Source organism: Saccharothrix tamanrassetensis, assembly GCF_014203665.1.
Classification (GTDB): domain Bacteria; phylum Actinomycetota; class Actinomycetes; order Mycobacteriales; family Pseudonocardiaceae; genus Actinosynnema; species Actinosynnema tamanrassetense.
In genome coordinates this window covers 115,344-172,444 of the sequence record NZ_JACHJN010000012.1, presented here as the reverse complement: position 1 = coordinate 172,444, position 57,101 = coordinate 115,344, and the positions used below count along the sequence as shown (strand labels likewise).

The 57,101-nt window shown below is 71.8% G+C and carries 54 protein-coding genes (2 of these 54 cut by a window edge); 24 read left to right on the top strand and 30 right to left on the bottom strand.

The window, feature by feature from the left end; genetic code table 11:
- From arfA to FHS29_RS31275, 6 genes are all read left to right on the top strand, one after another.
- Positions 1-1,229, top strand: partial view of an arabinosylfuranosidase ArfA gene (arfA, locus tag FHS29_RS31300; protein ID WP_184696943.1) — the 3' portion only. It extends 286 nt beyond the left edge of the window; the window shows 1,229 of its 1,515 coding nt (coding positions 287-1,515); the start codon falls outside the window, past its left edge; its stop codon occupies positions 1,227-1,229.
- A gap of 27 nt (positions 1,230-1,256) precedes the next feature.
- Entirely contained in the window at positions 1,257-2,513 is a 1,257-nt protein-coding gene (locus tag FHS29_RS31295; RefSeq protein ID WP_184696941.1) for an ABC transporter substrate-binding protein, read from the top strand.
- A 5-nt stretch (positions 2,514-2,518) separates the two neighbouring features.
- Positions 2,519-3,409 (top strand): carbohydrate ABC transporter permease, encoded by an 891-nt coding sequence (locus tag FHS29_RS31290; protein WP_184696939.1) that lies wholly within the window; start codon positions 2,519-2,521, stop codon positions 3,407-3,409.
- 1 nt (position 3,410) lies between these two features.
- Positions 3,411-4,229 (top strand): carbohydrate ABC transporter permease, encoded by an 819-nt coding sequence (locus FHS29_RS31285; RefSeq protein WP_184696937.1) that lies wholly within the window; start codon positions 3,411-3,413, stop codon positions 4,227-4,229.
- Between the two features lie 104 nt (positions 4,230-4,333).
- Positions 4,334-5,344, top strand: a complete 1,011-nt coding sequence (locus FHS29_RS31280) for a LacI family DNA-binding transcriptional regulator (protein WP_184696935.1) — start codon at positions 4,334-4,336, stop codon at positions 5,342-5,344.
- A gap of 205 nt (positions 5,345-5,549) precedes the next feature.
- Positions 5,550-7,337 carry an AfsR/SARP family transcriptional regulator gene (locus tag FHS29_RS31275; protein ID WP_184696932.1) on the top strand — a complete coding sequence of 596 codons (1,788 nt, stop codon included), beginning with the start codon at positions 5,550-5,552 and terminating at the stop codon, positions 7,335-7,337.
- Positions 7,338-7,435: 98 nt separating this feature from the next.
- On the opposite strand, the gene FHS29_RS31270 is transcribed toward FHS29_RS31275, so the two are convergent.
- The 18 genes from FHS29_RS31270 to FHS29_RS31185 form a co-directional block, all read right to left on the bottom strand.
- Entirely contained in the window at positions 7,436-9,199 is a 1,764-nt protein-coding gene (locus FHS29_RS31270) for a Xaa-Pro dipeptidyl-peptidase (RefSeq protein WP_184696930.1), read from the bottom strand.
- Between the two features lie 160 nt (positions 9,200-9,359).
- Positions 9,360-10,088 carry a J domain-containing protein gene (locus FHS29_RS31265; protein WP_184696928.1) on the bottom strand — a complete coding sequence of 243 codons (729 nt, stop codon included), beginning with the start codon at positions 10,086-10,088 and terminating at the stop codon, positions 9,360-9,362.
- Positions 10,085-10,831 (bottom strand): hypothetical protein, encoded by a 747-nt coding sequence (locus tag FHS29_RS31260; RefSeq protein WP_184696926.1) that lies wholly within the window; start codon positions 10,829-10,831, stop codon positions 10,085-10,087. Before FHS29_RS31260 ends, FHS29_RS31265 begins: the two co-directional genes overlap by 4 nt.
- Before the next feature lie 308 nt (positions 10,832-11,139).
- Positions 11,140-12,756: a thiamine pyrophosphate-binding protein gene (locus FHS29_RS31255; RefSeq protein ID WP_184696924.1), complete on the bottom strand. Its 1,617-nt coding sequence runs from the start codon at positions 12,754-12,756 to the stop codon at positions 11,140-11,142.
- Positions 12,753-13,514, bottom strand: a complete 762-nt coding sequence (locus FHS29_RS31250) for a cyclase family protein (protein WP_184696922.1) — start codon at positions 13,512-13,514, stop codon at positions 12,753-12,755. Before FHS29_RS31250 ends, FHS29_RS31255 begins: the two co-directional genes overlap by 4 nt.
- A gap of 115 nt (positions 13,515-13,629) precedes the next feature.
- On the bottom strand, positions 13,630-14,331 hold the full coding sequence (locus FHS29_RS37890) for a cupin domain-containing protein (protein ID WP_184696920.1): 702 nt from the start codon (positions 14,329-14,331) through the stop codon (positions 13,630-13,632).
- Positions 14,328-14,759 (bottom strand): OsmC family peroxiredoxin, encoded by a 432-nt coding sequence (locus tag FHS29_RS31240; protein ID WP_184696918.1) that lies wholly within the window; start codon positions 14,757-14,759, stop codon positions 14,328-14,330. Before FHS29_RS31240 ends, FHS29_RS37890 begins: the two co-directional genes overlap by 4 nt.
- A complete protein-coding gene (locus tag FHS29_RS31235; RefSeq protein ID WP_184696916.1) occupies positions 14,743-15,912 on the bottom strand; it encodes an aminotransferase class V-fold PLP-dependent enzyme in 1,170 nt (389 codons plus the stop codon). The genes FHS29_RS31240 and FHS29_RS31235 overlap by 17 nt, the downstream gene beginning before the upstream one ends.
- Positions 15,913-16,120: 208 nt before the next feature.
- Entirely contained in the window at positions 16,121-16,654 is a 534-nt protein-coding gene (locus tag FHS29_RS31230) for an XRE family transcriptional regulator (protein WP_221456919.1), read from the bottom strand.
- Positions 16,655-16,699: 45 nt separating this feature from the next.
- On the bottom strand, positions 16,700-17,698 hold the full coding sequence (locus tag FHS29_RS31225; RefSeq protein WP_184696912.1) for an LLM class flavin-dependent oxidoreductase: 999 nt from the start codon (positions 17,696-17,698) through the stop codon (positions 16,700-16,702).
- Positions 17,674-18,573, bottom strand: coding sequence for an ABC transporter permease (locus FHS29_RS31220; protein ID WP_184696910.1), 900 nt, complete (start codon positions 18,571-18,573; stop codon positions 17,674-17,676). The genes FHS29_RS31225 and FHS29_RS31220 overlap by 25 nt, the downstream gene beginning before the upstream one ends.
- Positions 18,570-19,574, bottom strand: a complete 1,005-nt coding sequence (locus tag FHS29_RS31215; RefSeq protein ID WP_184696908.1) for an ABC transporter permease — start codon at positions 19,572-19,574, stop codon at positions 18,570-18,572. The genes FHS29_RS31220 and FHS29_RS31215 overlap by 4 nt, the downstream gene beginning before the upstream one ends.
- 3 nt (positions 19,575-19,577) lie before the next feature.
- On the bottom strand, positions 19,578-19,964 hold the full coding sequence (locus FHS29_RS31210; protein WP_184696906.1) for a hypothetical protein: 387 nt from the start codon (positions 19,962-19,964) through the stop codon (positions 19,578-19,580).
- A gap of 1 nt (position 19,965) precedes the next feature.
- A complete protein-coding gene (locus FHS29_RS31205) occupies positions 19,966-21,573 on the bottom strand; it encodes an ABC transporter substrate-binding protein (RefSeq protein ID WP_184696904.1) in 1,608 nt (535 codons plus the stop codon).
- On the bottom strand, positions 21,570-22,559 hold the full coding sequence (locus FHS29_RS31200; RefSeq protein ID WP_184696902.1) for an ABC transporter ATP-binding protein: 990 nt from the start codon (positions 22,557-22,559) through the stop codon (positions 21,570-21,572). Before FHS29_RS31200 ends, FHS29_RS31205 begins: the two co-directional genes overlap by 4 nt.
- Positions 22,552-23,541, bottom strand: coding sequence for an ABC transporter ATP-binding protein (locus FHS29_RS31195; protein WP_184696900.1), 990 nt, complete (start codon positions 23,539-23,541; stop codon positions 22,552-22,554). Before FHS29_RS31195 ends, FHS29_RS31200 begins: the two co-directional genes overlap by 8 nt.
- A gap of 159 nt (positions 23,542-23,700) precedes the next feature.
- Positions 23,701-24,732 carry an alpha/beta fold hydrolase gene (locus FHS29_RS31190; protein WP_312865180.1) on the bottom strand — a complete coding sequence of 344 codons (1,032 nt, stop codon included), beginning with the start codon at positions 24,730-24,732 and terminating at the stop codon, positions 23,701-23,703.
- Between the two features lie 744 nt (positions 24,733-25,476).
- Positions 25,477-26,502: a hypothetical protein gene (locus FHS29_RS31185; RefSeq protein ID WP_184696898.1), complete on the bottom strand. Its 1,026-nt coding sequence runs from the start codon at positions 26,500-26,502 to the stop codon at positions 25,477-25,479.
- Positions 26,503-26,773: 271 nt separating this feature from the next.
- Here FHS29_RS31185 and FHS29_RS31180 point away from each other — a divergent pair, with 271 nt between their 5' ends.
- Positions 26,774-27,667, top strand: a complete 894-nt coding sequence (locus tag FHS29_RS31180; RefSeq protein ID WP_184696896.1) for a phenylalanine 4-monooxygenase — start codon at positions 26,774-26,776, stop codon at positions 27,665-27,667.
- 119 nt (positions 27,668-27,786) lie between these two features.
- Here the strand turns inward: FHS29_RS31180 and FHS29_RS31175 are convergent, their stop codons facing one another.
- Positions 27,787-27,996 (bottom strand): hypothetical protein, encoded by a 210-nt coding sequence (locus FHS29_RS31175; protein ID WP_184696894.1) that lies wholly within the window; start codon positions 27,994-27,996, stop codon positions 27,787-27,789.
- A 188-nt stretch (positions 27,997-28,184) separates the two neighbouring features.
- Here FHS29_RS31175 and FHS29_RS31170 point away from each other — a divergent pair, with 188 nt between their 5' ends.
- The 3 genes from FHS29_RS31170 (at position 28,185) to FHS29_RS31160 (ending at position 33,558) form a co-directional block, all read left to right on the top strand.
- Complete coding sequence (locus tag FHS29_RS31170) at positions 28,185-28,685, top strand: adenylyltransferase/cytidyltransferase family protein (protein ID WP_246441034.1); 501 nt, start codon at positions 28,185-28,187, stop codon at positions 28,683-28,685.
- A 34-nt stretch (positions 28,686-28,719) separates the two neighbouring features.
- Complete coding sequence (locus tag FHS29_RS31165; RefSeq protein ID WP_184696892.1) at positions 28,720-31,110, top strand: UvrD-helicase domain-containing protein; 2,391 nt, start codon at positions 28,720-28,722, stop codon at positions 31,108-31,110.
- A 630-nt stretch (positions 31,111-31,740) separates the two neighbouring features.
- Positions 31,741-33,558: an AfsR/SARP family transcriptional regulator gene (locus FHS29_RS31160; RefSeq protein ID WP_184696890.1), complete on the top strand. Its 1,818-nt coding sequence runs from the start codon at positions 31,741-31,743 to the stop codon at positions 33,556-33,558.
- A gap of 23 nt (positions 33,559-33,581) precedes the next feature.
- Here FHS29_RS31160 and FHS29_RS31155 read toward each other — a convergent pair whose 3' ends face one another.
- Genes FHS29_RS31155 through FHS29_RS31140 form a run of 4 tightly spaced genes read right to left on the bottom strand, consistent with a single transcriptional unit; the run spans position 33,582 to position 38,500 of the window.
- A complete protein-coding gene (locus tag FHS29_RS31155; RefSeq protein WP_184696887.1) occupies positions 33,582-35,090 on the bottom strand; it encodes an MDR family MFS transporter in 1,509 nt (502 codons plus the stop codon).
- Positions 35,091-35,126: 36 nt separating this feature from the next.
- On the bottom strand, positions 35,127-35,921 hold the full coding sequence (locus tag FHS29_RS31150) for a thioesterase II family protein (protein ID WP_184696885.1): 795 nt from the start codon (positions 35,919-35,921) through the stop codon (positions 35,127-35,129).
- Positions 35,918-37,348, bottom strand: coding sequence for a class I adenylate-forming enzyme family protein (locus FHS29_RS31145; protein ID WP_184696883.1), 1,431 nt, complete (start codon positions 37,346-37,348; stop codon positions 35,918-35,920). Before FHS29_RS31145 ends, FHS29_RS31150 begins: the two co-directional genes overlap by 4 nt.
- 33 nt (positions 37,349-37,381) lie before the next feature.
- Complete coding sequence (locus FHS29_RS31140) at positions 37,382-38,500, bottom strand: 3-dehydroquinate synthase II family protein (protein WP_184696881.1); 1,119 nt, start codon at positions 38,498-38,500, stop codon at positions 37,382-37,384.
- Between the two features lie 293 nt (positions 38,501-38,793).
- On the opposite strand from FHS29_RS31140, the gene FHS29_RS31135 reads away from it, so the two are divergent.
- From FHS29_RS31135 to FHS29_RS31110, 6 genes are read left to right on the top strand one after another with little or no spacing between them, the layout of a single operon-like run.
- Complete coding sequence (locus FHS29_RS31135) at positions 38,794-39,612, top strand: 2-amino-3,7-dideoxy-D-threo-hept-6-ulosonate synthase (RefSeq protein WP_184696879.1); 819 nt, start codon at positions 38,794-38,796, stop codon at positions 39,610-39,612.
- A gap of 39 nt (positions 39,613-39,651) precedes the next feature.
- Entirely contained in the window at positions 39,652-39,930 is a 279-nt protein-coding gene (locus FHS29_RS31130; RefSeq protein WP_184696877.1) for an acyl carrier protein, read from the top strand.
- Positions 39,927-40,184: an acyl carrier protein gene (locus FHS29_RS31125; RefSeq protein WP_184696875.1), complete on the top strand. Its 258-nt coding sequence runs from the start codon at positions 39,927-39,929 to the stop codon at positions 40,182-40,184. Before FHS29_RS31130 ends, FHS29_RS31125 begins: the two co-directional genes overlap by 4 nt.
- Complete coding sequence (locus FHS29_RS31120) at positions 40,174-41,367, top strand: beta-ketoacyl-[acyl-carrier-protein] synthase family protein (RefSeq protein ID WP_184696873.1); 1,194 nt, start codon at positions 40,174-40,176, stop codon at positions 41,365-41,367. Before FHS29_RS31125 ends, FHS29_RS31120 begins: the two co-directional genes overlap by 11 nt.
- Positions 41,368-41,399: 32 nt before the next feature.
- Positions 41,400-42,113, top strand: a complete 714-nt coding sequence (locus FHS29_RS31115; RefSeq protein ID WP_184696871.1) for a beta-ketoacyl-[acyl-carrier-protein] synthase family protein — start codon at positions 41,400-41,402, stop codon at positions 42,111-42,113.
- 10 nt (positions 42,114-42,123) lie between these two features.
- Complete coding sequence (locus tag FHS29_RS31110) at positions 42,124-43,233, top strand: LLM class flavin-dependent oxidoreductase (RefSeq protein ID WP_184696869.1); 1,110 nt, start codon at positions 42,124-42,126, stop codon at positions 43,231-43,233.
- Positions 43,234-43,373: 140 nt separating this feature from the next.
- On the opposite strand, the gene FHS29_RS31105 is transcribed toward FHS29_RS31110, so the two are convergent.
- The 3 genes from FHS29_RS31105 to FHS29_RS31095 form a co-directional block, all read right to left on the bottom strand.
- Positions 43,374-44,900 (bottom strand): long-chain-fatty-acid--CoA ligase, encoded by a 1,527-nt coding sequence (locus FHS29_RS31105; RefSeq protein ID WP_184696867.1) that lies wholly within the window; start codon positions 44,898-44,900, stop codon positions 43,374-43,376.
- A 129-nt stretch (positions 44,901-45,029) separates the two neighbouring features.
- A complete protein-coding gene (gene hemA / locus FHS29_RS31100; protein WP_312865179.1) occupies positions 45,030-46,256 on the bottom strand; it encodes a 5-aminolevulinate synthase in 1,227 nt (408 codons plus the stop codon).
- A 43-nt stretch (positions 46,257-46,299) separates the two neighbouring features.
- Positions 46,300-47,880, bottom strand: coding sequence for a class I adenylate-forming enzyme family protein (locus tag FHS29_RS31095; protein ID WP_184696865.1), 1,581 nt, complete (start codon positions 47,878-47,880; stop codon positions 46,300-46,302).
- 296 nt (positions 47,881-48,176) lie between these two features.
- Between FHS29_RS31095 and FHS29_RS31090 the strand changes: the two genes are divergently transcribed.
- A complete protein-coding gene (locus tag FHS29_RS31090; protein ID WP_221456918.1) occupies positions 48,177-48,692 on the top strand; it encodes an FAS1-like dehydratase domain-containing protein in 516 nt (171 codons plus the stop codon).
- Positions 48,689-49,111, top strand: coding sequence for a MaoC/PaaZ C-terminal domain-containing protein (locus FHS29_RS31085; protein WP_184696863.1), 423 nt, complete (start codon positions 48,689-48,691; stop codon positions 49,109-49,111). Before FHS29_RS31090 ends, FHS29_RS31085 begins: the two co-directional genes overlap by 4 nt.
- 123 nt (positions 49,112-49,234) lie before the next feature.
- Here the strand turns inward: FHS29_RS31085 and fabG are convergent, their stop codons facing one another.
- From fabG to FHS29_RS31070, 3 genes are read right to left on the bottom strand one after another with little or no spacing between them, the layout of a single operon-like run.
- Positions 49,235-49,939, bottom strand: coding sequence for a 3-oxoacyl-ACP reductase FabG (gene fabG, locus FHS29_RS31080; protein ID WP_184696861.1), 705 nt, complete (start codon positions 49,937-49,939; stop codon positions 49,235-49,237).
- 15 nt (positions 49,940-49,954) lie between these two features.
- Positions 49,955-50,488, bottom strand: coding sequence for a flavin reductase family protein (locus tag FHS29_RS31075; protein ID WP_184696859.1), 534 nt, complete (start codon positions 50,486-50,488; stop codon positions 49,955-49,957).
- Between the two features lie 16 nt (positions 50,489-50,504).
- Positions 50,505-50,948 carry a PaaI family thioesterase gene (locus FHS29_RS31070; RefSeq protein WP_184696857.1) on the bottom strand — a complete coding sequence of 148 codons (444 nt, stop codon included), beginning with the start codon at positions 50,946-50,948 and terminating at the stop codon, positions 50,505-50,507.
- Between the two features lie 227 nt (positions 50,949-51,175).
- Between FHS29_RS31070 and FHS29_RS31065 the strand changes: the two genes are divergently transcribed.
- Genes FHS29_RS31065 through FHS29_RS31050 form a run of 4 tightly spaced genes read left to right on the top strand, consistent with a single transcriptional unit; the run spans position 51,176 to position 54,547 of the window.
- Positions 51,176-52,048 carry an arylamine N-acetyltransferase family protein gene (locus tag FHS29_RS31065; RefSeq protein ID WP_184696855.1) on the top strand — a complete coding sequence of 291 codons (873 nt, stop codon included), beginning with the start codon at positions 51,176-51,178 and terminating at the stop codon, positions 52,046-52,048.
- A 47-nt stretch (positions 52,049-52,095) separates the two neighbouring features.
- Positions 52,096-53,238, top strand: coding sequence for a 3-oxoacyl-ACP synthase III family protein (locus FHS29_RS31060; RefSeq protein ID WP_184696853.1), 1,143 nt, complete (start codon positions 52,096-52,098; stop codon positions 53,236-53,238).
- Entirely contained in the window at positions 53,235-54,296 is a 1,062-nt protein-coding gene (locus FHS29_RS31055; protein ID WP_184696851.1) for a beta-ketoacyl-ACP synthase III, read from the top strand. The genes FHS29_RS31060 and FHS29_RS31055 overlap by 4 nt, the downstream gene beginning before the upstream one ends.
- Positions 54,293-54,547, top strand: a complete 255-nt coding sequence (locus FHS29_RS31050; RefSeq protein ID WP_184696850.1) for an acyl carrier protein — start codon at positions 54,293-54,295, stop codon at positions 54,545-54,547. Before FHS29_RS31055 ends, FHS29_RS31050 begins: the two co-directional genes overlap by 4 nt.
- 110 nt (positions 54,548-54,657) lie before the next feature.
- On the opposite strand, the gene FHS29_RS31045 is transcribed toward FHS29_RS31050, so the two are convergent.
- Positions 54,658-55,857 carry an FAD-dependent oxidoreductase gene (locus FHS29_RS31045; RefSeq protein WP_184696847.1) on the bottom strand — a complete coding sequence of 400 codons (1,200 nt, stop codon included), beginning with the start codon at positions 55,855-55,857 and terminating at the stop codon, positions 54,658-54,660.
- Positions 55,858-56,352: 495 nt separating this feature from the next.
- On the opposite strand from FHS29_RS31045, the gene FHS29_RS31040 reads away from it, so the two are divergent.
- Both FHS29_RS31040 and FHS29_RS31035 read left to right on the top strand, forming a co-directional pair.
- Positions 56,353-57,009 carry a response regulator transcription factor gene (locus FHS29_RS31040; protein WP_184696845.1) on the top strand — a complete coding sequence of 219 codons (657 nt, stop codon included), beginning with the start codon at positions 56,353-56,355 and terminating at the stop codon, positions 57,007-57,009.
- A gap of 18 nt (positions 57,010-57,027) precedes the next feature.
- Positions 57,028-57,101: the 5' portion of a TetR-like C-terminal domain-containing protein gene (locus FHS29_RS31035; protein WP_184696843.1), read on the top strand. Its footprint extends 514 nt past the window's final position; the window shows 74 of its 588 coding nt (coding positions 1-74); its start codon is at positions 57,028-57,030; its stop codon lies beyond the right edge, outside the window.

Below are 57,101 nucleotides of genomic sequence, written 5' to 3'. Positions count from 1 at the left end.
CGTGGCGGCAGCACGAGACCAACCGGTTCGGGCTCGACGAGTTCGTGTGCTGGACCCGGTCGGCGGGCGTCGAGCCGATGATGGCGGTGAACCTCGGCACCCGCGGCGTCCAGGAGGCGTGCGACCTGCTCGAATACGCCAACCACGACAGTGGCACGTACTGGTCCGACCTCCGGGTGAAGCACGGCTCCCCCGCTCCGCACGACATCCGGCTGTGGTGCCTCGGCAACGAGCCGGACGGCCCCTGGCAGCTCGGCGCGAAGACCGCGTACGAGTACGGCCGGCTCGCCAACGAGACGGCCAAGGCGATGCGCCGGGTCGACCCAGGCATCGAACTGGTGCTGTGCGGCAGCTCCAACAGCTCCATGCCCACCTTCGGCACGTGGGAGGCGACGGCGCTGGAGCAGGCCTACGACACCGTCGACTACATCTCCCTGCACGCCTACTACGAGGAGCGCGACCACGACCTGGCGAGTTTCCTGGCCAGCGCCGTCGACATGGACGGCTTCATCGACGGAGTCGTCGCGACCGCCGACCACGTGCGCGCCAAGCTGCGCGAGCGGAAGAAGATGATGCTGTCGTTCGACGAGTGGAACGTGTGGACCCAGCGACGGTTCACCGGCCGTCAACGGGCCGACTGGGAGCACGCTCCGAGGCTGATCGAGGAGACCTACACGGCGGCCGACGCGGTGGTGGTGGGCAGCTACCTGATCACGCTGCTGCGCCACGCGGACCGGGTCCGGGTGGCGTGCCAGGCGCAGCTGGTCAACGTCATCGCGCCGATCCGGACCGAACCGTCGGGCCCCTCGTGGCGGCAGACCACCTACCACCCGTTCGCGCTGACCGCGCGGTGGGCACGCGGGACCGTGCTACGGGTGGAGAGCACCTCACCGCAGTGTGTGACCAGCGCGTTCGGGGCCGTGCCCGCACTCGACGCCGTCGCCACCCACGACGAGGACACCGGTGACATCGCGCTGTTCTGCGTCAACCGGAGCACGACAGACGCTCTCCCGGTCTCCGGCAGGCTCGGCACCCGTGAGCCACTCGCGCTTCTGGACGCGGTGGTCGTCGCCGCGGAAGTTCCCCACGCCGTGAACGACCCACGTACACCCGATCGGGTGGTGCCGAAGCCCTTGAGCAACGCGCGGGTCGATGCGAACGTGGTGACGGCCCTGCTGCCGCCCGCCTCGTGGTCCCTGATCCGCCTGAGCCCGGAAACGAACCTCTAGCACTCTTACGACGCGGTGGAGCCTCAGATGAGAATGCGGCGCGGCACGTTCACCTCGATTGTGCTGGTGTTGACGACGGCTCTCGCGCTCAGCGGCTGCACAGCGGGTGGCGACGCGGCGGTGAGGCTGACGTTCTGGAACGGGTTCACCGGCCCCGACCGGCCCGTGCTCGAAGAGCTGGTGGCGACGTTCAACAGGACGCACCCCGGTGTCCGGGTCGAGATGAACGTCATGCCGTGGGACGTGCTGTTCCAGAAGATACCGGCCGCCTACAACGCCGGCCGCGGCCCTGACCTCACCGCGTTCGACACCGTGCGGGTCGCCATGTACGCGAGCAGGGGGTACCTCGGCTCGGTGGACGACTGGTACACCGACAACACCGCCACCTCGGCGGCATTGCACCGGCAGGCCACCGAGGCGACCTCGTTCGAGGGCCGGCGCTACGGACTCCCGTTCACGTTCACGCCGACGCTGTTGTTCTACAACCGGAAGTTGTTCCGGGAGGCGGGCCTGGATCCGGACCGGCCGCCGGCGACCTGGCCGGAGTGGCAGGACCACGCGCTGCGCCTGACCAAGTTCACGGAAGGCAACGACACCCCGTCGCAGTTCGGGCTGGCGATCCCCGACCACCAATCCGTGCAGATCTGGCCGATCCTGTTGTGGGGCAACGGCGGCGACATCCTCTCCGCCGACCACGAGCAGCCGGCGGTCGGCGAGCCGGCCGCGGTGGAGGCGGTGCGCACCTGGGCCGGCCTGATCGCCACCCGGAAGGTCTCGCCGATCGGGCTCTCGGGTCCGGAGGCGGACAAGCTGTTCGAGACGGGCAAGGCGGCCATGGAGATCGTCGGTCCGTGGATGACCAGCGGCTTCACCAAGGCCGGCGTCGACTACGGCGTGGCGATGGTCCCCGCGGGGCCGAAGCGGCAGGTCACCATCGCCGCCGGCACGACGCTGGCGCTGGCGGCGACGGCGGACGCGGCCACGCGGCGGGCCGCCGGGGAGTTCTTCGAGTTCTGGACCTCGCCGGAGACCCAGCAGCGGTGGTCGGCCGGCACCGGGTTCCCGACCGTCCGAACCGACGTCGAGCCGCAGAACGCGCAGGCCGCCACCTTCGACCGGCACGCCGAGGCGGCGATCGTCCTCATGCCGGGAGTCCCGGAGTACCAGAAGATCTACACCGAGATCTTCGAACCGGCGATCCAACGCGTCGAGCACGGCGAGGCGTCGGCCGAGGAGGCGATGTCCCGGGCGGCCGAGCAGATCCGGCCACTGCTGCCGAGGTGACCACCATGACGAGCAGACCCGGACGCCGCGGGCGGGCATCCCGAACCCTGACCGCCTATGCGTTCCTGGCGCCTTCCCTCGCCGTGATCGGGCTGTTCACCGTGTGGCCGCTCATCCTCGCCGCCGGCAGCTCGGTCCGCGCCGCCCGGCCCGGCAGCGGCGAGTGGGTGGGCGCGGACAACTACGTCGCCGTCCTGAACAGCGAGGAGTTCCGCAACGCACTCGGGAACACCGCCGTGTACGTCGTCCTGGCCACGCCGGTGACGGTCGCGTGCGCACTCGGCCTGGCCCTGCTGCTCAACAGGAAGCTCGCCGGACGTACGTTCTTCCGGGCGGCTGTCTTCGTGCCGGCGGTGGTCTCCCTGGGCGTGACGGCCATCTCCTGGCGCTTCCTGCTGAGCCCCGAGATCGGGCTGGTGACCCACTGGCTGCACCGACTGGGCATCCCCGCCGGGAACGGGATCCGCGATCCGGACCTCGGACTCGCCTACCTCGCCGTGGTGCACGTGTGGCGCAACGTCGGCTTCTACGCCGTCATGTACCTGGCCGGCCTGAACACGATCCCGCGCACCTACTACGAGTCCGCCCACCTCGACGGTGCGAACGCGTGGCAGCGGTTCCGGCACATCACGTGGCCGCTGCTGGGCAACACGACCGCCTTCGTGTCGATCCTGGCGGTCGTCACCGCGGTGCAGGCCTTCGACCACGTGTTCGTCATGACCGGCGGTGGCCCGTACTCGTCCACCGAGACGCTGGTCTACCTGTTGTACCGGAAGGGGTTCGAGGACCTGGAATTCGGCTACGCGGCCACGCTGGGATGGATCGTGCTGCTCATGGTGTTCGCGCTCTCGCTGGCCCAGAACCTGTACTTCAGCCGCCGGGTGGTCGGGTACTGACATGCGGGAAACACCGGCGGGGCCGCTCGTCTACGCCGGGCTCGTCGTCATCTCGGCGCTGGTCCTGCTGCCGCTGGGGTGGACCGTGCTGGCCTCGCTCACGCCGGAGGCGCAAATCGCGCGGTTCCCCCCGCGCGTGCTGCCCGAGGACATCACCTTCGAGCACTACCGCGAGATCCGGCGGCAGCTCCCGCTGGCCAGGCAGTTCCTCAACACCCTGATCTTCGCGGGCGGCGTCACGCTGCTGTCGCTGTTGTTCGACTCGATGGCGGCCTATGCCCTGGCCAGGCTGGACTTCCCCGGCAAACGCGTGGTGTTCGGGCTGGTGCTGGCGCTGCTGATGATCCCGCCGCAGGTCACGCTCGTCCCGCTCTACGAGATCATGAGCGGGCTGGACTGGATCAACACCTACCACGGGCTGATCCTGCCCAGGGCCGCCAGCGCGTTCGGGATCTTCTTCCTGCGCCAGTTCTTCCTCACCATTCCGCGCGACCTCGACGACGCCGCGCGGATCGACGGTGCGTCACACCTGCGGATCTACGCGCGGATCGTGGTTCCGATCTCCGCGCCGGCCGTGCTCACCCTGGGCCTGTTCCACTTCATGTACAACTGGAACGACCTGCTGTGGCCCTTGGTCTTCACCACCGATCCGTCGATGCACACGCTGCCGGCGGGTCTGGCCCTGTTCATGGGCAAGCACGTGGTGCAGTACGGACTGCTCATGGCCGGAGCAGTGCTGACGCTCCTCCCGGTCGTCCTCGCCTTCGTGCTCGTCCAGCGCCGATTCGTGGAAGGGATCGCCACCACCGGCATCCGGTGACGACCTCCGGTGCGGCCCACCGCAGGTTCCTCCCCGAGCAGCTTGTACATCGTTGTAAACCGAACGTACGATCATCACCACCGACGCGTGACAGGAGGCGTGCAGTGGCGTCCAGCCTGAAGGATGTCGCGCGGTACGCGGGGGTCTCGATCAAGACCGTGTCCAATGTGGTCAACGGGTACGTGCACGTCTCGGCCGTGACCAGGGCAAAGGTCCAGCAGGCCATCGCGGCGTTGAACTACCGGCCGAACACCGCGGCCCGCCACCTGCGGCAGGGCCGTTCCGGGGTGATCGCCCTGGCCCTGCCCGAACTGCGGGCGCCCTACTTCGCCGAACTCGCCGGTTTCGTGGTGGAGGCGGCCGACGAGCGCTCCCTCAAGGTGCTCATCGAGCAGACCGACGGCGCCCGGGACAGGGAGCTGGAGATCACCGAAGGGGTGCCCGGCCACCTGATCGACGGCCTGATCCTCAGCCCGCTCGCGCTGACCGAGGACGACCTCGAACAGCGCACGGACCGGTTGCCGATGATCCTGCTCGGCGAGCAGATCACCGACGGCGCCGCGGATCGCGTGGTCGTCGACAACGTCGCGGCGGCGGAGGAGGCGGTCGCGCACCTGGTGTCCCTGGGACGAAGGCGGATCGCCGCGATCGGAGCCCAGGACGCCGCCCCCGGCGCCACCGCCAGGCTGCGGCTGCGGGGGTACCGGCAAGCACTGCGCCGCGCCGGGATCGCGTACGACCCGAGCCTGGTCATCCCGGTCGAGCAGTTCCACCGACACGACGGAGCACTGGCCATGCAGGGGTTGCTCGACCTGGCACAGCCACCCGACGCGGTGTTCTGCTTCAACGACCTCCTCGGCCTGGGAGCGCTGCGCACACTGCTCAGCCACGGGCTGTCCGTTCCCGGGGACGTCGCGGTCGTCGGATTCGACGACATCGAGGAAAGCCAGTACAGCACGCCCACCCTCACCACGGTCGCCCCGGACAAGGAAGAGATCGCCAGGACGGCGATCGACTTGCTCATCAAGCGTTTCAGCGGTGATCACGATGCCCTGCCACGTAGCGTGAATCCGACGTATCGACTGATTTGCCGCGAGAGCACCCTCGGCGGTTGAGCCGGGTGAGCCATCGAAGAAATTCTTGGTCCCACGGGGTTTACAACGTTGGTTACAACGTTGTACAACATTCCTGGAGGGTGGGACAAAACCGGAACCGGGATAAACGCGAAAATGCTTCACCGCCGCTGGACGGGCGGACCGACCTGTCGGCGGCGGACCCGAGCCGGGCGATGGGCTGCTGAGAGGTCGTTGGGGGAACGACATGGAATTTCACTTGCTCGGGCCCGTAGAACTGCGGAACGTGGGCCGGCGGATCAATCTGGGGGCGGCGAAGCAGCAATGCCTGCTCGCGGTACTGCTGTGGAACACCGGACAGCCGATCCCGATCGCGACTTTGATCGACCACCTGTGGGACGGCAACGCTCCCCGGCACGCACGGCAGTCGATCTACAGCTATGTGACCCGGTTACGCCAAGCCCTGACGGCCTGCCACGCCACCATCGAGCGGACGCCCGGCGGCGGTTATCTGCTGGACGTCGATCCGGACGCGGTCGACGTGCACCGTTTCCGCCGACTGGTCTCGGCCGCGCGCGCGACCGCCGCCGACCGGACGCGGCGGGAACGCCTCTTCCGGGAGGCGTTGGCGCTGTGGCGCGGGACGCCGCTGGCCGGGGTGAACGGATGCTGGGCCGAGCGCGTTCGCGCGGGCCTGGAGGACATGCGCACCGAGGCCTGCCTCGCCTGGGCCGACGCCGCGCTGGCGGTCGGCGAATCCGCTGCCGTCGTGACCTCCGCCTCCGCGATGCTCGGCGCGCACCCGCTGAACGAGCCACTCGCCGCGTTGCTGATGCGGGCGCTCGACAGCGAAGGCCGCCAGGCCGAAGCCCTTGCCTGCTACGCGCGGATGCGCAGCCGGTTGCGGGACGAACTCGGCACCGAGCCGGGCCCGGTCCTGCGCGGCGTGCACCAGCGCCTGCTGGGCGACATCGGCGTCGCCCCACCGACGTCGGGCGGCCGGCAGTGCCAGACCGACCGCCTCATCGGCCGCGAAGCCGAGCGGGTCGACCTGACCCGCCAGATCGCCGAGCACCGGTTGGTCACCGTCGTCGGGCTGGGCGGGGGCGGCAAGAGCACCCTCGCGATCCACGTGGCCCGATCACTGCGCGGACGTTTCCCGGACGGTGTCGCCGTACTGGACATGTCGGTGCTGACCGAGGTGCGGGAAGCGATCGGCGCACTCGGCTGCCTGCTCCACGTCACGCCCGAACCGCCGGAGGACCTGCTCTCGGCCGTCGAGCGGGCACTGGACGACCGCAGGTGCCTCGTGGTGGCGGACAACTGCGAGCACGTGTCCACGCACACCGCCGCGTTCCTGGGCAGGCTGGCCGCACGGTGCCGGAACCTGACCGTGCTGGCCACCTCGCGACAGCCCCTCGGCCTGGCCGGGGAGAACCTCTGGCGGCTGCCGCCCCTGCACCGGCAAGCGGCGATCGCGCTGTTCTGCCGGCGCGCCGGCCAAGAACTCCACCCGCGGACCATGTCCCCCGCCGACCACGAGCACATCGCCGAGATCTGCCGCCTGCTCGACGATCTCCCGCTGGCCCTGGAACTGGCCGCGACGCGGCTGCGCACGTTTCCGCTGCCCGAACTCACGCGGCGGCTGCATCACGGGCTGGACCTGCTGTTCCGCACCGGATCAGGTGAGAAGCACCGCCATCACACCCTTGCCGCCGCCATCGGCTGGCCGTTCCGCTCCCTGCCGGACACCGAACGCCGCCTGCTGGCACGCCTCGCCGACCTGCCCGACGGCATCGACCTGGCCACCACCGAAGCCGCGTGCGGGTTCGGACCACTCGCCCCGGTCGCCGTGGCACCGGCGCTCGCCGCACTGGTCGACCGCTGCCTGGTGCAGCCACACGACGTCGACGGCAAGCGGTGGTTCCGGCTACCGAGAACCGTGCGCGTCCTCGCGGGTGGGCTGCCGACCGGGTCCGGCGAGCCGGCCGTCGGCCGGACACGGTCCCGCGAGCGCGTCGGAAGCATGGTGTGAAGCCGTGATGTGATCCATCCGCCGGAGCCGGTTCCCGGGCCCAGGTGGGGCCGTGGACGTCGTGCACAGGGCGACTGCCCCGCGCACCACGCCGTCGCTCAGGTGGCCAGCGGCACCGTCACGGAACTGCCGGGGGCCAGGCGCAGCCTGGTGCCGCCCGACGGCCGGAGTGTGTAGTCGTAGTCGGTGGAGACGACCACCAGCCCGATCCGACGGCCCGCCGCGAACACGTAGTCCCTGGGCTCCATGGGGAAGCGCAGGTCGTACTCCTGTCCGCGCACCACCTTGCCCCCGGTGCCGATCGAGTCGCGGTTCTGCGGGTCGATCCAGCCCCGGGTCACGATCACGGGCGCGGCGGTGCTGCCGACCGGGCCGTAGTCGACCAGCAGCGCGGTCACGTTGGCGTCGTCCCGGTTCTCCACCGCCATCCGCAGGGACACGGTGGTGATGCCGGACAGGCGGGACGCCGTGGTCAGCGGGTCCGAGCGGTAGACCAGCCGGTTCGGGTCGGCGGCGTCGGGCCGGGCGACGAGTTGCGCCGCGGCCCGCGTCCGGCCCTGGTCGTCGAACGACTGCGCCACACCGGGTGCGGCCGACGGGGCGAGCCGTCCGGGTGCGGTGGCGGAGGTCGTCGTGAGGTGCAGCGTCGTGGGCCCGCCGGCGGGGTCCGGCCAGTCGGCGAGCTTGCGCCACCCGTCGGTGTGCTCGACCTCGGCGGTCGGCTCGCGCATGATGCCGTTGTCGGTGCCCTTGAGCCAGTAGTCGAACCAGCGCAGCAGCGTGGACTGGTAGTCCGAGCGGGCCGGCGCGCTGTGGCCACCGCGGTGCAGCCAGATCTTGCGCGGGACGTTGTTGCGGCGCAACGCTTCCCACCACTGGGAGTAGTGCGTCCCCTTGACGTTCCAGTCCGACTGGCCGTGCATGACGAAGACGCTCGCCTTCACCTGACCGGCCTGCCGGGTGTAGTTGCGCTCGTCCCAGAACGCGTTGTAGTCGCCGGTGACGCGGTCCTGGCTCCGGGTCAGCGTGGCGATCTCGTCCGCGCAGCCGGTTCGGGTGACGACGGCCTTGGCCAGCACGTCGGCGTCCTCACCCTGGTAACCGCCCGGTGCGACGACCAGGCCGTTGGCGCGGTAGTAGTCGTACCAGTTCGACGGAGCGGCGATGGGCACGATGGTCCTCAGCCCCGGGACGCCGGTGGTGGCGACCATGTTCGGCAGGGCGCCGTTGTAGGAGATGCCGGTCATGCCGACGTTGCCGTCGCTCCACGACGCGGTGACCGCGCGGCCGGCGCTGTCGACGCCGCGGGCACGGCCGTTGAGCCAGTCCACGACCGCCTTGCCCGCCAACGCCTCCTGCTGGTCACCGCTGGTGGGGCAGCCTTCGGACGCGCCGGTGCCGATGCTGTGCCCCAGGACGACGGCGTAGCCGCGCGGCACGAAGTAGTCGTCGAGCCAGCCCGCCAGGTTCGGCGACGCCGTGCGCACGGTGCCGTCCGGCCGGCCGTTCGACGTCGTTCCGAACAGCCCTTCCTGCGGTAACCGGTCGACGTTCACCGGGTGCATGGGGACCGTGCCGATGCCCGTCCGGTAAGGGCTGTGCTCGAAGACCACCGGGTAGCGACCCGTCCCGGACGGGCGGGCGATGTCGAGCGCGATGCGGTCGGGGCGACCGTCGTGGTCGCTGTCGACCGTCGACTCGACGTAGACGCGCTGCTCCACGACCGCTGCGGCCGAGGGTGGTGCGGCGAACGCGTCCGGCGCGCCCGTGGCGGTCAGCAGGACGACCACACCGAGCCCGAACAGGGACTTCAGGGGACGGCGGCGCGCGCGGATCCGGAGCGCGCCGAAGGGTGGTGCCATCGCAGGTCTCCTTCGCAGGGTCTCACGGGCGAACACGCACGTGAGTGGAGATGTACGGCGGCGAGGTACCGACCAGTGTGGCGCAGGACGTCGGCACGACAACAGTGCATGAAGATGGCCTTCGGGGGTGCGGTCGGCCGGGAGGCGACGCGTGGACCGGCTACGGCCTGCCCGTGAACGCCGAAGAGAAGACCCAGAGCAGCATGAACAGCATCGACACCGACCCCAGCACGATCGCGGCGACCGAGAACGGGCGGTCGTAGCGGCCTTTCGGGTTCGACAGGCCGATCACCCCTAGTACGAGGCCCAACGGAGAGAAACAGCACGCGAGGGACACGACCAGCGCCACGATCGGTATCGCGGAGACGCTGGGCTGGACCGGGACCGCTGCGGGCTGCCACATCGGCGGCGGAGGCGCGTAGGTCGGCGGAGGCACATAGGTCGGCTGTGGCGGAGGTGCGTAGGTCTGCTGCCAGTACCCGGTGGTGCTCTGTGGCGGCGAGGCATCGGCATCCGGCGACGGGCCGACTCCGGCGATGACCTCCTCGCTCTCCCAGATCGATCCGGCCGCTTCCGCCGCTTCCGCCGAGTTGGACGACGGGTCGAAATCGACCGGGCTCTCGTCCTCCCACCCACCGGGCGGACCTTCGTCGTCCGGGCGCGAACGGGCTGCGTCTAAGTCGGCGCGGTGGCGAGGATCCAGCAGCACCGCCTTGGCGATGTGCAGCAGCTTCGTCTCGTACTCGTCGCCGCCGGGGCGGTCGGGGTGGACCAGTCGGATCTGCCGACGGTGTGCGGCGACGATCTCGGCTCGGGTGGCTGTGCGAGGAATTCCCAGCAACTCGTACGGATCGTGCCCGTCGAGGTCCCGTGGTGCCGGACCGCTCACCGCGGGTTCCTCAGCACCTCGGCCCGCCAGCAGGTCAGTTCCCACGAGCTGGGCCCGGAGCCCTGCCGGTAGCCGTGCCCCACACCGGCGGCGAACGTGACGTACCGCTTGTCGGCCAGGTAGCACCAGACGTGCAACGCGGTTCCACCCAGGGAACCGGCGGACCCCGGCCGGAAGTAGTAGTAGTCGTGCCACAAGTCGTCGTGGTCGTCGACGAAGGGTTCCTGCAAGAGCTGTTGGGCACGAGCGGGCAGGTTGCCGAGGAACCCGCTCATGGCTTCACCGAGCCGGCTGGTCGACGTCGGAACCGGCGCACCCGGACGGCTGCCCGGCGCGACCCGGTTGTCCGCGGACGACGGCGCGGCGGTTGCCTTCGCGACCGTCTCGATGACCGACGCTCGGCGGAACGTCGACTCGTCGAGCCGCAGCGCGCGGATCTCGTGCGCCGGACCACCGGCCGCGTTGATCGTCGGCTCCACCGTGACGAACGCCTTGGTGCCGAGCACGACGGCCGCGTTGCGACCACTCGTGTCGGACGCCCACCACTCCACGAGTTGGCCGATCCGCGCGTTCACCCGTTCCCGGATCTTGACGCCGAGCCGGTCCCAGACCTCCTCGCGGGTGCCGACGGATTCGGTGAAGCCGAGGCTCCCCGCGGCGTGTATCGGCCCGGAACCCGCCTGCCGCGCCGGTGATCGCTGCTGGTCGCGCCGGACCGGCGCAGTGCTGCGAGCTGATCGCATGGGTAAGCGGTCGTCCACCACCGGTGTCCTCCAACAGCCGAACCGTGATCGGCCGCCCATCGTAGTTCAGGCGATATCACCGCTGAGGTGAACACCCGGCCGTCGGCCCGGTAATCGAGCCACCCTCGGCATTCATTCCCGGTCGAGTAGAAAAAGCGACTTCCACGGACTTCCGGCAAATGCGGCTCGTCCGACCCAGGGATTCGCGAAATAGCCTCGTGTCCTGACCGAAGAAGCTGACCGGAGCGCAACAGCGGCAACTCCGCGGATGGTCGACGTCGTCCTCGTTGCCCGACCACCGGGTGTCGTCAGTGGCCGCGAAAGGCCTCCTCCAGCCACCACGACGCACGACGAGTGGTGACCTTGGCATCGATCAGCAGCGGGGTGTCGCGCGGGCCGTCGAGCCACCGGGTCACGCCGACGAGGTCGTCGCGACGGCGCACGGTCAGTGCGGTGCAGCCGAATCCGCGTCCGATGGCGGCGAGGTCGGTGTCGGCGAACCGCACGGTGTCCAGCGAGTGCCCGGCGGGGCCGAAGTGGTGGATCTCGGCACCGTAGCCGCTGTCGTTGTAGACCACGACGACCATCGGCAGGCCGAGCCGGACCACGGTCTCCAGTTCGGCGATGCCCATCAGGCCTCCGCCGTCGCCGAGCGCCGCGACCGGCAGCCGGTCCGGTCGGGCCAGTGCCGCGCCGATGGCGGTGGCCAGCCCCAGGCCGATCGACTGGAACGCCTGGGTGAAGCAGAACCCGCGTTCGTCGGGCACCGAGAGGTACGCGCTCGGGTAGCCCATGAAGTTGCCCGAGTCCACGCCGATCACCCGTTCGGCCGGCAGCAGGTCGTCCAGCCGGGTGGACAGCGCGCGGGGGTCGATCCTGTCCACTTCGGACTCGTCGGTGAACGGGACGTCCCGCCAGCGGCCGGAACGCGCGATCCGCGAGGCCAGTCCGGGCGAGCGGTAGCCCGGTGCTGCCCCGACCCGCAGGGCAGCGGCGACGGCCCGGACGTCGCCGACGACGCCCAGGTCGACGGGGCGGTGCGCGCCGAGGGCGTCCGCGTCCAGGTCGACCTGCGCGACACCGGCGGCGGACCCGATCAGGGTGCCGTGCCGGGTGGTCCACGTGTTCAGCGCGCAACCCCAGCCGACCACCAGGTCCGCGCCGCTGATCAGCTCGACGGCGAGCGGGTTGGCGAAGCCGCCGGAGATCCCGAGGGACCACGGGTTCCCGGCGAACAGCCCGTTGGCCACCGCCGACGTCGCCAGCAGCGCACCGCACCTCTCGGCGAGGCGTTCCAGCTCGGCCCGGGCGTGGCGGGCACCCCGGCCGGCGACGAACACCGGCCGGCGCGCCTTGGTGATGGCTGCCGCGAGCGCTTCGACGGCGGAGGGGTCCGGTGCGGGCGGGGAGTACGGCGGCACGGGCTCGACCGAGCCGACCGGCGCGGGTTCGGCCTGGAGGTCGAGCGGCAGGTTGAGCACGACGGTACGACGTTCGTGCGTGGCACGCCGAACCGCTCGCACGACGGTGTCCACAGCGGACGAGGCGGAGGTGACGCGCTCGGCGACCGCGCCGACGGACGTGGCCAGCGCGGTCTGGTCGACGAAGAAGTTCGAACGGGGTGACGTGACCTCGGCGGCGAGCACGACCATGGGCGTCCGGCTCTTGGCGGCCTCGGCGATGCCGGTCATCGCGTTCGTGAGCCCGCAGCCCTGGTGCACCGACAACACCCCGAGCTTGCCGCTGGTGCGCGCGTAGGCGTCCGCCATCGTGGCCGCACCGCCTTCGTGCCGGGCGGCGACGTACCGCGCTCCCCCGGCGATCAAGGCGTTGGTGACGTGGAAGTTCCCGCTGCCGACCACGCCGAAGACGTGGTCGGCACCGAGTTCGGCCAGCGCGCGGCCGACTGCGTCCGCGACCGTCATCGCTCGACCAGTGCCAGCACCCGCGTCGGGCTGCCCGAACCACCGACGATCGGCAGCGGCGCGGCGAGCACCACGGCGCCGGTCGGCGGCAGGACCGCGAGGTTGCGCAACTGCGTCAGGCCGTACTTCCCCGCACCCAGTAGGTAGGAGTGGCAGGGGAAAGCGGGCTCGAACGAGTGCGCGGCGCCCGCGTCCGTGCCCACGGTCTCCACGCCGACGCCGACGACCGGGGTCTCCTCGGCGAGCCAGCGGGCGCACTCCACGGAGATGCCGGGGCTGTGGCCGCCGTTGAGGAACTCCGCCTGGCTCTCGCCCCGCGCGTCCCACCCGGTCCGGTACAGCAGCCAGCCGCCGTCCGGCAGCGGGCCGTGCTCCTCCTGCCACTGCTTCACGTGCGCGATCTCCAGCAGGAAGTCCGGGTCCTGCGCGGCGTGCCCGGCGAAGTCCAGCACCGCGGCGGGCGCGAGGAGCTTCGCGGGGGCGACCTGGGAGACGTCCTCACCGTCCCGGCCGGTCGCCCAGTGCACCGGCGCGTCGAAGTGGGTGCCGGTGTGTTCCCCGGTGTGGATGTCGTTCCAGTACCAGCCCGGCCCGCGGTCGTCGTAGCGGCTGATCTCCTCCAACCGGAACGGGATCGTGTTCGCGAACGGTTCCGGCAGTTGCAGCAGCGGGGTGCCCGGGTGCAGCGGGGCGGTCAGGTCGACGACCTCGACGCGTCCCGAGCCGAGCGCGCCGAGCAGGTCGGACAGAATCGACATCAACCTCTCCCATCTCACGGAGCTTGAACCGCCGGACCTGGCCGGTGGCGGTCCTGGTCAGGGCGTCGGTGGACCGCTCGACGCGAGGGTACTTGGCCTTTCGCCGCGCGACACGTCACACCGGGCTGTTCTCCGACGGGCTGCCCGCGGGCACGAACACCCCGAGCAGCCGGAGGAAGCCTTCGCCGCCGAGGTTCTCCACCAGGTGGTGGACGCCCGCCGGGAGGTAGAAGCACGAGCCGGCGCCGATCGTGGACGTCGAGCCCTCGATCTCGACCTGACCGGTGCCGGACAACACGAACACCATCTCGCTGTAGGGGTGGTAGTGCATGGGAGTGCGGATCGCCGGGATGTACCCCACGAACTGGGTCACGCCGGAACACCCGGTCCCGGGGTCGAACAGCGTCTGGTACTCCCGATCGCTCACCGCGTCCTGCTTGACCTGATCGGCCAGGTCGATCCACGGGCGGTAGTCGCCGCAGACCACGTCGGGCTGCTGTCGCGCCGAAACCGACACGAGCACGACCTCGCTGTCGGTCGTGATCTCGTAGGCGTCCTCCCCGACGACGAGCACCGCGAGTTCCGCGCGCAGCGGATGGCTTTCCCCGTTGACGTGCAGCGTCCCGTCGCCGGAGAGCACGAACAGGGTCTCCAGACGCCCGGCACCCGGTGAACGCGGCCTCGAACGACCGGCGCGCACGTGGTAGACCGCCTGCCGCAGTCCGGTCACGTCGTCCCGGTGGGTCTCGCGGACGTCGATCGTGTCACCGTCCATACAGGACGGTCTGACCTGCTCGTAGTGGAAGACCCTGCTCACGATTCGACCTCGACTCTCAGGGTGACGTCGGCGGCGTAGAGGAGCCGGACCGGGCAGGTGCGCTCGGCGTGTTCCGCCATCTCGCGCACCTTGTCCTCCGCCACCCCCGGCGCGCGGACCACGCAGGACAGCTCGACCGTGGGGATGCGGAAGCCCTCCGCCGTCTGCACCAGGTGGACGACGGCGACCGCGTCGACCGACTCGACCGGGGTGCCGTTCTCCTCGGCCAAGTTGGCCAGCGACATCGAGAAGCACCCGGCCAGCGCGGAGCCGAGCAGCTCCTCGGGGTTGGTCGCGGGTTCCTCGCCGACCCGGCTGCGCAGGCTGAACGGCAAGGACGCGCCTCGCCTGCCGAGGTCGAGCGTCCCGCTCCCGGTGGACGCCGGGCCGTGCCAGCTCGCTCGGGAGGACCTACGGATGTGCAGCACCTGCGTCTCCTCGGTTCTTCGCGCGGTAGTCGGCGATCGCCGAGCAGGCCGCGTCCACATCGGACTCGTCGTTGAAGTAGTGGAAGGACAGCCGCAGCACGGTGCCCCGGGGCGCCGTGGCGATCCGGCGCGCGGACAGGTGGGCGGCGAGCGCGTCCGGGTCGTCGTCGACCAGTGCCACCTGGGGGCCGGGGTGCGCCCCATCGCGCGGTGCCCACACCCGCTCGCCCGCGGCGAGCAACCGCTCCGTCGCCAGGGTCGCCAGCTCCCCGACGTGGCGCTCGACGTCGTGCAGGTCGACCCGGGACAGCAGCCGCATCCCGGCGTTGGCACCGTAGACGGCGGGGATGCCCGGAGTGCCGGTCTCGAACCGGCGCGCCTCGGTCGGGTAGTCGACCGTCCGCGGGTCGAACCGGAACGGGTCGACCCGACCGAACCAACCGGTGAGCTGCGGCGGCAGGTCGTCCGCCAATCCTCCACGGGCGTAGAGGAACGCGACGCCGGGCAACCCCAGCAGGTACTTCAGCGCGCCGGAGACGAGGTAGTCGCAGTCGAGCGCGCGGACGTCCACCGGGAGCACCCCGGCGGCCTGGTACGCATCGACGAACACCCGCGCTCCGACCTCGTGCGCCTTGTCGACCGCCTCGCGGACCGGCATCCTCGCGCCGTTCCGGTAGGTCGCGATCGGCACCGACACCAGACCGGTCCGCTCGTCGATCGCGGCGACGAGTTCGCCGACGTCCACGGCGGCGTCCCGCTCGGGCACGTGCGTCACCCGGGCGCCCCGCGCCTGCTGGGCCACCCAGACGTGGCCGAGGGACGGGAACTCCATGTCGGTCGTCACGATCCCGGGCCGCTTCGACCAGTCCTTCGTGGAGGCCACCTGGTACGCGCCGTCCGACGCGCAGTGGACCACCGCGATCTCGTCGGGGTCGGCGTTGACCAGCGCCGCGAACCGCCGCCGCGCCTGGTCGACCTCGGCCATCCACAGGTCCCACGGGGCGGCGTGCTCGCGCATCGTGAAGGTCATCTCGGACAGTGCGGTCAGCAGTTCGCCCGACAGCGCACCCTGGCTGCAACTGGCCAGGTGCACGGTGTCGGCCAGGACCGGGAAGCACTCCCGGAACTGGCGGCTGGTGAGATTCGCTGGCATGACACCTCAAAACTTTTAGTGTGGCTAAACGATGGTAGGGAGCCTCGCCGAGCCGAGTCAAGGAGGTGCCGGCACTGCGCCACCGCGACCAAGCCGCCCGGAGATTCCGGGCACGCCGAAGACAGGTAGCAGCCCGGTGTCGTCAGTAGCTCGCGGCCTCAGCAGCTCGGCGGCGTCAGTAGTTCGGTGTCGGCAGCAGCTCGCGGCGTCAGTAGCTCGGCGGCGTCACGGCCAGCAGGAACCGCACCGGCTTCGTCGTCTCGTTGATGTACCGGTGCGGCAGCCGGGAGTCGAAGCTCCCGCTGTCGCCCTGCTTCAGTTCGTACCGCTCACCGTCGACTTCGAGCACCAGGCGGCCGGTCAGCACCACCACGCACTCGTCCGACGGGTGGCTCCAACCCGACTCCGAGGACGCCGCGCCCGCTTCGAGCAGGCCTTCGAGCACCTCGACCTTGCCCGCGCCCGCCGACACCCGCTGGTAGACCAGGCCACCCCGCGGTGAGCGGAGGTCCATCCGGCGGTCCTTGCGCACCAGCGCGACCTGTTCCAGGTCGGTGTCCTGGAACAGGTTGAACACCGGGGTGTCCAGCGCTCTCGCGATCTTGCGAACGGTCTCCAGGCTCGGGTCGGTGATCCCGCGCTCGACCTGGCTGATCAGCCCGACCGACACGTCGGCCGCCTTCGCCAGCTCGGTCGCCGTCATCGACCGCGCCGCGCGCAGCTGCCGAATCCGTTCGCCCATCACGGTGTGTGCTCCCCTGTCGTCGTCGGCTCGGTGAGACAGTAGTCAACCCAACACGGGCAGCACCTGCTCACCCAGCAAACGGATCGCCGCGCCCGGGTCGGGGCCGAGCGGGCCGCCGATGCTGAGCTGGGTGACGCCGGCGGCGACGAGTCGGCGCAGTCGGGCGACGACCTCGGCCGGGGTGCCGACGACCGCGAGGCGCAGCATGTCGTCGGTGACGAGTTCCGCCGCCGCCTCCACGCCGTCGGCCCGCATCGCGGCCGTGACCGGCGCGAAGTCCGCCGAACCGAGACCGACCACCGCGAGTTCGCGGTCGGACAGGTACGGCCCGAAGAACGCGATCGTCGGCCGGATGAGGTCGCCCGCCACGGTCGGGTCGTCGGCGACCGAGACCCAGACGCAGCCCGCGATGTCCACTTCGGACGGATCACGACCGGCCGCCGCCGCGCCGGCGTGCACCCACCCGACCACTTCCGGCGCGGTCTCCGGCGGAAATAGGATGGGCAGCACCCCGTCCCCGTAGCCGCCTGCGGCGGTGAGGAAGTCCTCGCCGTACGCCGTGACGTACAAAGGGATCCGCCGCCTCGGCGGCGTGAAGCCGAGCGTGCACCCCGGTTCCCACCGGAAGTGCTCGCCGTCCGTCGGCGCCTCCTCCCCCGCGATCAGCGCGCGGATCAGCCGGACCGCCTCGGCGGTGCGGCCGGGGATGGCCGTGCCGTCGAGGCCCAGCTTCGGGATCATCCCGTCGGTGTGCGCGCCGATGCCGGCCAGCGCACGACCGCCGGACAGCAGGTCGAGCGTGCCGAGGTAGGCCGCGATCTCCGACGGGTCGACCGTGCCGGGGTTCATCCCGAGCGCGCCGACGTGGATGCGCGAGGTGCGTTGCGCCACGGCGGTGCACAGCGCCCAGGTGTGCAGCATGAACGGGTCACTGGCGAACCACACCTGGTCGAACCCGGCCTCCTCGGCCGTGACGGCCAGGCCGACCAGTTCGGCCGGCCCGCCGACGAACTGGGTCAATCGGATGCTGGTGACGACCACTTCTGACGCACCTTTCGTGTTCTGCCGCCGGAGCCGCCGGCGAACCGGTCTCCGACGTCGTCGCCGAGGATGGTGAACGCGAGCACCACGAGAGCGATGGCCAGGCCGGGGAACAGCGAGTACCACCAGGCGTCGAGCATGAACCCGAGCCCGTCACTGGTCATCACGCCCCATTCCGGCGTCGGTGGCCTCGCGCCGAGTCCGAGGAAGCCGAGCCCGGCACTGGCCAGGATCACGAAGCCGACGTCCGTGGTGGCCAGCACGACGACCGGCCCGACCGCGTTGGGCAGCACGTGCCGGAGCAGGATGCGGCGGGTCGGCACCCCCAGCACGATCGCGCTGTCGACGTAGGGCCGCCGACGGACCGACACGACCTGTCCGCGCATCAACCGCGCGTAGGAGGGCCACCAGACCGCCGCCAGCGCGATCGTGGTGTTGACCAGGCTCGGTTGCAGCGCGACCACGACCACCATCGGCAGCAGGATGTAGGGCACCGACAGGAAGACGTCGGTGATCCGCATGATCACCTCGTCCACCCAGCCGCCGCGAAAGCCCGCGATCAACCCGAGCCCGCCGCCGACGACGGCCGAGAACAGCACCACCGACACACCGATCGCCAGCGAGATGCCCGCCCCGTGCACGATGCGGCTCAACAGGTCCCGGCCGTTGTTGTCGGTGCCGAGCAGGTGGTCGGCCGACGGTGGCAGGAGGCTCGCGCCGAGGTCGATCGCGTTCGGGTCGTACGGCGCGAGCACGCCCGGGACGACCGCCATCACGACCGTCACCCCCAGCACGCCGAGGGCGAGGGCGGTGGACGGCCGCCGTCCCGCGAGGCCGGCCCGGCGGCGGGTCCGACGCGGCAGTTCGGCGGTCATGACAGCCGGACTTTCGGGTCGAGCACCGCGTGCAGCACGTCGACCAGCAGGTTGACCGCGAGGAACGCGACGGTCGCCACGAGGGTCACCCCCATCACGGAGTTGTAGTCCAGCACGGTGATCGACTCGTAGGCGTACCGACCGACACCCGGCCACTTGAAGATCTTCTCCACCAGCACGGAGCCGCCGAGCAGGTACCCGAACGCGAGGCCGGTGACGGTGACCACCGGCATCATGGCGTTGCGCAACGCGTGCACGTAGACGACCCGGCGCTCCGGCACGCCTTTCGCCCGCGCGGTCGCGACGTACGGCTCGGCCAACGCTTCCAGCATCGACGCCCTGGTCGTCCGCATCACGCGGGCCAGGGTCGGCAGGGCCAGCGTGGTGGCGGGCAGGACCAGGTGGTGCAGCACGTCCAGGAAACCCGCGCCGTCACCACGCAGGACCGCGTCCAGCGAGGCGAACCCGGTGATCGCTTCGGAACCCCCGGCCACGTCGGTCTGCCCTTCGCTCGGCAGCCACCCCAACCGGGCGTAGAAGACCACCACCAACACGATCCCGACCCAGAACACCGGAACCGCGACCCCGGCGAGGCTGAGCACCCGACCCAGGTGGTCGAAGACCCCGCCCCGACGGGTCGCCGCGAGCACCCCGAGCGGGATGCCCAGCACCAGCGCGATGATCAGCGACGCGACGGTCAGCTCGATCGTCGCGGGCAACGCGTCCACCAGGTTCGACAGCACCGGCTGCTGGTTGGTCAGCGAGTCGCCGAGGTCACCTCGCGCCAGCCGCACCAGGTAGAGGCCGAACTGCGTCACCAGCGGCTCGTCCAGCCCGGCCTGCTCGCGGATGCGTTGGACGGCCTCCTCGCTCGCGTTCAGCCCGGCCAGCACCCGCGCCGGGTCGCCCGGGACGATGTGCGTGAGCAGGAACGTGATCACCGAGACCGCGAGCACCAGCGGCACGGCGATGAGCACCCGGCGAACTACGAATCGGCCCATGGACTACGACCGCGATCGGCCGGGGAGCCACAGCCCGCGCTCGATCGGCTCCCAGAAGTCCAGCGTGACGTTGTCGAGGAACGGCTCGTACGGGTCCACCTTCTTGTACTCGGCGTACGGGCCGGACCAGTCCTTGCGCCGCTCCTTGTACGCGCGGCGTTCGGCTTCGGAGTGGTACTCGAACAGCAACGTGTACCGGCCGGTCGGCGTGAGCGTCGCCGGGTCGACCTCGTGGTAGTAGGACGCGGCCTTCCACTCGGGGAACAGCTCGGCGCGCCGGTCGGCCACCCAGCGGAACCAGGTCCGCATCCCCTCGTGGTACTCGCGCGGGTCGACCCCCTCGCGGATGTTCCACGACTCGACCTCGATGATGCTGTTGTCCTCGGGCATGTCAGTCCTTCCCCACGGTGTACAGGTCGGGCCGCGACAGCGCGGATTCCTTGTAGTTGCTGACGTTCTTGCGCACCGCGCGGCGGTCGACGTCCTGGTACAGCGGCAGCCACGGCGCGTCCTGGCTGATCCGGGCCGACGCCGCGAGCCAGTCCGCGTCCTGCGCCCGGTGGTCGGCCGAGCCGCGCGCCCGGTCGAGCAACCGGTCGACCTCGTCGTTGCGGTAGTGCGCGAGGTTGCCCTCGACCGACCGGGACGCCTTGCCGTGCAACTTGCCGTACAGCAACGCGTCCGGGCTGGCGTAGTTGAGGGTGGACTTCCAGGAGAAGAACGGCAGTTCGCCCTTGCCGACCTTGTCGATGATGGTGGACAGGGGCAGCTCACCGATGGTGCAGTCGATGCCGACCTCCTTGAGGTTGGCCTGCATCACCTCGGCGATCTGCTTGAGCGTGCCGTAGCCGGGCACGTAGGTGCTGTCGATCTTCAGGCCGTTGCCGTGGCCGGCCTCCGCCAGCAGGGCCTTGGCCTTCGCCACGTCCCGCTGGTACACCGCGATGTCGCGGTGGTCGGCGTACCCGTCGACGAGGCTGCCCGGGATCGGCCCGCGCAACGGGATGCCGCTCTCCTTGACGACGTTGGCCATGATCGCGTCGTGGTCGATCGCGTAGCAGATCGCCTGGCGCACCCGGACGTCGTCGAACGGCGGCTGTTCGGTCTGGAAGATCCAGTAGGTGATGTCCAGCAGCGGCGTGGCCAGCACCGTGACGTCCTTGTTCTGCGCCAGCCGGTCGATCAGGTTGACCGGCAGGTTGCCGACCACGTCCAGGTCGCCGCGCTCCAGCTGCAACGCGGCGGTCGAGGGTTCCACCGGCGAGTTGAACAGCACCCCGGCCAGCTTCGGTCTGCCGCGCCAGTGGCCGTCGGACGACTTGACCTCGATCACCTGGTTGGGCGTCCAGCGGACGAACTGGAACGCGCCGCTGCCGGCCATGTTCCTGGCCAGGTACTTCGCCGCGGTCGGGTCGGCCTGGGTCTTGTTCGCCGCGACCACGGCCGGGTTGACCACCGAGCCGACCGCGTCGAGCGCGAGCGTCCGCAGGAACGGCGAGAACGGCGAGTCCAGCGTGATGACGACGGTGCCCGCGTCCTTGGCGACGATGTTGCCCGGCTTGACGTGGTCGACCAGCAGGTCGCTCGCGCCCTGCCCGACTTCCATCGTCCGCCGCAGCGAGGCGACCACGGCTGCGGCGTCCAACGTGCTGCCGTCAGAGAACTTCACGCCCTGGCGCAGGTGGAAGGTGTGGCCGATGCCGTCCGGCGTGACCTCCCAGCGCTCCGCGAGGCCCGGTGAGACGTCCTTGCCGTCGCCGGTCAGCTCCAGCAGCCGGTCGTAGACGTTGTGGATGACGATGCCGGAGTTGGACTCGCCGGTGGAGGCCGGGTCGAGCCCCTTCGGCTCGGCGGACAGCGCGTACCTCAGCGTGCCGCCCGAGCCCGGTCGACCGGTCCTGGTGTCACCGCAGGCGGAGGCGAACGGGACGAGCAGGGCGGCGCCACCGGCCGCGCGCAGGAAACCCCGCCGGTTCAGGGGTGGGTGGTGACCGGTCACGATGGTTCCTCCGTCGGGAGTTGCGAGCGGCGGATCTGCGGGAACAGGCAAGCTGCCAGGTGGTTCGGCGCGAACGCGGCCAGGTCGGGGAGGCGGGTGCCGCACTCCGGTCGGGCGTGCGGGCAGCGCGGCCGGAAGTGGCAGCCCGCCGGCGGGTTCATCGGGCTGGGTGCCTCGCCGCCGAGCCGGGCTGTCCGGCCCGGCGTCAGGGTGGGGATGGAGGCGAGCAGGGCTTGGGTGTACGGGTGGACCGGGGACTCGAAGATGTCCTGCGCGGTACCGGACTCGACGATCCGGCCGAGGTACATCACCGCGACGCGATCGGCGATCTGGCGCACCACGGCCAGGTCGTGGCTGATGAAGACGTAGGCGATGCCGAGGTCGGACTGCAACCGGCGGAGCAGCGCGATGATCTGGGCCTGCACCGACACGTCGAGCGCCGAGGTCGGCTCGTCGCAGATCAGCACCGCGGGGTGCGGCGCGAGCGCCCTCGCGATGGCCACCCGTTGCCGCTGCCCACCGGAGAGCTGACGGGGGTGGTGGCCGGCCATCGCGGGTTCCAGGCCGACCCGCTCGAGCAGTTCGGCCACGGCGGTCCGGGCGGAACCGGCGCCGTCCGGCAGGCCGTGCACCTCGTACGCCTCACCGATCAGGTCGCCGATGCTCATGCGCGGGTTCAGCGAGGCGAACGGGTCCTGGAACACCATCTGGATCCGCTTGCGCTGCGGTCGGCGCTTGCGCTCCGACAGCCCGGCGAGGTCGGTGTCGTCGAGCATCACCCGGCCGGACGTCGGCTGTTCGAGGCACACCAGCGTCCTGGCCAGAGTGGACTTCCCGCAGCCCGATTCGCCGACCAGCGCCAGTGTCTCGCCGCGGGCCAGTTCGAAGCTGACATCGTGGACCGCGCGGACGATTCCCCGCTCGCGTCCATTCCGGACTCGGTAGTGCTTGACGACGTTCTCGGCGCGCAGCAACGGGTCAGCCACCGGCCACCTCCTCCGCGCGGTGGCAGGCGACCAGTGAGTCGTCCGCCAGGCGCCGCAACACAGGCTGCTCGGCACGGCAGACGTCGACGGCGAACCGGCAGCGCGCGGCGAACGCGCAGCCGGTGGGCAGCGCGGCCGGATCCGGTGGGGAGCCGGGGATGGAGCCGAGTTCCTCGACCCGTCGTTCCACCCGCGGCACCGATTCGAGCAACGAGATCGTGTACGGGTGCCGCGGTGTGCGGTAAAGCCGTTCCAACGGACCGGTTTCGACGACCTGACCGGCGTACATGACCGCACCCCGCGACGCGACCTGCGCGGCGACAGCGAGATCATGGGTGATCAGCACGAGTGCGGTCCGGTACTCCCGGCGCAGTTCCTGGAGCAGTTCGATGATCTGGGCCTGCACGGTGACGTCGAGTGCCGTCGTCGGCTCGTCGGCGAGCAGGACCTCGGGGCCGAGCGCGACGGCCATCGCGATCACCACGCGCTGGCGCATGCCACCGGAGAGCTGGTGCGGGTACTCCCCGGCACGCCGCCGCGCGTCCGGGATGCCGACCCTGGCGATGAGGTCGGTGGCCTGCTCACGCGCGACCTTCCTGGACGCGCCGGCGTGCACGCGGAACATCTCGGCGATCTGGTCACCGACCGCGAACGACGGGTTCAGCGCGGTCTGCGCGTCCTGGAAGACCATCGCGATCTTGCTGCCGCACAACGCGCGGCGGCGCTTGGCAGGCAGGGCGAGCACGTCCTCGCCCCGGTAGGCGATCCGGCCGGCCACTTCGGTGCCGGGTTCGAGCAGGCCCATCACCGCGCGGGCGGTGGCGGTCTTGCCGCACCCGGACTCACCGAGCACGGCCACGGACTCCTTGGCGGACAGGGAAAGCGACACGCCGCGCACGGCGGGGACCTCCCGTTCGCCGTGGAAGGTCACCCGAAGGTCTTCGATCGTGAGCAGTGCGGTGTCAGAAGTGGACTGGCTCATGCCGCCTCCGCCCTTGCAGATTTCGGGAAGGCTAAATCCGTTTAGCCACACTGTCAACGCCCGATGTCGTCCGCAAGATCGGAAAAAACGCCATGCCGAGACGTTGCCGGTCTCGGCATGGCGTGTCGGCCCCTGGCACGTGCGTGCCACCGGAGTGGGTCAGTCGAGGCCGCCGGGGCGGTCGAGCAGCTCGCGCAGGGCGGCGTCGATGAACCGGGTGTCGGGTTCGTTGCTGCCGTGCCCGGCGAAGTGGCCCCAGATGCCCGGGACGACCCGCAGCTCGGCGTTGCCCATGTGGCTGACGGCCCACGCCTCGTCCTCCGGCGGGAAGTACAGGTCCTTCTCGGCGGGGAGCACGATGGCCGTGGCGCGGATCGAGGCCAGGGCCGCCTCGGTGTCGCCGTCGAAGCCGGGGGTCAGGCCGACGTCGCCGGTCTGCCAGGTCCGGAGCATGGCGAGCAGGTCGTTGGGGTCGCGGTCGTCGAGGAAGAAGCCTTCCCAGAAGTCGACCAGGAAGTCCTCCAGCGCCGTGTAGCCGAGCTTCTCGTACTCCTTCTCCCAGTAGAACGCCTGCGAGAAGCCCCACCCGGCGTAGACGCGGGCGCAGGCGCGGAGCCCGACCACGGGCGGGGTGTCGCCGTACCAGCCGCCCGCGAAGGCGGAGTCCGCGGTCAGCGCGGCCTTCACGCCTTCCAGGAACACCTTGTTGTGGTAACTCGTCCGGGACGAGCCGCAGAACGGGGCGATGCGCTCGACCATCTCCGGGTGGCTGACCGCCCACTGGTAGGTCTGCCCGGCGCCCATCGACCAGCCGGTGACCAGGGCCAGCCGTTCGATGCCGAAGTGGCGCGTGACCAGGTCGTGCTGCGCGCGGACCTGGTCGTGGAACGTGACGTGGGGGAAGCGGGGCCCGGCGTAGCCGCCGGTGGTGTTGCTCGGTGAGCTGGACAGCCCGTTGCCGAGCATGTTGGGCACGATGACGAAGTACCTGTCCGGGTCGAGCGTCAGACCGGTGCCGATCAGCCACTCGTTGTCCCAGTGGCGGCCGGAGTACCAGGTGGGGTACACGACGGCGTTGGACTTCTCGGGGTTGAGCGTCCCGTAGGTCGCGTAGGCGAGCCGTGCGCCGCGCAAGGTCGCGCCGTGCTGCAACGTGAAATCACCGAGGTCGTGGTACTGCGTTTCGGTCACGGGTGGTCCTCCGGTCGGGCGGCAGTCTGGACGTGAGGCCTCCGACTCGGCGACCTCACGTGCAGAATCTGCCTCATCGAGTCCGAAGTGGCCACTGTCCGACCGACCCGAACCAGCCCTGCTGCGACACCCGGAGAGCCTCGCCGAACCTGCCATCGGCGAGCCGTCAGACGTGGCCACCCGCGAGATCCACATGCTTGTTCGGGATCGACGATGTGAGACCGGCGCAACTCCCCGTCACTCTCGGCGGTGCGTTCGACCTCGTGGACGGGGCATCACACCGGCGACACCCCCTGTTCGGCCGCCGGTGCGATGCGCCTCCTGTCCGGCGTGGGGAACCCGCCGCTGTGATCACGATGGACCTCCGGTTGTCGGGATTTACACAATGTTGTACGAGTCCCCTGGTCAGCGGTGGCGAGCCGGCCTGTGGATCGACTTCCGACGGGTGGACATCGGGCATGCCCCGGCAGCGGTGCGCACTGGCGGCCCTGCTCGTCGATGCCAACCGCGTCGTGACCACCGAGCAGGTGCTGGACCGGGTACGGGTCGAACGTCCGCCGAGGCGCGTGCACCAGTGGCGTCGGAGGGAACGGGAAGTCCTCCTCGCCGAGGCACGCAGGTGCCGTCCGGTCGGGCTACCGGTGACCACACGCCCTGGTTCTCCGTCCACACCACCACACCGTCGTCGCCCCACGCGGCGCGTCCGGCCTCGCCGCCGCGTCCTGGACGGCCGACCTGCTTCGCTCAAAGGTTGTAGATGAAGGTGGCCGCGCGGACGTAGTGGTCGACCCCGGCGGAGATCGGGCGGTGCAGGACCTTGCGGTCCCTCTTGATGGTGCCGTGGTACGTGCTGTAGACGGTGTACCCGGCAGGCACCCAAAGGCTGTCGCAGGGCTTCCAACCGCCGCCGGCGGACCTGTAGAAGTGCTCGGTGAGCCCCGGACCGATGCACGCAGCGGTGAAGGCCGTGGATTTGCGCCGCCTGTGCCCGTTGGTGTACCTGACCTTGGTCGAGTAGATCGGCTCCTCGTCGCACCAGCGCCAGGTGTTGTCCGGGTAGACCGCGGACGCGCAGATCTGCTCGTAGAACGCCTCGGTACCGCCGGGCTTGCAGTATTGCGGCGAGGGGAACCCCGAGCTGGTGGTGTGGCCGCGCGGCCTCAGCGACAGGTCGAGTTCGTCGAGGTCGGCTTCGATGGGGTTGTCGTGTGCTTCGACGGTGTCGGTCGCCTCCTGCCCCTCCCTCGCGTAAGCCGCGATGGCGGTGGGCACCGCGAGGGTCGGCGCGAGGTTGCGGAAGAGGTCCAGCGGCGACAGGGCCGGGTCGCGGGACACGGTCAGCCGGCTCGCATCGTGGCCGGCGGTCATCTCGCGGACACTGATCTCGGGGTGTCCGGCGTCGTCGCTCTGGATGGCGACGAAGTCGATGACGTTGCCGTTGGACAACTCGACTCTGGCCACCTGACGCCGGTCGGGAAGGCTGCCGACGATCGGCGCGCCGTCAGGGCCGAAACCCGCGGCGATGCAGTCCGCGTCTGACGGCGTGGTCGTTTCACTGCGTTGGCAAGGCGGTCGGCGGGTCGCGCGGTCGTCGGACGAGTTGCAGCACATCGTGGTGGTTTCCCCTCTGTCGGAACACAACGGCCGATGCGACGCGCCCGGTTTCACAAGAATCTGCGTGGGGCTTGAGAACTTGATCGGCGGCGCGAGCGACGGCCTGTGGAGTGTCGAGGCCGCGACGGCACTACGGCAATCGCTCCCCGGTACCACGCACCATTTGCAGCAGCAGGAACGCCCATTCGGCCTACATGAATCGCATCGAGGCGGTCAGCCACGCCACTTCGAGCCCGTACAGACGCATCCGGGACCAACACCGGAGTCCACTGTGGTCGAACACGGGTTCGACCACAGTGGACTCCAGTGCTGCGTCGACCCCAGCCGTGGCAGCACATCGTCGGGCGCAGTGGGAAGCGAGTCACCCACACGTGTTCACCTGACCCGCGCCGGGAGTGCGTCCTTCCCGAGCGGGAAGCCGACGCGTATGACCACCGACATCCAGGCGCTGCCCATGCGGACCCCGGTCGCCCCGGACGGGCGGCTGGGACCGGCCGAGGCGCACCCCGGGCTGAGCGACACCGAGTACGTCCGACGCCGTGACGCCATCGTGGCGGCGGCCGAGGGGCACGAGGTGGGCGAGCCGTCACCGCCGGTCGTCTACACCGAGCAGGAGCACGAGACGTGGCGCCGGGTCCACTCGGCGCTCCGCGCGGCCCAGCCGGGTCGGTTGCGCCGAACGGTCCTGGATCTGCGTGACAGCGCGCCCGTACCCGACGACCACGTGCCCCAGCACGCCGAGGTCGGCGACCGCCTGCGCGAGCTCACCGGCTTCCGCTTCACCCTGGCCGGCGGGCTGGTGCCCGACAAGAGGTTCCTGGGTGCCATGGCGCGCGACTACTTCCACGCCGTGCAGTACGTCCGTCACCCCGCGATGCCGCTCTACACCCCCGAACCCGACGTGCTGCACGACGTGCTCGGCCACGGGACGCACCTGTGCTCACCGTGGTTCGCCGACCTGTACCGGGCGGTCGGAGCGGCGGCGAGCCGCGTGGACGGCGAAGACGCACTCGACCTCATCAGCCGCGTGTACTGGTTCAGCCTCGAGTACGGCGTCGCGCTGGAGGGAGGAGAGGTGAAGGCTTACGGAGCGGCGCTGCTGTCGTCCTACGGCGAACTGCGTCGTCTGCACCGCGCCGAGATCCGCCCGTGGGACGTCACCGCCATCGTCAACACCTGCTACCAGGCCGCCGGCTACCAACCTGTCCTCTACGCCACGCGCTCGCTCGACCACGTCGCCGAGGCGCTGCACGACTTCCTGGACGACTTCGACGAGGACACCGGCTCGGCCTACCTGCGTTCACCGACCGCGGCGCGATGACCTGAGCACCGGGCGCGCGGTCGGGACGCTACGGGAGAGGCACGACCGGCTCCGGCCGCGGCGAAGGACGTCCACGGCCCGCGTGCCCGGAGTTGGTGATCGTGCCGGGTCGAGCGGCGTCAGGGAGTCGTGGCGCAGCCATTCACGACCTGGGACACGACCGGAACCGCGATGCCGGTGCTTTCCATCAGGTCGTTCCCGGCATTGCAGAGCATCATGAGCGGACCATGGAGCACCGGATCCTGCCGCTCGCCGGCCGCGGGTTCCGCGCCCGCCGATGCGGCCGACACCACCATGCCCAACACGATGCCGACCAAGACTGCTGCCACTCGCTTCACGGTGTCCCCTCCTGGGTTGTGCGGTTCGGACACCATCGGATTCTCGCCCGGCGGCGGGAGAACCGCCTCACCGACGCCTAGAGCCACTCTGGCGGGTGACCAGTGGTCGAGGCCGGGCCGCTGGGGTCGGACGGGCAGAGACCCTTGTCACCGGTCGCCCGCGCGGCCACCGTTGATCGTTGGCATGGCAGGCCGTGCGCGCCGTATTCCCCGGCTCCTTCGACCCGGCCACGCAGGGACACCTGGACGTGGCGCGCCGGGCCGCGGGCATGTTCGACGAAGTGGTCATGTGCGTCCTGACCAACCCGGCCAAGACCGGCCGGTTCCCCCTCGCCGAACGACTGGCCCTGCTGGCCGACATGACCAGCGACCTGGCCAATGTCACGGTGGACTCCAGCCCCGGCCGGCTACTGGTCGACTACTGCCGCCAGACGGGCGTCGACGTGATCCTGCGGGACGTGCACCCCGGTCGACCTGGAGCAAGAGTTGCCGATGGCTCGGATGAACCACCACCTGAGCGGCATCGAAACGCTCCTCGTGCCGACCGATCCCGCGCAGGCCTACATCTCCTCGACCCTCATCGCGGCGACAGCCCGGCGGTAACGCCTCCGGACCGGCCAAGCCGCGCGTTCACGACCAGGCGCGGCAGGCAGCCGCCTATGATCACCTCGCCGAGATGACTTTAGGTAGTCGATACTGGCTGGAAGGGTGACAATGGCGATCACGCCGACCCCCGAGCAGACCGCCGCCCGGGACGTCTTCACCGCCGGGCGCGACCTCGCGCTGGTCGCGGGCGCCGGGACGGGCAAGACCGCCACGCTCGTGCAGATGGCCGCGACCACCCGCAGGCGAGGCCTGTACATCGCCTTCAACAAGGCGATCGCCGACGAGGCCCGCACCCGGTTCGGCGCCAACGTGCAGTGCCGCACCGCCCACTCCCTGGCCTACCGCGCCATCGGCAGCCGCTACCAGGAGCGATTACGCTCGCAGACCCGACTCCCGGCCTGGCAGACCGCGCGCAGGCTGGGGATCACCCGGGACCTGGCCGTCGGCACGCACTTCATCAAGACCAACCACCAGGCCCGCCTGGTGATGGGCATGATCCGCAGGTTCTGCTACTCGACCGACAAGCAGGTGATGGCCCGCCACCTGGAAACGGTCACCGGTCTCGACAACGTCGGCCAGGAGTACCTGGCCCGGACCCTCCTCCCCTACGCGACGCGGGCGTGGGAGGACATCCGCTCCGATCGCGGCACCCTCCGGTTCGAGCACGACCACTACCTCAAGATGTGGGCGCTCACCGGTCCGGAGCTCGCCGGGGACTTCGTCATGCTGGACGAGGCCCAGGACACCAACCCGGTGCTCGAAGAGATCTTCCTGAACCAGGGCGCCCAGCGGGTGTGCGTGGGCGACCCGGCCCAGCAGATCTACGGCTGGCGCAGCGCCCGTGACGTGATGACCGGCTTCCCGGCGGAATCCCTGCACCTCACCGAGTCCTTCCGGTTCGGCCCGCGGGTCGCGGAGGAGGCCAACCGCTGGCTGCGGCACGCCGAGTCGACCCTGAGGCTGACCGGGCGCGGCCCCGGCGAGTCCAGGATCGGCGAGGTGCACAACCCGGACGTGGTGCTGTGCCGGGGGAACGCCGACGCCATGCAGGAGGTCATGGCGTTCCTCGACGAAGGCGTCCCGGTCGCCCTGACCGGCGGCGGCGACGCCATCCAGCGCATCGCCGCGGCGGCCGAGGAGTTGAAGGCGGGCAAGCGGACCAGCCACCCCGAGCTGTTCCTGTTCGGCTCGTGGGGCGAGGTCCAGGACTACGTCGAGAACGACAAGGCGGGCCAGGACCTCAAGTCGATCGTGAGGCTGGTCGACAAGTACGGCCCGGAGCAGGTCCTGCGCGCAGTGGGCAGGCTGTCCGCCGAGGGGGACGCGAAGGTCGTGGTCTCCACCGCCCACAAGGCGAAGGGGCGCGAGTGGGCGACCGTGCGCATCGGGCCGGGGTTCGCCGCCCCGTCAGCCGACGACGACGGGCTGCCGAGGGACGTCAACCCCGCCGAGGCGCGCCTGATCTACGTCGCGGTCACCCGGGCCCGCCTCGGCCTGGACCTCAAAGGCGTCGCGTGGATCCACGAGTACGAGCAGGGCGCGACGACCCGCACCAGGCGACTGGCCGAGCTCAGCCTCACCGGCCAACTGCGCCACCCCGACTCGCCGGTCTCCCGCTTCATGGCCCGCCACCTGCCCTCCACCGCGGGCCCACAACGCGACTACCACAGGTATCTGGCGACCCTGCCGCACCCGGTGCAACCGATCGACGTCCAGTACCCGGACTGGTCCGGCATCGGCCACGCCGTCGACTACCGCCTCCGGCTGTCCTTCGGCGGCGATCTCGGCCCTGCGGTCGCACACGGCGTGGCCGCGCTGACGAGCCCCTACCAACTGCCCGGCGCGCCGCACGGCCACGCCCGCAGGCGACTGTCCACTGTGGGGGGACAGCTCCTGGCGGCGATCGACGCCCACCTGGCCGATCCGACCGCCCGCGACGACAACACCCTGACCAGGTTGTGCTATGTGGCGGCGTCCTTCGAGGACATCTACCGGACGGGACAGATCCGCCGCTTCAGCATGCTCGCCGAACGCGACGCCACGACCACACTCGCGGACCTGGTCGCCGCCGTGCCGCCGTACGTGGTCGAGGACGTCCACGCCCAACTGGCCTTGGCCGACCGCCCACTGGCCCGGTTCCGCGCCCTGCCACCGTCGGCCAAGGTCTGCGGTCCGGTGTTCGCGGGGAGTGCCGACGTCCCGGCGGACGCCGACTACATCCTGGGAGGCCTGCTCCTGGACTGCAAGTCCACGAAGGACCCGCACCGGTTGGGTCGTGACGAACTCCACCAACTCGCGGGCTACCTGTTGCTGGACTACGACGACCACTACGCGATCGACAGCGTGGGCCTCTACCTGTCCCGCCAGGGCGGCCTGATCGTCTGGAGCGTCGAGGACTTCCTCACCGGATCGGGCGCGACAGCACCGTTGGCGACCCTACGAGCCCGCCTTCGAGCAGACCTGCGCGAGGAGCTGAAAGCCCAGGGCCTACGCGCATAACAGCCCCACACCCGGCAGACGATTATTCGGCCATTGACCGGAATACCATCGATTGCCCACGGATACGATCGCCGAACACCCGCCGAAAACGAGCACAGGACAAATCCACGCGGAACCACGGAATCGTTCCGCGTGCTGAGCACAGGAGTGCGCCGACGTCACCGGCGCATTCCACCACCGCATTCGGACAGGCTCGCACATTCGGGAAAAATCACCCGCCCGAACTCGCTCGTCGAGGTGGAGCCCCACGTGCGGGCACAGGTGTGCGGATTCCGGTCACGCGCAAAGGGATATACCCGAGGACCACCTCCGGATTCCACTCCGGGCCTGACGGAAGATTGACCCGTATGCCGGACAGGACGCTCCGGACAGGGCAGGTACCGTTGTTGCAGACGATGCCGTGGCGGGTGGGAACTCGCCACCGGTTCTGTGGTACTCGGGGGCGGCGAAGCGCCGACGGGACGTGGCAGCGTTATCCAGGGGGACAAGTGTCACGATTTTGGATGATGGTCCGCGAGTTCGCGCACGAGGCCCGGGACATGCCGCGGACGACCAGATCCACAGCCGTTCGCCGGTGCGGCCCGTCGACGGGCCGGGAGAACACCACCGGCACACTCGCGGCGTCCTGACGTGCGTTTTCGCCTGCTCGGACCGGTGGAGGTCCACGACGGCGGCGTTCCGGTCGGGCCGAACGCGAGGAAACTGCGCACCGTGCTCGCCGTCCTGTTGCTGGCGCGGTCGAAAGTGGTGTCCAACGCCCGGCTCACCACGATGCTGTGGGGCGATCAGCGGACCGCCGCCTCGGCGGCGCAGATCCAGACCTACGTGTCCCGGTTGCGCAGGCTGGTCGGACCGGACGCCGAGCTCGTCCGGCAGCACCCCGGCTACCTGTTGCGCGTGCCGCCGGAGGAGATCGACCTGTTCGAGTTCGAACGGCTCGCCGCCGACGGCCGCCGGTCGCTGGCCGCCGGGCAGTTCGCCCGGGCCGCCGACGAGCTGCGCGGGGCGCTCGCGCTCTGGCGCGGTCCGGCGCTGTCCGGGGTGACCGACTTCCTGGGGGACGCCGAACGCCCCCGGCTGGAGGAGGCGAGGCTGGCGGTCTGGGAGGACCGGGTGCAGGCGGACCTGGGCCTGGGCGCGCACGCCGGCGTCGTCTCCGAGCTGACCGGGTTCGTCGCCGAGCACCCCCTGCGGGAACGACAGCGGGCCCAGCTGATGCTGGCGCTGCACGGCAGCGGCCGGCAGGCCGAAGCCCTGACGACCTACGACGACTACCGCCGGCTGCTGGCCGACGAGATGGGCATCGATCCCGGCGCGGACCTCCAGGAGCTGCACAACCGCATCCTCACCGCGCGGCAGGCCTCGCCCGCGGTCCGCGCGACGATCGCGATCGGGGCGCCGCCCGCGCAGCTGCCCGCCGACATCGCCGACTTCACCGGCCGCGCCCGCGAGGTCGACCTGGTCGTCGGGACCATGCGGCGGCACGGCTCGGTCTGCGTGGTGTCCGGGATGGCCGGTGCCGGCAAGTCGGCGCTCGCGGTGCACGCCGCCCACCGGTGCCGGTCGGACTACCCGGACGGCCAACTGCTCGTCGACCTCGGCGGGAGCGGTCGATCGGTCGACCCCGCCGAAGCGCTCGCCGTGATGCTGACCGCGCTGTGGGGCACGGCCGTCCCGGACACCCTGGAGGACCGGATCCGGCTGTACCGCAGCCGGATCGTCGGCAGGCGGGTGCTGATCCTGCTGGACGACGCGGTCAGCGAGAGCCAGGTACGGCCGCTGCTGCCCGGCGGACCCGGCTCGACGGTCGTCGTCACCGCCCGCCGCAGGCTGGTCGCACTGGAAGGAGCCGCGCTGGTCGACCTGCCCATGCCCTCGCCGCACGAGTCGCTCGGCCTGCTGCACGCGATCGTGGGCGACGACCGCTTCCGGGCCGAACCCGTTGCGGCGCAACGTATCGTAGAGCTGTGCGGGCACCTGCCGCTGGCGGTGCGGATCGCCGGCGCCCGGCTGGCCGCCAAGCCCCACTGGACGCTGACCCGACTGGCGGGCCTGCTGACCGACCGGCGCGGCCGGCTGGACGAGCTGCGGGTCGCCGACCTGGACGTGCGGGCACGCCTCATCTCCGGCTACTGCGGGCTGGACGAGCAGGCCAGGCACGCGTTCCGGCTGCTGTCCCTGCCGGACGTGCCGCACTTCCCGTCGCGGGCGGCGGCACTGCTGCTCGACCTCACCTCCGCCGAGGCGGACGAGGTGCTGGAACAGCTGGTGGACGCGCGGCTGTTGGACGTGGTGGTGATGCGGGGCGACGCGCGGTTGCACTACCGGTTCCCCGAGTTGGTGCGGTGCCTGGCCTTGGAGCTGGCCGGCCCGGAGGACCAGCTCGGGCGGCACCGGGCCGCGCTGCACCGGCTGTCGGGCATGTGGCCGGAGCCCCGGTTCGCGTGACCCGGGCCGGGGCTCCCGACCGGTCAGTCCGCCCGCGCCGGCGCCGGCGACCGCACTGGTGCGGTGGCAGGCGACTGGCGCCCCGGCAGGAAGAAGACCGGCAGCAGTGCCACCACCGTGAAGGCCAGCGCCCACCAGAACGGTGCGCCGAACGCGGACGCCAAGCCGTGCGCGACGTCGCCGCCGGGCTCGACCTGCTGGAGCGTCGTGGTGCCCGCCGGCAGCAGCCCGGCCACCTGGTTCTGGAGGACCACCGCGAGCACCGCGGTGCCCAAGGACGCGCCGACGCGCTGGAAGACGTTGAACGCGCTGGTGGCGTTCGGGACGACCTCCTTGGACACGCTGCTGTAGGCGATCGTCATGGTGAGCGTCATCGACAGCCCCAGACCCATGCCGCGCACGACCAGCGCCGCGCCCAGCAGGACCTGGTCGGGGTCGGCGGTGATGAGCGCGAACGGGATCGTGCCGGCGATCACGAACACCACGCCGACGAGGGACAGGTTGCGCACCCCCAGCATCGACGAGAACCGGTTCATCGTCGCGACCGCGATGAGGTAGCCGATGCTCTGCGGCAGCAGCAGCAACGCCGACTCCAGCACGCTGGTCCCCTGCACGAGCTGGAAGTACAGCGGCAGCGGGATGAGCACGCCGTACATCGCCATGCTCAGCAGGACACCCGCCGCGGTGCCGTTCTTGAACTCGCGGACCCGGAACAGGCTCAGGTCCAGCAGCGGGTTCTGCCGCTTGCGCAACGCCCGCACCGTGAACACCACCAGCAGCACGACGCCGGCCACCAGGCTGACCAGGGTCGTCGCGCCGTCGAACCCGCCCGCCGAGCCGGCTTCGGCCAGCCCGTAGATCAGGCCGACGAGCCCGGGCATCAGCAGGAGCAGGCCGAGCGCGTCCAGCTTCGCGGTCCGGGAGGGCTGGACGACGTTGCGGACCTTGGCCAGCACCAGCGCGATGGTCACCAGGCAGAACGGCACGTTGATGAAGAAGATCCACCGCCAGTCCAGGTAGTCGATCAGCACGCCGCCCAGCGACGGGCCGAGCACCGGCGCGAACAGCGCGGGTATGGAGACGATCGCCATCAGCTTGCCCAGCCGCCTCGGCCCGGCGGCCTGCGCCAGCAACGCCTGCCCGACCGGCACCGCGAGGCCGCCGCCGATGCCCTGGATCACCCGGAAGACGATGAGGCTGGTCGCCGACCAGGCCAGCCCGGACAGCACCGAGCCGACCAGGAAGACGACCTGGGAGAAGATGACGGTCTGCTTGGCGCCGAACCGCGCGGTGGCCCAGCCGCTGAGCGGGAGCGAGGCGGTGATGGCGAGCAGGTAGCCGGTGATCGTCCACTGGACGGTGTCCAGCTCGGCGGCGAACACCGCGGCCAGGGGGCCGATCGCGACGTTGATGATCGTGGCGTCGAGCAGGCTGGCGAATCCGCCGAACGCCATGATGGCGCTCAGCCACCACAGCTCCGGTGTGAGCCGGTCCGAGTCGCCCTCGGCGGCCGGAGGTCGGTGAGTTCCCACGGCTGGCTGTCCCCCTCGTCGACGGATTCGATCGCGTCATGGTTCCACGACAGTCGTCGTGTGCGCAACAAGTGTCGGATAGTTGCCCGGTCGGGTCGCCGCGCGCAAGGAGGCGGTCACCGCGTCGAGCACCAGGCGACCCGAGCCCGCCAGGAAGAAGTGGCCGCCGGGCACCTCGGACAACGTGAAGCCGGCGTCGGTCTCCCGCTCCCAGCCGAGCATCGCGGACCGGCCGGCGAACGGGTCCGCCGCGCCGACGAACCCCGTGACGGGTACCGCGAGCCGCTCACCGGGCCGCCCGCGGTACCCCGCCACCACCGCCAGATCGGCTCGCAGCACCGGCAGCAGCCTGCGCAGCCCGGGCCGGGCCGGCGGGTGCGCGGGCGTGCCGCCCACCCACTCCAGCCACCGCAACAGCTCCTCGTCGGTCCCTCGCCACCGTCGTACCGGCCGCAGCGAGGACGGCGCGACGCTCGCCCCGACGAAGAGACCGCTCGGCGGGCGCGACCGCGCCAGCTCGTGCGCCAGCGCGAGGCCGACGATCCCGCCCATGCTGTGGCCGTAGATGCCGTACGGGCGGTCCAGGTGCGGCTCCAGCGCCGCCGCCAGCCGCCGGGCCAGCACCCGGGCGTCGTGCAGCGGCGGCTCGGCGACCCGCCGCCCCCGGCCGGGCAGCTGCACGGCGTGCACCTCCACGTCGGCGGCGGCGGACCGCCAGGCGCGGAACACCGTCGCGCTGCCCCCGGCGTAGGGCAGGCAGAACAGCCGGACGGCGCTGTCCGGCCGGAGCCCGGTGACCGGCCGCAGCCACGGGTCTCGCCACGTGCTCATGCCGACTGCACGACCTCGCTGTGCGCGACCGACCGGGCGGTGTGCCCCGACGCGTGCAGCAGGTCGCGGTTGCGCACCGGCTTGCCGTTCGACGTGCGCGGCAGCGCCGTCCGGAAGTGGAACGCCTTGGGGATCTTGTAGGTGCTCAGCCGCTCGTGGCACCAGGCGAGCAGTTCGCTGCGCGCCAACGACGGGGCGATCACCAGGTGCGCCTCGACGGCTTCGCCGTAGACGACCACCACCTCGCGGACGTCCGGGTGCTCGGCGAGCACCGCCTCCACCTCCATCAGGTCGACCTTGAGCCCGCCGATCGACACCAGGGAGTCGGTGCGCCCGGTGATCTCCAGGACGTCCGTGCCGGGCCGGCGCACGCACCGGTCGCGGGTGTGCAGCCACCCGTCCACGTACCGGTCGTCGGCGTCCACGTGCAGGTAGGGTGCCTCGGCCAGGCGCACCCGCAGCGTGCCGTCGACCACCTCGGTGCACAGGCCGGGCACCGGCACCCCGACGGCGGGCGGCCCGTGGCGACCGGTGAGGTCGGTCGCGATGATCCCGGTCTCGGTCATGCCGTACGCCTGCCCGATCCGGACGCCGAACAGCTCCTCGAACCGGGCGAACACCTCCGGCGGCAGGGCTTCCCCGCCGGAGACGGCGAGCCGCAGGTGCGGCAGCGGCTCCAGGTCACCGGGCCTGCTCAGCAGGGCGTAGTGCGCCGGTACACCCAGCACGGCGGCGATCCGGCGCCCGGCCAGCACCGACAGCAGCGCGCCCCGGTTCGGCCGACCGGCGAAGTGCAGGGCCGCACCGGCGTTCAGCGCGTGCAGCACCCCGCCGATCAGGCCGAACGAGTGCGCCAGCGAGCTGAGCAGCAACACGTCCTCGCCGCGGCGCGGCATGTCGGGCAGCCGCGCGAACCGCTCGACCTCGGTCAGCAGCGAGTCCCCGGTCCGCCCGATCACCTTGGGCAGGCCGGTGGAGCCGGAGCTGAACTGGATCAGCCGGTGGTCGCCCTGCGCGGGCACGCCCGACGGCCGGGGCCGCACCAGGACCTCGCACTGGTCGCGGAACGGGGTGAAGGTCCGCGCGACGCCACCGGTGGTGAGGTGGAACTGCGGCTGGCACAGCTCCAGCAGCCGGGTGGTCTCGGTGGGTGTGAGCCGGGGGTCGAGCAGCATCACCTGGGCGCCGCGCGACCACAGCGCGAACAGCGACCAGAGCAGCGTGAAGCTGGGCAGCAGCTGCACCGCGACCGTGCTGCCCCGGGTGATCGAGGACGCCCCGAGCACCCGCCCGGCCCGGTCGACCTCCGTGCGCAGCGCGTCGCGCGTCACGACGGTCCCGCCGTGCGTCGCCCAGGTGAGGCCGCGCCGGTCCGGATCGGACAGCGCGGCGTCCAGCCACACCTCGAAGTCCCTGCCTGGAGTCATCTTGAGGTCCTTCCTCGCCGGGATCCGCCCGGGTCACTTCTCGATGCAGAACTCCCCGACCGGCCACCCGACGTGGCGCTTGTCGGTGGCCAGGTAGCCCAGCAGCTGGTCGCCCGGTTCGAGTTCGGTGCTGTTGAGCACCGCCGCACCGGGGCCCAGCACGCGCACGTGCCAGTCGTCCTGGAGGGTCAGCGCGACCTCGGTGCCGTCGGGCGCCGTGGCGTGGACCGTCAGCAACGGGCGGGATTCGAGCTTCACGCGGCCGACGACGATGCGGCGGGTGCGCCCGTCCGCGGTCACCCCCAGCACGGTGCTGCCCGCCTTGAGCTCGCTGAGGTAGTTGGTGCGGTTGTCCGCGCCGAACACGTAGGAGTGCAGCGCCCCGGCGTTCACCCGGAACGGACGGGTCGGCATGTAGGGCAGCGGGTGGGTCTCGCTGACGCACAGCACGAAACCGTGGGCGAAGGAGCCGACCAAAATCCCCTCGTCCTCCCGGAAGTGGGTGCAGGTGTCCACGCAGATCCGGTCGCCCAACCCGTTGTGCTCCACCGACCGCACGGTGAGGGTGGTCAGCGCCAGGTCCGGGGTCGCCGCGCGGAGCAGCTTGTCGACGTCGAACACGTCGTTGGCGTCGCGGGGCGCCACCAGCAGGCCGTCGGAGCCCTTCTCCAGCACGTCCAGGACGATGCGGGCCTCCTCGATGCCGTCGGCCTCGCACACCAGCAGGCCGGGTGCGCGGTCGGCGGCGGCGATCACGATCTCCAGCGGGATCTTGGTGGGATCCCGGAAGCGGACCACCGTGTGCTCCAGCGCCTGGACCGCCGCGCACGCCACCCGCAGCGTCAGGTCGTCCACCACCTCCACGAACGCGCCGGCGTGCGCGTCGACCTCGCCGGCGACCAGCTTCAGCTTGTCCAGCTCGGTGAAGGTCGCCACCCGCGTCAGCACCACGTCGCACACGCCCGCGGCCTCGGCGGGGGGCACCTCGCCCGGACCGGGCAGCAGCACCTTGGTCACCGTGGGCGGCAAGGTCGCCAACGTCTCCAGCCGGTGGTCCAGCACCCCACCGAGACCGGCGTGGACGGCCGCGTCCACCACCGCCTCCCGGCGTTGCGCGTCCACCGCACGAATGTCGATCCACGCGAACTTCACTCCGAACCATCCCCCTACTGCGTTCCAGTGCGGCGAAGCCCGCCGGTCGGGACGAATCCGGTGCCCGGGAGGCACCGGGACACACCCTCACAGCGGCGACCGCGCCGGGGCAGCCCCGACGGACCTGCACGACCGGGTGCCGACCGGGTGCGCGCCGGACCTGACCGGTCGGGCACCTCGATGGTGCTGCCGCACGCGTTCGCAGGAGCAGTCCGATCGAGGGTCCGGCACCCCGCCCGGCTTGGGCAGACTCCCTCGGCGTAGGCGCTTTTCCGGGTGACGAGGGGTGCATCATGTCCGCCAGGCCGGGAGGAACCGCAGTCCGTCTCGCACGGCTGGCCAGACACCGCGAGGGCCGCTACCTGTTCGTGCCGCTGGACCACTCGGTGGCCGACGGACCGATCATCGCGGCCGGGCGCTTCAACTGGCTCGTCCGCGTGGCGGTCGAGGGCGGCGCGGACGCCGTCGTGGTCCACAAAGGACGGGTCGCGACGCTCGACCCGGCCCTGCTGCGCGCGTGCTCGCTGATCGTGCACCTGAGCGCCAGCACCGCGCACGGCCCGGACCCCGACGCCAAGGTGCTGGTCGGCGACGTGGAGGAGGCGATCCAGTTGGGCGCGGACGCGGTGAGCGTCCAGGTCAACATCGGCTCCGCCACGGAGAGCCGCCAGCTGGCGGACCTCGGCGCGGTGGCCGACGCGTGCCGCCGGTGGAACGTGCCGCTGCTGGCGATGGTGTACCCGCGCGGCCCGGCGATCACCGACCCGCACGACCCGGCACTGCTGTCGCACGTGGTCAACATCGCGGCGGACCTGGGCGCGTCGCTGGTGAAGACCACCTGGCCGGTGCCGCTGGAGCGGATGGCGGAGGTGGTGGAGAGCTGCCCGATCCCGGTGCTCTCGGCGGGCGGTCCGGGCAACCGGGGCGTCGACCCGGCGGCGTTCGCCGCGACGCTGCTGGCGCACGGGTGCAGCGGGCTGGCGATCGGCCGGGGCATCTTCCAGAGCAGTTCGCCCGCGAGCGTGATCCGCGCCGTCTCGGCCGTGGTGCACGGGGAGGCCCTGTCCCCCGTGCCCGTGCTCGACCGCGTCCACTCGGTCCCGGCCCGCTGAGCGGAGCCCCGGGCCGACCACCACCCAACGGAGACACCGATGCGCGCAGAAACCCGAGAGTTCATCCTGACCGTGATCAGGGACGTGATCAACATCCCGCTGCCCGACCGGGTCGAGGACGACCTCCCGCTCGGCGAGGAGGGCCTCGGGCTGGAGTCGCTGGCCATGATCGAGCTGGTGCTCCAGCTGGAGGGCGAGTACGGCGTCGAGCTCCAGGAGGACGAGCTGACCGCCGACCTCGTGCCCGACCTCGGCGCGCTGGTGGACACCGTGGTCGGCCTGCGGTCGGCCGCCGCCGCGGGCAGCGTGGCCAGGTGATCACCGAGTCCGACGTGGCCCGGCTCCTCCGGGAGTCCGGCCTCCCGCTCGCCGAGTGGGACAGCTCGACCGAACTCGTCCTGGACTCGCTGACCTCGGTGTGGCTGCTGCACCACCTGGAGGAGCAGTACGGGATCGTCGTCGGCCCCGAGGACGAGGACGAGGTCACCGCCAGCGACTCCATCGGCTCGCTCCACCTGGCCCTGCGCCGGGTGCAGGCCGGCGCGCTGGAAGGAGCACGGCATGTCCCGTGAGGTCGTGATCACCGGGTACGGCGTCCTGACCGCCTTCGGCTTCGGGCCGGAGGCGTTGCTGGACAACGTCTTCACCGGCCGGCCGGGCTTCGCGCCGGTCACCCGCTTCGACAGCACCCCCTACCACGCCGCGCACGCCGCGACCTACGGGGGCGACGGCCCGGAGGTGCCCGGCGTGCCGGTCGAGCCCGGCTACACGCCGACGCAGGCCGAGGTGCTGCACGCGTGCGCCGCCGAGGCGCTGCGCATGTCGGGCACCGACGCGGCCGGTGCGCCCGTGCTGCTGGGGACCAACGGCGACCACTCGGCGGCGCGGTCGTTCTGGACCGACCACGCCCGGGGCCGGGCCCCCGGCGACCCCCGGACGGTGGACAGCCTGCCCGGTCGCCTGCCGGAGTCGCTGGGCGCGGCGTTCGGGCTCGGCACGCCCCGCCTCGCGTTCGTCAACGCCTGCGTCGCGTCGACGAACGCGATCGGCCACGGCGCGGAACTCGTCCGGCGCGGGCTGGCCGACGTGGTGGTGTGCGGCGGCGCGTACCTGGTCACCGAGGACGTGTTCGCGAAGTTCGACTCGGGCAAGGCGCTGAGCAGGTCCGGCGCGGTGCGGCCGTTCGCGGCCGACCGGGACGGCCTGCTGCACGGCGACGGGGCGGCCGTGCTGGTGCTGGAGTCGGCCGAGCGCGCGCGGGCGCGGGGCGCCGAACCGCTCGCCGAGGTCGCCGGCTGGGGCATGTCCTCCGACGCCCACCACGTCATCAAGCCGCACCCGAAGGGCGAGGGGCTGGTCCGGGCGGCACGGGCCGCGCTGCGCGGCGCCGGGGTGGACGTGGAGCGGCTGGGCTACGTCAACGCGCACGGCACCGGCACCCCGCTCAACGACGTGGCCGAGACCGCCGGCCTGCGCCGGATCCTCGGCGCGCACGCGCCCGCCGTGCCCATCAGCTCCACCAAGGGCAGCACCGGCCACATGCTGGAGGCCACCGGCGCGGTGGAGGCGGTGATCACGCTGCTCGCGCTGCGCGAGGGCCTGTTGCCGCCGACAACGGGCCTGCGGGTGCCCGACCCCGAGTGCGACCTGGACTACCTGCCCGACGTGGGCCGCCGCGCGCCGATCACCCACGCGCTGTCGCTCAACGCCGCCTTCGGCGGGGTGAACGCCGCGCTCGTCCTGAAACGGGTGTGAGCACCGTGCTCCGCCACGCCGAGAGGATTGCGATGACGACGCTCGACCTACCGCGTGCCGTGGTGGGCGCGGCCTGCCTGGCGCCCTGGGGTGACCGGGCGCGGGACGTCCCCGGCGCGGCGCCGGTCGACCTGACCTCCGTGCCCGGCTTCGTCACGTCGAGGTTCAACCCGCTGGTCGCGGCGGTCGCCGAGCAGTGCCTGGGTGCGCCGGGCGGCGACCTGGTCCGCGGGCTCGGCGAACGGACCGCGATCGTGCTGGCCACGGCGTGCGGCGACACCACCACCTCCGACCTCGCGACGCGGAAGCTGGTCGCGGGCCAGGTGCACAGCCCGCTGCTGTTCTTCCAGTCGGTGACCACCTCCATCCTGGGCCACCTGGCCAAGCGGTACGGCATCACCGGCCCCGTGAGCTGCGTTTCGGCGTGCGAGGACCTCGCCGGCTCGGCACTGCGGCTGGCCGACCTCCTGCTGTTCGACGACGAACTGGAGCAGGTGCTGGTGATCGGCGTGGAACTGGCGCCGAACGACCGGGTCACCTGGGTGCGCGACCGCCTCGGCGCGGAACACCCGCTCGGGCGGCTGCCGCTCGGCGAAGACGCGGCCGTGGCGCTGCTGCTGCGCCGCGCGACCCCCGGGCGCCCCGCCGTGCCACCGGGCCCACCGCATCCGGCGTACGGCTGGCTCGGGCAGCTGGTCGGCCTGTGCACCGCGGCGGCCCACCCCGACACGTCCACCACTGACTGAGGAGTCCACGATGGACCCGATCGGCTTCGGCGCCTTCCTCTCCCCCCTCCACCCGCTCGGCGAGAACCCGTCGCTGAGCCTGTGGCGCGACCTCGAACTGGCCGAGTGGCTCGACCAGCTGGGTTACGACGAGCTGTGGGTCGGCGAGCACCACTCGGCGGGCTGGGGCACGATCAGCTCACCCGAGCTGTTCATCGCCACGGCGGCCGAGCGGACCCGGCACATCCGGCTCGGGACCGGCGTGGTCAGCCTGCCCTACCACCACCCGTTCATGGTCGCCTCGCGGGCCGTCCAGCTCGACCAGCTGACGCGCGGGCGGTTCACGCTGGGCGTCGGGGCCGGGTCGATCCCGACCGACATGCATCTGCTGGGCATCGACCCGGCGGACACGCGACGGCGCACCGCCGAGGCGCTCGACGTGATCCACAAGCTGCTCCACGACACCGTGCCGGTGACCGTGCGCACCGACTGGTTCGAGGTGCGGGACGCCCGGTTGCAGCTGCGCCCCCACTCGCCGGCGGGACTGCCGATGGCGGTGTCCAGCGCGGTCTCCCCGTTCGGCATGCGGCTCGCCGGCCAGTACGGCATCAGCCCGATCTCCTTCGGCATCCCGCCGCGGCCGGGCAGCCGGATCGGCGACCTGGTCGGGCAGTGGCAGCACGCCGAGGCGGCGGCGGCGGAGCACGGGCGGAAGCTGGACCGCGCCGACTGGCGGGTGGCGCTGTCGGTGCACGTGTCCGACAGCCGCGAGCGGGCCCTGGACGAGATCGTGGACGGCTGGATGCGGTACCGCAACGAGTACTGGGCCCTGCTCGGCGCACCGCGGGTGCACTCCCGGGCGGAGGCGCGCAAGGCGCTGGAGGAGCTGATCGACCGGCGTGGCACCGTCATCGGCTCGGTCGACGACTGCGTCCAGGCCATCCGGGACGTGCAGGACGAGACGGGCGGCTTCGGGCGGCTGCTGGTCACCGTACTGGACTGGGCGGACCGGAGCGCCCTCAAGCGCAGCTTCGAGCTGCTCGCCAGGTTCGTCGCACCGAAGTTCGACGGGTCGCTCGGCGGAGTCACCGAGTCCTACGGCCGGGCCGTCTCCACAGCCCGCGAGCTCGCCGCACGGTGAACCCGGAAAGCGCCGACTCCGGCTCGGATCCCGAGCCGGAGCGCGGCAGTCGAAGCTCGGACGCCCTGCGCTGACGCCCGGATCGTCGTGGGCGGCCGGATCGTCGTGGGCGGCCGGATCGTCGTGGGCGGCGGTGAGGTTCAGCGGGCGAAGCGGGCCACCAGCTCGCGTTTGAGCACCTTGCCGCCCACCCCGAGCGGGAACCCGTCGACGAACTCCACCCGGCGCGGGTACTTGTAGGGTGCCATCCGCGCCTTGCTCCACGTCTCGATCTCCACCCCGAGCTCGGTCCCCGGCAGCGCTCCCGACGCCGGGAGCACCACCGCGCAGACCTCCTCGCCGTGCGTGGGGTGCGGGACGCCGATGACCGCCACCTGCGCGACGGCCGGGTGGCGCATCAGGACTTCCTCGACCTCGCGCGGGTACACGTTGTACCCGCCGCGCAGCACCACGTCCTTCTTTCGGTCCACAATGGACAGGTAGCCGTCCTCGTCCTTCCTGCCCAGGTCGCCCGAGCGGAACCAGCCGTCCACCAGGACCTCGGCCGTGGCCCGCGGCCGGTTCAGGTAGCCGGCCATGACGTTGTGGCCCCGGATGACGACCTCGCCCACCTCGCCGGCGGGCAGCAGCTCGACCCGACCTTCCACCTCGGCCCGGGCGATGGCCACCTCGACGCCCCAGACCGGCAGCCCCACGGTGCCCGGTTTGCGCGGCCACGCCGGCTGGTTGTAGGCGACCACCGGCGAGGTCTCGGTCAGGCCGTACCCCTCGTAGACCGGGCAGCCGAACCGGTCCTCGAAGTCCTCCAGGACCTTCACCGGCAGTGCCTGCCCACCCGAGTACGCGCGGTGCAGGCGCGGGCGCACCGTCGCCGTCCCCGAAGCGCGCAACAGTGCCATGTACATCGTCGGGACGCCCATGAACACCGTGCACCGGTGCTCGGCCATCAACTCGATCGCGCGCGCCGCGTCGAACGTCGGCATCAGCACCAGGGTGGCGCCGGCCCGGAAGCACACGCACATGCCGCAGACCTGGCCGAAGACGTGGAACAGCGGCAGCGCGCCCAGCAACACGTCGTCGGCCCGGAAGTCGAACGGGGACAGCATCGTGACGGTGATGTTCATCGTGACGCCCAGGTGCGTCAGCACCGCGCCCTTGGGCTTGCCGGTCGTGCCAGAGGTGTACAGGACCATCGCCGCGTCGTCGGGCGCGCACGGCGCGTACCGGTCGATCGGGGCGGCACGGCCGGCCGCCACGTCCAACCGGAACCCGTCGTCCGCCAAGACGGTGAACACCGGCACGCCGGCACGCCGGGCGGCCTCACCTCCGTGCTCCAGCAGCGATCCGGCGCAGACCAGCGCCGCGGCCCCGGAGTCCCGCAGCACGTGCTCGATCTCGTCCGCTTTGGACAGTGCGTGCACCGGCACCACCACCGCGCCCAACGCCAGCACGCCGAAGTACGCCATCGGGAGGTGCGTCGAGTTCGGCAGCAGCAGCGCGACCCGGTCACCCCGCCCGATCCCCTGGTCCCCCAGGACCGCCGCGTACTTCCGCGCCCACCACCACAGCTCCCGGTAGGACGTCTTCCGCGACTCGAACACCACCGCCGCCCGGTCCGGGTACCGGGCGGCGGACTCGGCGAGCACGGCCGCCAACGACACGGACATCAGGATTCCCTCCTCGTCGACCCGCCCGGCGGCGACCGCCGCCGGGCGAAGGGGGGAGCGCCGGGGTCTTCCCCTCGGCGCTCCCCCGTGCCGCGCACCTGCTGTGACGCACGGCTTCCGCCCGGCAGGTCATCCCGCGGTCGGCCCGGTGGGGATCCCGAGCTCCTGCCAGATGCCGTCCAGCGCTTCCACGAACTTCTCGACGTCGCCGACCGTGTGGGTGGCCGAGGGCGCGACCCGGAGGATCTCCTCGCCGGTCCGCACGCTCGGCGCGTTGATGGCTTGGACGTAGATCCCGTGCCGCCGCAGCAGCAGCGCGGAGGCCTGGCGGCACAACTGGTCCTCGCCGACGAACACCGCGATGATGTGCGACTGGTCGGAGACGAACGGGATGCGCCGCTCGGTCAGCAGGCGGTGCATCAGTCGCGCGTTCGCCGCGAGCCGTTCCCGTTCGACCTCGGACGACCTGAGGTGTCGGACGGCGGCCAGGGCGCCCGCGGCGGTGGCGGGCGGCAACGAGGTGGTGAAGATGAACGACCGCGACCAGCTGCGGACGGCGTCCACCAGCGGCGCCGGACCGGCGATGTACCCGCCGGCGGTGCCGAAGCCCTTGGCCAGCGTGCCCATGAAGACCGTGAACCGGTCCGCCAGTCCGTCCCGGGCGGCGATGCCCGCGCCCTGCGGCCCGTACATGCCCACGGCGTGCACCTCGTCGAGGAACGTCGTGGCGTGGTAGCGGTGCGCGACCTCGGCGATCTCCGCCAAGGGCGCGATGTCGCCCGACATCGAGTACACGGACTCGGCTACGACCAGCTTGGGGCGGTCCGGGTCGGCGGCGGCCAGCAGCTCCTCCAGGTGCGCCACGTCGTTGTGCCGGAAGATGCGCTTCTCGGCGCCGCTGTGGCGCAGCCCGTCGATGATGGACGCGTGGTTGAGCTGGTCGGAGAAGACCACCGTGTCCGGAGCGCGGCCCGCCAGCACGGACAGGGCGCCGTCGTTGGCGGTGTAGCCGGACGGGAAGATCAGCGCGGACTCCTTGCCGTGCAGCGCCGCGAGCTCCTCCTCCAACAGGACGTGGTAGTGGTTGGTCCCGCCGATGTTGCGGGAACCGCCGGAGCCGGCCCCGAACGCGTCGACCGCGTCCTTGATCGCCTCCAGGACGAACGGGTGCTGCCCCATGCCGAGGTAGTCGTTGCTGCACCAGACGCTGACCTCGGCCTCGGTGCCGTTCGGGCCCTGGCGCGCCACCGCGCTGGGGAACAGGCCCGCCCGGCGCCCGATTTCGAGGAACTCCCGCTTGCGCGGGCCGAAGTCCGCCATCTCGCGGACGAAGAAGTCCATGTGCCGGTTCGTCACGTCAACCCACTCCCTCGGTACGGTCGGTTCGAAGCGCGGGCGGTCACCGGGGCACCCGCGCGGCGAGTTCCTCGCTGCGCAGTCGTGCCTTGTCCGGCTTTCCCGACCCGTTGAGCGGCAACGCGTCGAGCAGCCGCACGTGCTCGGGTACGTGCGCGGCCGACAGCGCGGTGCGGACCCGCCGGCGCACTTCGTCCGCGCCGACCCGCGCTCCCGCGCGGACCACGATCGCGGCGTGGACGTGCTCCGCGTTGTCCTCGTCGCGGACCCCGTAGACCGCGGCGTGCGCGACACCGGGGATCGACTGGATCTCGCGTTCCACCACGGCCGGGTAGACCTTGACGCCATCGGCCTTCACCACGTCGGCGATCCGGTCGAGCAGGTACAGGTAGCCGCGCTCGTCGAGCCGGCCGATGTCGCCCGTGCGGTACCACCCACCGCGCAGCACCCGGGACGTCCGCGCCGGGTCGGCCCAGTACTCGCGCATCACGTGCGGGGAGCGCACGCACACCTCGCCCGTCTCGCCGACGGCCACCGCCCGGTCGGAACCCGGTTCACGCACCTCGACCTCGATCTCCGGGAACGGGCGGCCGACGCTGGACAGCACCGTCTCGTCGAAGTGGTCGCCGGGGTCCAGGAACGTGATCCGGCCGCACTCGCTGGTCCCGTAGCCCTGGACCAGCACCGGCCCGAACGCGCGCGCCGCCTCCGCGATCCGCGCGGGCGCCGCCGGCGACCCGCTGTAGATGAGCAGTCGCAGCGACGACAGGTCGGCCGGCGCGGTCTTGCTGTGCTCGACCAACTCGTACAGGTGCGGAGTGGCCACGAACGTCCGCGTGATCCGGTGCTCCCGCAGGGCGTCGAGCACCGGCCCCGGCCGGGTCTCCTCGTGCAGGACGACGACCCCGCCCCGGGCCAGCACCGCGTCGGCCATCGGCGCCACCGTGTGGCTCAACGGGGTCGTCACCAGGATCGCGGGGTCGGATTCGGTGATCGACTCCTCGGTGGCGACCACCGTGCTCTCCCACGCCCCGGCCTGGAGGCTGATGCCCTTGGCCCGGCCGGTGCTGCCGCTGGTGAAGCCGATCACCGCGAGCGCCGCCGGGTTCCAGGCGGCGGCCGGCGCGAGGTTCGCCCGGTCGGCGGGGGCCACCGCCGTGGCCCCCGCCGAGCCCAGGTCGAAGCCGACCAGGGCGACCAGGCCGCGCGCCCGGTCCACGAGTCGCTTCGCGCGGTCCTCGTTCGCGGTGTCGGTGAACAGCCCGCGGGCCCGGGTGTCCAGCAGGATGCGCAACTGCTCCTCCTCGGACAGCACGGGGGCCGCGGAGCCCGGGTTGGTCGACCGCACGTAGCAGACGGCGGCGCCGACCAGGTGGGCCGCGTAGCGCGCGGTGAGCATGTCCGGGCTGTTGGGCGCCACCATCACGCCGACGACGTCCCCCTGCCCGATGCCCAGCCGGCGCAGGGTGTCGGCGATCCCGGCGACCGCGTCGGCGACCTCGCGGGCGGTGACGCCGCGTCCCCGCCAGTGCAGGGCGACCCGGCCGGGGTCGGCGACCAGTGCCGACAGGACGCGGGCGGCGTAACCGCCGTGCCCGGCCCACCACTCGTCCGGAACAGCCATGGTGATCCTCGATTCGACGGGCGACGACTTCAGGCGGTGGCACCGCTGTGGGCGCACCGCCAGCTTCGCCGGGTCCGGGCGGCGGGTGGGAGGCGCGGACGGTGTGCCCGATCGAGGGGCCCACCGGAGCGCGCCGACCGGACACGCGCGTGCTTTCCGTTGCGGGGCGGGGTCTTCGGCCCGATCGCACACCGTGCGGGGTGGCCGGTCGGCCAGGTTCGTCGGGGCTGTCGCGGGCCGGGCCGGGAGCGCGATGCTGGCACGAGGTCCCGGTACGCGAGCGCAGGAGGTCGGTTGTGGGTTCCGCACGGCTCGGCAGCACGTCGGTGGACGGCGGTCCGACGCGCGAAGGGGGGCGGGGGATCGACCGGGCGTTCATCGGGACGCGGCTCGCGCCGTTCACCGCGGAGGTGGACCGGAGCGAGGTGGCGTCGTTCGCCGAGGTGCTGGGTCTCGGCGGCGGGGTGTTCGCCGACCTCGGCGTCGCGCGGGCGGCGCAGCACCCGGACCTTCCGGTCCCGCCGACGTTCCTGTTCGGACTGGAGTTCCGGAACCCCTCGGACGTGCTGACCGCGATGGGCGTCGAGCTGCGCCACGTGCTGCACGTCGAGCAGGGGTTCGTCTACCACCGCACCGCCCACGCCGGGGAGCGGCTCACCTTCTCCACGGTGATCACCGACATCTACGGGCGCGGTGGGCTGGAGTTCGTCGTGCAGGACACGGCGGTGACCGACGCCGACGGCGAGCCGGTCGCCGACCACCACCAGATCATCGCGGTCCGCCTCCCCGCGTCCGGCGGGGAGGACCGGTGAGCGCGTTCAGCCTGGCCGACGTGGCGGTCGGCACCGAGCTGCCGGAGCTGCCGGAGCTGCGGATCACCAGGACGCTGCTGGCCCGGTTCGCGGACGCCTCGGGTGACCCCAACCCCATCCACCTCGACCCGGACGCCGCCCGCGCCGCGGGTCTGTCCGACGTCATCGCGCACGGCATGCTGTCCATGGGGTTCCTGGGCCGGCTGGTCACCGGATGGGTGCCGGTCGCCGACCTGCTGTCGTTCCGGGTCCGCTTCGCCGCCGCCACGCCGGTGGGCACCCGGATCCGGTGCGCGGCCAAGGTCAAGGACCTGGCGGAGCACGACGGCGAGCGGCGGGTGCGGTTGTCGCTCACCGTCCGGGTCGTGGACGGTCCGGTCACCGTGCGGGGCGACGCGCTGGTCCGGGTGGCACGCTGAAGCACCCGGTCTGCGGTGCGGACCGAGGCAGGAGGTGCTCCGCCCCGAGCGCGACGGCGGACGGCACCGCACCGGTGGCGCGGACCGGAGCGGCAAGCCGGACCGGCCCGCGCCGGGCCACCGTCAGTGGCCCATCCCGAGACCACCGTCCACCGGCAGCACCGCACCGGTCACGTAGGCCGCGCCCGGCGAGGCCAGCCAGAAGACCGCGTCGGCGACCTCCTCCGGAGCGGCGCTGCGCCCCAGCGGCACGTCGGCCAGGATCTGCTCCTTGCGCCGCGCGCCGAGCTGCTCGGTCATGTCGGTGTCCACCAGTCCCGGGGCGACGACGTTCACCGTGATGCCGCGCGGCCCGAACTCGCGCGCCAGCGAGCGGGCCAGGCCCACCAGCCCCGCCTTGCTCGACGCGTAGTTGGCCTGGCCCGGTGATCCGCGCAGCCCGGCGACCGAGGACAGGAACACCATCCGCCCGCCGCGCCGCCGCACCATGTCGGTGGCCGCGTGCCGGGCCACCCGGAACGCGCCGCCGAGGTTGGTGTCCAGCACGCCGAGGAACTCGTCGTCGCCCATCCGCATCAGCAGGCCGTCGCGGGTGATGCCCGCGTTGGCCACCAGCACCTCGACCGGCCCGTTGACCGCCGCCACCTCGGCGAAGGCCCGGGACACCTGGTCCGTGTCGGTCACGTCGCACTCGACGCCCAGCAGGTCCCCCGGGGCGCCGGAACCCCGGTGGGTGACGGCCACCGCGTCCCCGTGCGCGGCGAACCTCCTGGCCACGGCCAGGCCGATGCCGCGATTGCCCCCGGTGACCAGCACGGAACGTGCCATGAGCGCTTCTCCTGTTCAGTCGTCGAGGTGGTGCAGGCGGTGGTAGGCGCCCCGGTGGTGCACCAGGGGCGCCTTGACCGGCTCGGCCGCGTGCACGGCGAGCACCCGGCCGAGGAACAGCACGTGGTCGCCACCGGGATAGCGGTGCTCGGTCCGGCACTCCAGTGAGAGCACGGCGCCGGCCACCACGACGTGGCCGCTCGCGCCGACGGTGCCGCCCAAGCGCTCCAAGGCCGCCACGCCGCGCGGCCGGTCACGCGCGGCGAACAGCGCCGAGAGCCGCTCCTGGTCGGCGGCGAGGACGTTGACCGCGAAACCACCCGCACCGTCGATCGCCGCCGGCAGCCTCCCGGCGGCGCGCAGGCTCACCAGCACCAGCGGCGGGTCGAGCGAGATCGAGGCCACCGCGCTCGCGGTCACCGCCTCGGTCCGTTCGCCCCGGCCCGCCGTGACCACCGTGACGCCCGTGGGGAACAACCCCATCGCCTTGCGGAACTCCCCCGGGTCGGCGGACCGGCCGCCCGGCAGCCGCACGGCTGGAGTGGACATGGGACCGCCTCTCGGTTCAGCGCTTGCCCACCAGGCAGGTCAGCCGGGCGGTGCAGGTCAGCCGGCCGCGGTCGTCGCTGATGGAGACCTGGTAGGTCACCACCCGGTCGCCCAGCAGCAACGGGGTGCAGACCCCGGTGACGACGCCCCGGCGGACCGACCTGTGGTGCGCGCAGGACAGTTCGAGCCCCGCGACGGCACCGCGCGAGGCGACGTGGAACCCGGCCGCCAGCGAGCCGAGGGTCTCCGCGAGGACGGCGTTCGCCCCGCCGTGCAGCCAGCCCAGCGGTTGCTGGTTGCCCTCGACGGGCATCGTGCCGACCATCCGGTCGGGATCCCACGAGACGATCTCGATGCCCATGCGGACGGCCAGCTGCCGGTCGACCAGGTGCGGCGGCAGGGCCCGGCCCCAGCGGGCCGCCGGCTCCGGGCCGCCGTCCGCGACGGCGTTGCTGTCCATCGGGTGCCCTCCGGGTCGCGGTTTCGGTCGCCGGGCGAACTCTTCCGACACCTGCCGGGGCCGCCAAGACCTGATCCGCGTGGCACAACACCCGCCGCGACCGGCGCACCGCCGCCTAGCCCATCGAGCAGGGCGGTCGGGTCTTACCGCCGCCGCGGCGCCGGACCACGATTCCGAACGGGGCGACGTCGCGCAGCCCCGCGCACCGACAGCCATCGGAGAGTGCCTTGGAACCCGCCGCTTCCCCGTCCCGCACCGCCCCGACCCCGGCTCTGCCGTGGCACGACTACCTGCGGCGCATCGGCCACACCGGACCGCCGGAGCCGACCGCCGAGTACCTGCGCGCGGTGACCACCGCCCACCTGCGCGCCGTGCCGTACGAGTTCCTCGACGTGCTCGACGGCGCCGTGCCGGACCTGGAGCACACCGCCGCGTTCGACCGGGTGGTCCGCCGCCGGCGCGGCGGCACGTGCCTGGAGACCACTCCCCTGCTCGGCCGCTTCCTGCGCGACCTGGGGTTCCGGGCGCGATTGGTGGCGGCCCAGATGTGGCGGGTCGGCGGCGACTGGTGGTCGCGCTGGGACCACCTCGTGCTGGTCGTCGAGGCCGAGGGCGAGGACTGGCTGGTCGACGTGGGGTTCCTGCTGCACGCCCCGACCGAGCCGCTGCGGCTCTCCGGCACGCCCCGGGCCGACGGCGGGTGGCGGTTCCGGGTGGTCGAGCGGGACGGCTACCGCACGGTGCTGCGCTCGGGCGTGGACGGCGAGTGGACGCCGGTCTACCGCTTCGCCGACGAGCCGTTGGAGATCCCCGACTACGCGTGGATCGTCGACTTCCACCTCACCTCCGAGGAGTCCCCGCTGTCCTACACCGTGCTGTGCTCGCGGGTGGTGCCCGGCGGGAAGCTCGTCGTGCTGGGCGAGAACTTCCTGCGGTCGCTGGACGGTCGCGACCGCACGGAGTTCCTCGCGGACCCGGCCGACGCGGAGAAGGCGCTGGGCGAGGTGCTGCACGGGCACCCGCACCTGCTGGCCGAGGCGGTCGGCGCGTGGGAGAAGGCCAGGGCGGACCGCCGCGAGAACAAGCGGAAATTCATCTGACCCGACGTTCGTCACCCGAACCCGCGGAAGTAGGTGTTGGGCCCGCCATGGAGCATCTGCGCGAACGCACCCGGCCGAGGGGCGTGGGCATCCGGTCGATCGGCAGGTACCTGCCCGACCGGGTCGTCAGCAACGCCGACCTGGAACGGATACTGCTCACCAGGGACGACTGGATCCGGGAGAACATCGGGGTGCGGACCCGGCGGATGGCCGCCGACGACCAGTGGACCTCCGACCTGGGTGCCGCCGCGCTGCTGGACGCCTGCGCCCGGGCGGGCGTGCGTCCGTCCGAAGTGGACCTGGTCGTGTGCGGCACCTACACCCCGGACCACATGGCGCCGCCCACCGCGATGCTCGTGATCGACAAGTCCGGGGCGGTGGGGGCGGCCGGGTTCGACGTCAACAGCGGCGCCTGCCCCGGTGGCGTGTTCGCGCTCGACGTGGGCGCCAAGTACCTGGCCTCCGGGCAGTACCGCCGGGTCGCCGTGGTGCTGGCCGACGTCAGCACCAGGACGATGGACTGGAAGGACCCCGGCCCCGCGGTCATCTTCGGCGACGGCGCGGCCTGCTACCTGCTGGAGCCCTGCGCGCCCGGCCTCGGCATCGGCACGACGCTGCTGCGCAGCGACCCGTCGGCGTACCAGGCGGTGCGGGTCGCGCGCGAGCAGCGGACCCGACGCGACGGCACCCGGCTGTCCAGCGGGTTCGGTGACAACTTCTCCACGCTGGACGGCAGCGCGGTGCACGGCCTCGCGGTCGGCGAGGTGCCGCCGTTCGTCGCGGAGCTGCTCGCCGCCGCCGGGCGGGAGGTCGAGGACATCGACCTGTTCGCGCTGCACCAGGCGAACCTCTACATCGTCCGGGAGATCATGGCCGCCATCGGCGTGCCGATGGACCGGACGGTGGTCAACATCGAGAAGTACGGCAACACCTCCGGCGCGAGCGTCCCGCTGGTGCTCCGGGAGGCCGAGGACACCGGCCGGCTGTCCCCCGGCGACCAGGTGGTGCTCGCCGCGTTCGGCTCCGGCTTCAGCATGGGCGCCGCGCTGGTCCGCTGGTGCGGCCCAGAGGATTTCACACCGGAGGAGTTCGCACGGGAGGAGTTCGCACCAGAGAAGGTCGCGACAGAGAATTTCGCGCCGGAAGACCTCGCACCGGAGGAGTTCGCACCGACGGGGATCCGGTCGTGAGCCCGGCGCTGCGCGGTGCACCCACCGCCCTGTTGGGACTCGGCAGCTACGTGCCGTCGCGGCGGATCACCAACGACGCGCTGGTCGACCGGATCCGGAGTTCCGACGAGTGGATCCACAGCCGCTCCGGCATCCGGACCCGGTACTGGGCGGACACGACGGAGACGGTGGAGTTCATGGCCGCCGCGGCGGCCGAGCGGGCGCTGAAGAACGCCGGGGTCGCCGCCGGCGACATCGGCTGCGTCCTCGTCGCCACGGTGACCTACCTGCGCCAGCTGCCGTCGCTGGCGGCGGTGCTGGCGCACCGGCTGGGCACGGGTTCTCCCGCCGCCTTCGACATCTCGGCCGGCTGCGCGGGTTTCTGCTACGGGGTGTCGCTCGCCTCCGACATGGTGGCCGCCGGCAGCGCCCGGTACGTACTCGTGGTCGCCGTGGAGCGGCTGACCGACCTGACCGACCACGACGACCGGCAGACGGCGTTCCTGTTCGGCGACGGCGCGGGCGCGGTCGTGGTCGGTCCCAGCGAGGAACCGGGGATCGGCCCGGTGGCGTGGGGTTCCGACGGGGCGCAGCGGGACCTGATCCGGCAGACCGTCCCGTGGGACGCCCTGCGCGACGATCCCGGCGCCCGGTGGCCGGTGATCACCATGAGCGGCCGCGACGTGTTCCGGTGGGCCTCCTACGAACTCGGGCCGGTCGCCGGGCAGGCCTTGGACCGGGCCGGGGTGGCGGTCGGCGACCTGGACTCGTTCATCCCGCACCAGGCCAACCTGCGGATCACCGAACAGCTCGCCGTGGAGCTGGAGCTGCCCGACCACGTGGCGGTCGCGCGCAGCATCGCCGAGTACGGCAACACGTCGGCGGCGTCCATCCCGCTGGCGATGCACGAGTTGCTCGCCTCGGGCGCCGCGCGGCCGGGCGGCCTGGCACTGCTGCTGGCGTTCGGCACCGGTCTGGTGTGGGCGGGCCAGGTGGTCCGGCTGCCCGCGCCGCCGGTCGACCCGCCGCGGCCCGCTACCGCCCCACCACCCGAACCGGACCGAGGAGGACGATCATGAGCACCACCGGGCAGGACGTACTACAGGTGTTGAGGGAGATCATCGACGAGGTCGCCGAGATACCGGCCGGCCGGATCGGACTGGACAGCGCGTTCGTGTCGGACCTCGAACTCGACTCGCTGGCCATGGTGTCGGTGTTCGTCCTGGTGCAGCGGCGGCTCGGCGTCGAAGTCCCGAACTCGGTGGTCGAGAAGCTCACCTCCGTGGGCGAGGCCGTCGCCTACCTGGAACACGGGAAGGCTCCGGTCTGAACCACCCGCCGCCCGTCCGTCCCCGGAGGACGGGCGGCGGCCCGCGTGGCGGGAGGAGGGGGCCGATCGGGCCCCCTCCTCCCGCCACGCGGTGTCCTCCCGGTGCGGGGTCAGGCCGGACGGGCCAGTTGTTCGGCGAGTTCGGGCTGGAGCCTGGTCATCACCCCGATGAAGTCCTGATGCGCGCCCCGCTCCGGCGGTGCGGTGCTGTAGGAGCGCAGCGCCCGCACCTGCCACTGGGTGTCCTGCAATCGCTCGACGTACGGGCGCCGGACCCGCTCGTAGTCGTCGATCCGCGCGGCGCCGCCGGGCCGGAGCGCGTCGTCGACCGCGCGGGCCAGCGACGCGGCGCTCTGGAGCGACTGGTTGAGGCCTTGCCCGCCGAGGGTGTGGAAGCCGTTGGCGGTCTCGCCCAGCAACAGCACCCGGCCCACCCGCCAGGAAGCGGCGCGCCACAGCGAGAACCCGAGCCGCACCGGCGGCGACGTGCGGTCGGCGACCTCGGACAGCCAGTCCGACAGCTCCGGGTCGACTGCCTTGACCTGCTCGGCCAGCACGGCGGACCCGCCCCGGTCCAGCGGCTCCTCCCCGTCCCGGTCCGGCGACCACACGACGGCGACCGTGCGCCGGGGTGTGGGGATGGCGAACAACGCGCGCGGTGCCCGGTGCCGCACGACGAGCACCGGCTCGCGGTCCGGCACGGCGGGCACCACGCTCAGCCACGCGGGCCGGTCGAACGTCGACTCGGTCACCGGGATCCCCACCAGGTCCCGCACCGCCGACCGCCGACCGTCGGCGGCGATCAGGTACCGGGCCCGGATCCGGGCGCCCGTGCCGGTGACCGTCACGCCGTGGTCGTCCTGCTCGACCGCCGTCACCGTCTCGCCCGCGCGGACCTCCGCCGCCGGCTCCGCCCGCAGCCGGGCGAGCAGCGCCTGGGTCAGCGTGCCGGTCGGCACGGTCAGCCCGTGCGGGCGGTCGATGCCGTCGTGGTCGGCGTAGCGCCAAGCGGACAGCACCCCGGTGCTGCCGTGGTCCTCGACGCCCAGGACCCGCTGCCCGCCCTCCTCCAGCTCGGCCTCGACGCCCTCGGCGGCCAGCAGCGCCAGGGTCGGCGGGGCCACCAGCGGCGCGATGCCCGTCCCGGCGGGCTCGAACCCGGCCTTGGCCGAGAGCAGCACCACCGACCGCCCGGCACGCGCGCACCGCAGCGCCGCGTACAGCGCGGTCGGGCCGCCGCCGACGACGCACACCTCGATCTCGACGTCCGACCTCCCGGGGTCGTGCGGGTTCAGCTCAGCGGGGCTCATCGCCATACCTCCGTGGTCGCGCGGACGAACTCGACCAGCAGCATCGCGTCGCCACCCGCCCCCGCTCCCTGTCCGTCCCACCGGCACTTCCGGGTGCGGGCACCCGCACGATCGGCTACTCCGTCCGGGTAGTCCCATCGCGCGCCGAGTGGGCGAACGTGCGGCGGACCGCCGACGTACAGCTCCAGTACAGCCCGAGTACAGCGGGGACGTGTTGCATGGCGACAGCCTGCTGCCCCGGACCCGGGTCGCTGCGGATCCCCGCCCGGTGGAGCAGGCCCAACGGGGGATGGTCGTCGAGCGGCAACGCTCCACTGGGGGTCGACCGACGTGCTCGCCGGAGGGTCGCGGCCCGGCGTGGGCCGCACCACCGCGCGGCCGGGGCGCACGGGCGGCCCGCGGCTCGACACTCGGGGCTGTGGTGGGGCATTCGATCCACGACCACTTCGCGTGACTTCTCACAGGGGGTTCCACGTGTCGATCGGAGGGAACGTCATGCAACTCGTACTGATCATGGACGACGAGGTGAGGAGGTACGGCGTGGCGGCCATGCTGGCGCACGTCGCCGGAGTCGACGCCGTCGTCTGCCACGGCACCGCCGAGGAGGCGGTGCGCGCCGGAGTCGCCATCCCCGACCTGATGGTGATGTGCGCGACCGACTTACCCTCGCCGGGCGGGCCGGCCGTGCTCGACACGCCCCTCCTGCTGCTGGTCGACGGCACCGAGGGGGTCGGCGCGCTCGGGGAGGTGCACCCCTGCGTGCAGGCGCTGGTCGACTGGTCGGGGCTGACGCCGAACGTCCTCGCCGATGCCGTCGCCGACGTGATGGCGGGCAAGTTCTACCTGTCTCCGGTGCTGGCCCGGCGGGTGCTGGGCAGGCAGTCGACGGCGGGAACCCCGCAGTGGGGTCCGATGGGCAGCGGGCTGACGCCGCGCGAGCTGGAGGTGCTGCGGCTGGTGGCCGGGGGGCTGAGCAACAAGCAGGTGGCCCGACAGCTCCAGATCTCCGAGCACGGGGTGAAGCGGCTGATGGGCAACGTCCTGGCGAAGCTGAACAGCCCGAACCGGACGCTGGCCGTGGTGCGGGCCATCGAGTACGGCCTGCTGGCCGATCCGAAATCGCCCACCGGGTCCGCGACATCTGTCGCATAGGCGGGGTAAGCTGGGGAAATGGCGAAGCCGACGACAGACGCCGGGCCCAAGCGCGTCGACCCCCGGGTACTGCGGACCCGGCTGCTGCTGCA

Coding starts and splice junctions, on each gene's coding strand:
- FHS29_RS31110 (WP_184696869.1), top strand. CDS start 42,124: ATGGACCCGATCGGCTTCGGCGCCTTCCTCTCCCCCCTCCACCCGCTC.
- FHS29_RS31220 (WP_184696910.1), bottom strand. CDS start 18,573: ATGACCGCCGAACTGCCGCGTCGGACCCGCCGCCGGGCCGGCCTCGCG.
- FHS29_RS31115 (WP_184696871.1), top strand. CDS start 41,400: ATGACGACGCTCGACCTACCGCGTGCCGTGGTGGGCGCGGCCTGCCTG.
- FHS29_RS31105 (WP_184696867.1), bottom strand. CDS start 44,900: ATGTCCGTGTCGTTGGCGGCCGTGCTCGCCGAGTCCGCCGCCCGGTAC.
- FHS29_RS31130 (WP_184696877.1), top strand. CDS start 39,652: ATGCGCGCAGAAACCCGAGAGTTCATCCTGACCGTGATCAGGGACGTG.
- FHS29_RS31060 (WP_184696853.1), top strand. CDS start 52,096: ATGGAGCATCTGCGCGAACGCACCCGGCCGAGGGGCGTGGGCATCCGG.
- FHS29_RS31210 (WP_184696906.1), bottom strand. CDS start 19,964: ATGCCCGAGGACAACAGCATCATCGAGGTCGAGTCGTGGAACATCCGC.
- FHS29_RS31095 (WP_184696865.1), bottom strand. CDS start 47,880: ATGGCTGTTCCGGACGAGTGGTGGGCCGGGCACGGCGGTTACGCCGCC.
- FHS29_RS31270 (WP_184696930.1), bottom strand. CDS start 9,199: ATGGCACCACCCTTCGGCGCGCTCCGGATCCGCGCGCGCCGCCGTCCC.
- FHS29_RS31230 (WP_221456919.1), bottom strand. CDS start 16,654: ATGGGCGAACGGATTCGGCAGCTGCGCGCGGCGCGGTCGATGACGGCG.
- FHS29_RS31290 (WP_184696939.1), top strand. CDS start 2,519: ATGACGAGCAGACCCGGACGCCGCGGGCGGGCATCCCGAACCCTGACC.
- FHS29_RS31040 (WP_184696845.1), top strand. CDS start 56,353: ATGCAACTCGTACTGATCATGGACGACGAGGTGAGGAGGTACGGCGTG.
- FHS29_RS31250 (WP_184696922.1), bottom strand. CDS start 13,514: ATGTCGATTCTGTCCGACCTGCTCGGCGCGCTCGGCTCGGGACGCGTC.
- FHS29_RS31295 (WP_184696941.1), top strand. CDS start 1,257: ATGAGAATGCGGCGCGGCACGTTCACCTCGATTGTGCTGGTGTTGACG.
- fabG (WP_184696861.1), bottom strand. CDS start 49,939: ATGGCACGTTCCGTGCTGGTCACCGGGGGCAATCGCGGCATCGGCCTG.
- FHS29_RS31135 (WP_184696879.1), top strand. CDS start 38,794: ATGTCCGCCAGGCCGGGAGGAACCGCAGTCCGTCTCGCACGGCTGGCC.
- FHS29_RS31045 (WP_184696847.1), bottom strand. CDS start 55,857: ATGAGCCCCGCTGAGCTGAACCCGCACGACCCCGGGAGGTCGGACGTC.
- FHS29_RS31195 (WP_184696900.1), bottom strand. CDS start 23,541: ATGAGCCAGTCCACTTCTGACACCGCACTGCTCACGATCGAAGACCTT.
- FHS29_RS31275 (WP_184696932.1), top strand. CDS start 5,550: ATGGAATTTCACTTGCTCGGGCCCGTAGAACTGCGGAACGTGGGCCGG.
- FHS29_RS31180 (WP_184696896.1), top strand. CDS start 26,774: ATGACCACCGACATCCAGGCGCTGCCCATGCGGACCCCGGTCGCCCCG.
- FHS29_RS31165 (WP_184696892.1), top strand. CDS start 28,720: ATGGCGATCACGCCGACCCCCGAGCAGACCGCCGCCCGGGACGTCTTC.
- FHS29_RS31285 (WP_184696937.1), top strand. CDS start 3,411: ATGCGGGAAACACCGGCGGGGCCGCTCGTCTACGCCGGGCTCGTCGTC.
- FHS29_RS31070 (WP_184696857.1), bottom strand. CDS start 50,948: ATGGACAGCAACGCCGTCGCGGACGGCGGCCCGGAGCCGGCGGCCCGC.
- FHS29_RS31145 (WP_184696883.1), bottom strand. CDS start 37,348: ATGACTCCAGGCAGGGACTTCGAGGTGTGGCTGGACGCCGCGCTGTCC.
- FHS29_RS31050 (WP_184696850.1), top strand. CDS start 54,293: ATGAGCACCACCGGGCAGGACGTACTACAGGTGTTGAGGGAGATCATC.
- FHS29_RS31255 (WP_184696924.1), bottom strand. CDS start 12,756: ATGACGGTCGCGGACGCAGTCGGCCGCGCGCTGGCCGAACTCGGTGCC.
- FHS29_RS31120 (WP_184696873.1), top strand. CDS start 40,174: ATGTCCCGTGAGGTCGTGATCACCGGGTACGGCGTCCTGACCGCCTTC.
- FHS29_RS31260 (WP_184696926.1), bottom strand. CDS start 10,831: ATGCGATCAGCTCGCAGCACTGCGCCGGTCCGGCGCGACCAGCAGCGA.
- FHS29_RS31215 (WP_184696908.1), bottom strand. CDS start 19,574: ATGGGCCGATTCGTAGTTCGCCGGGTGCTCATCGCCGTGCCGCTGGTG.
- FHS29_RS31150 (WP_184696885.1), bottom strand. CDS start 35,921: ATGAGCACGTGGCGAGACCCGTGGCTGCGGCCGGTCACCGGGCTCCGG.
- FHS29_RS31235 (WP_184696916.1), bottom strand. CDS start 15,912: ATGCCAGCGAATCTCACCAGCCGCCAGTTCCGGGAGTGCTTCCCGGTC.
- FHS29_RS31075 (WP_184696859.1), bottom strand. CDS start 50,488: ATGTCCACTCCAGCCGTGCGGCTGCCGGGCGGCCGGTCCGCCGACCCG.